General features: G+C 65.2%; 48 protein-coding genes (2 of these 48 cut by a window edge). 22 read left to right on the top strand and 26 right to left on the bottom strand.

The window, feature by feature from the left end; all coding sequences use genetic code 11:
• On the bottom strand, window positions 1-608 hold the 5' portion of the coding sequence (locus U5A57_RS07315; RefSeq protein WP_321909461.1) for a LysR family transcriptional regulator. 385 nt of this gene lie to the left of the window's left edge; only the first 608 of its 993 coding nucleotides appear in the window; it begins with the start codon at window positions 606-608; its stop codon lies off the left edge, out of view.
• Window positions 609-810: 202 nt separating this feature from the next.
• Here U5A57_RS07315 and rhaM point away from each other — a divergent pair, with 202 nt between their 5' ends.
• The 6 genes from rhaM to rhaS all read left to right on the top strand — a co-directional run bounded on the left by rhaM (window position 811) and on the right by rhaS (window position 6771).
• Complete coding sequence (rhaM, locus tag U5A57_RS07310) at window positions 811-1125, top strand: L-rhamnose mutarotase (RefSeq protein ID WP_321909459.1); 315 nt, start codon at window positions 811-813, stop codon at window positions 1123-1125.
• 20 nt (window positions 1126-1145) lie between these two features.
• Window positions 1146-2051, top strand: coding sequence for an amidohydrolase family protein (locus U5A57_RS07305; RefSeq protein WP_321909458.1), 906 nt, complete (start codon window positions 1146-1148; stop codon window positions 2049-2051).
• A 28-nt stretch (window positions 2052-2079) separates the two neighbouring features.
• Window positions 2080-3618 carry a sugar ABC transporter ATP-binding protein gene (locus tag U5A57_RS07300; RefSeq protein WP_321909457.1) on the top strand — a complete coding sequence of 513 codons (1539 nt, stop codon included), beginning with the start codon at window positions 2080-2082 and terminating at the stop codon, window positions 3616-3618.
• Window positions 3615-4670, top strand: coding sequence for an ABC transporter permease (locus U5A57_RS07295; RefSeq protein ID WP_321909456.1), 1056 nt, complete (start codon window positions 3615-3617; stop codon window positions 4668-4670). The genes U5A57_RS07300 and U5A57_RS07295 overlap by 4 nt, the downstream gene beginning before the upstream one ends.
• On the top strand, window positions 4663-5682 hold the full coding sequence (locus tag U5A57_RS07290) for an ABC transporter permease (RefSeq protein WP_321909455.1): 1020 nt from the start codon (window positions 4663-4665) through the stop codon (window positions 5680-5682). Before U5A57_RS07295 ends, U5A57_RS07290 begins: the two co-directional genes overlap by 8 nt.
• Before the next feature lie 81 nt (window positions 5683-5763).
• Window positions 5764-6771: a rhamnose ABC transporter substrate-binding protein gene (gene rhaS, locus U5A57_RS07285; protein ID WP_321909454.1), complete on the top strand. Its 1008-nt coding sequence runs from the start codon at window positions 5764-5766 to the stop codon at window positions 6769-6771.
• Between the two features lie 60 nt (window positions 6772-6831).
• On the opposite strand, the gene U5A57_RS07280 is transcribed toward rhaS, so the two are convergent.
• Complete coding sequence (locus U5A57_RS07280; RefSeq protein ID WP_321909452.1) at window positions 6832-7518, bottom strand: SOS response-associated peptidase; 687 nt, start codon at window positions 7516-7518, stop codon at window positions 6832-6834.
• Between the two features lie 80 nt (window positions 7519-7598).
• Here U5A57_RS07280 and U5A57_RS07275 point away from each other — a divergent pair, with 80 nt between their 5' ends.
• The 3 genes from U5A57_RS07275 (at window position 7599) to U5A57_RS07265 (ending at window position 9295) form a co-directional block, all read left to right on the top strand.
• Complete coding sequence (locus U5A57_RS07275; RefSeq protein ID WP_321909451.1) at window positions 7599-7925, top strand: hypothetical protein; 327 nt, start codon at window positions 7599-7601, stop codon at window positions 7923-7925.
• Window positions 7926-8071: 146 nt separating this feature from the next.
• A complete protein-coding gene (locus U5A57_RS07270) occupies window positions 8072-8917 on the top strand; it encodes an alpha/beta hydrolase family protein (protein ID WP_321909449.1) in 846 nt (281 codons plus the stop codon).
• Between the two features lie 213 nt (window positions 8918-9130).
• Window positions 9131-9295, top strand: a complete 165-nt coding sequence (locus U5A57_RS07265) for a DUF1328 family protein (RefSeq protein ID WP_027820439.1) — start codon at window positions 9131-9133, stop codon at window positions 9293-9295.
• A gap of 139 nt (window positions 9296-9434) precedes the next feature.
• On the opposite strand, the gene U5A57_RS07260 is transcribed toward U5A57_RS07265, so the two are convergent.
• The 6 genes from U5A57_RS07260 to U5A57_RS07235 all read right to left on the bottom strand — a co-directional run bounded on the left by U5A57_RS07260 (window position 9435) and on the right by U5A57_RS07235 (window position 14608).
• Window positions 9435-10229, bottom strand: a complete 795-nt coding sequence (locus U5A57_RS07260) for an SDR family oxidoreductase (protein ID WP_321909447.1) — start codon at window positions 10227-10229, stop codon at window positions 9435-9437.
• Window positions 10230-10383: 154 nt separating this feature from the next.
• Window positions 10384-12516 (bottom strand): phosphocholine-specific phospholipase C, encoded by a 2133-nt coding sequence (locus tag U5A57_RS07255; protein ID WP_321909446.1) that lies wholly within the window; start codon window positions 12514-12516, stop codon window positions 10384-10386.
• Between the two features lie 84 nt (window positions 12517-12600).
• Entirely contained in the window at window positions 12601-13122 is a 522-nt protein-coding gene (locus tag U5A57_RS07250; RefSeq protein WP_321909445.1) for a PRC-barrel domain-containing protein, read from the bottom strand.
• Between the two features lie 249 nt (window positions 13123-13371).
• A complete protein-coding gene (locus U5A57_RS07245; protein WP_321909444.1) occupies window positions 13372-13896 on the bottom strand; it encodes a response regulator in 525 nt (174 codons plus the stop codon).
• Complete coding sequence (locus U5A57_RS07240) at window positions 13893-14204, bottom strand: DUF2795 domain-containing protein (protein WP_321909442.1); 312 nt, start codon at window positions 14202-14204, stop codon at window positions 13893-13895. Before U5A57_RS07240 ends, U5A57_RS07245 begins: the two co-directional genes overlap by 4 nt.
• Window positions 14205-14305: 101 nt before the next feature.
• A complete protein-coding gene (locus U5A57_RS07235; RefSeq protein WP_321909440.1) occupies window positions 14306-14608 on the bottom strand; it encodes an antibiotic biosynthesis monooxygenase in 303 nt (100 codons plus the stop codon).
• Between the two features lie 155 nt (window positions 14609-14763).
• Here U5A57_RS07235 and U5A57_RS07230 point away from each other — a divergent pair, with 155 nt between their 5' ends.
• The gene (locus tag U5A57_RS07230) at window positions 14764-15933 is read left to right on the top strand and encodes a GGDEF domain-containing protein (protein ID WP_321909439.1); all 1170 of its coding nucleotides are present in this window, start codon (window positions 14764-14766) and stop codon (window positions 15931-15933) included.
• Window positions 15934-16540: 607 nt separating this feature from the next.
• Window positions 16541-17842 carry an alpha-hydroxyketone-type quorum-sensing autoinducer synthase gene (cqsA, locus tag U5A57_RS07225; protein ID WP_321909438.1) on the top strand — a complete coding sequence of 434 codons (1302 nt, stop codon included), beginning with the start codon at window positions 16541-16543 and terminating at the stop codon, window positions 17840-17842.
• Window positions 17843-17924: 82 nt separating this feature from the next.
• On the opposite strand, the gene U5A57_RS07220 is transcribed toward cqsA, so the two are convergent.
• The 4 genes from U5A57_RS07220 to U5A57_RS07205 form a co-directional block, all read right to left on the bottom strand.
• A complete protein-coding gene (locus tag U5A57_RS07220; RefSeq protein WP_321909436.1) occupies window positions 17925-18950 on the bottom strand; it encodes a response regulator in 1026 nt (341 codons plus the stop codon).
• Entirely contained in the window at window positions 18947-20308 is a 1362-nt protein-coding gene (locus tag U5A57_RS07215) for a HAMP domain-containing sensor histidine kinase (protein WP_321909435.1), read from the bottom strand. The genes U5A57_RS07220 and U5A57_RS07215 overlap by 4 nt, the downstream gene beginning before the upstream one ends.
• Before the next feature lie 276 nt (window positions 20309-20584).
• Window positions 20585-21406 (bottom strand): alpha/beta fold hydrolase, encoded by an 822-nt coding sequence (locus tag U5A57_RS07210; protein ID WP_321909433.1) that lies wholly within the window; start codon window positions 21404-21406, stop codon window positions 20585-20587.
• Window positions 21407-21427: 21 nt separating this feature from the next.
• Window positions 21428-23041 (bottom strand): benzoate-CoA ligase family protein, encoded by a 1614-nt coding sequence (locus U5A57_RS07205; protein WP_321909431.1) that lies wholly within the window; start codon window positions 23039-23041, stop codon window positions 21428-21430.
• A gap of 129 nt (window positions 23042-23170) precedes the next feature.
• Here U5A57_RS07205 and U5A57_RS07200 point away from each other — a divergent pair, with 129 nt between their 5' ends.
• The 5 genes from U5A57_RS07200 to U5A57_RS07180 all read left to right on the top strand — a co-directional run bounded on the left by U5A57_RS07200 (window position 23171) and on the right by U5A57_RS07180 (window position 29319).
• The gene (locus tag U5A57_RS07200) at window positions 23171-24127 is read left to right on the top strand and encodes a helix-turn-helix transcriptional regulator (protein WP_321909428.1); all 957 of its coding nucleotides are present in this window, start codon (window positions 23171-23173) and stop codon (window positions 24125-24127) included.
• A gap of 127 nt (window positions 24128-24254) precedes the next feature.
• Window positions 24255-25931, top strand: a complete 1677-nt coding sequence (boxC, locus tag U5A57_RS07195; protein ID WP_321909427.1) for a 2,3-epoxybenzoyl-CoA dihydrolase — start codon at window positions 24255-24257, stop codon at window positions 25929-25931.
• Window positions 25932-25988: 57 nt separating this feature from the next.
• Entirely contained in the window at window positions 25989-27416 is a 1428-nt protein-coding gene (boxB, locus tag U5A57_RS07190) for a benzoyl-CoA 2,3-epoxidase subunit BoxB (protein ID WP_321909425.1), read from the top strand.
• A gap of 52 nt (window positions 27417-27468) precedes the next feature.
• Window positions 27469-28728, top strand: coding sequence for a benzoyl-CoA 2,3-epoxidase subunit BoxA (boxA, locus tag U5A57_RS07185; protein ID WP_321909423.1), 1260 nt, complete (start codon window positions 27469-27471; stop codon window positions 28726-28728).
• 141 nt (window positions 28729-28869) lie between these two features.
• The gene (locus U5A57_RS07180) at window positions 28870-29319 is read left to right on the top strand and encodes a PaaI family thioesterase (RefSeq protein WP_321909422.1); all 450 of its coding nucleotides are present in this window, start codon (window positions 28870-28872) and stop codon (window positions 29317-29319) included.
• A 33-nt stretch (window positions 29320-29352) separates the two neighbouring features.
• Here U5A57_RS07180 and U5A57_RS07175 read toward each other — a convergent pair whose 3' ends face one another.
• Together U5A57_RS07175 and U5A57_RS07170 are read right to left on the bottom strand one after the other, a co-directional pair.
• Window positions 29353-30264 (bottom strand): 2-dehydropantoate 2-reductase, encoded by a 912-nt coding sequence (locus U5A57_RS07175; protein WP_321909420.1) that lies wholly within the window; start codon window positions 30262-30264, stop codon window positions 29353-29355.
• 45 nt (window positions 30265-30309) lie between these two features.
• On the bottom strand, window positions 30310-31167 hold the full coding sequence (locus U5A57_RS07170; RefSeq protein ID WP_321909419.1) for an NADPH-dependent oxidoreductase: 858 nt from the start codon (window positions 31165-31167) through the stop codon (window positions 30310-30312).
• Window positions 31168-31454: 287 nt separating this feature from the next.
• Between U5A57_RS07170 and U5A57_RS07165 the strand changes: the two genes are divergently transcribed.
• The gene (locus tag U5A57_RS07165; protein WP_321909417.1) at window positions 31455-32315 is read left to right on the top strand and encodes an oxidoreductase; all 861 of its coding nucleotides are present in this window, start codon (window positions 31455-31457) and stop codon (window positions 32313-32315) included.
• Window positions 32316-32439: 124 nt separating this feature from the next.
• On the opposite strand, the gene U5A57_RS07160 is transcribed toward U5A57_RS07165, so the two are convergent.
• The 3 genes from U5A57_RS07160 to U5A57_RS07150 form a co-directional block, all read right to left on the bottom strand.
• Window positions 32440-32838 carry a DUF3597 domain-containing protein gene (locus U5A57_RS07160; protein WP_321909415.1) on the bottom strand — a complete coding sequence of 133 codons (399 nt, stop codon included), beginning with the start codon at window positions 32836-32838 and terminating at the stop codon, window positions 32440-32442.
• 183 nt (window positions 32839-33021) lie between these two features.
• On the bottom strand, window positions 33022-33669 hold the full coding sequence (locus U5A57_RS07155) for a hypothetical protein (RefSeq protein ID WP_321909414.1): 648 nt from the start codon (window positions 33667-33669) through the stop codon (window positions 33022-33024).
• 14 nt (window positions 33670-33683) lie between these two features.
• Window positions 33684-35078 carry a selenium-binding family protein gene (locus U5A57_RS07150; protein ID WP_321909412.1) on the bottom strand — a complete coding sequence of 465 codons (1395 nt, stop codon included), beginning with the start codon at window positions 35076-35078 and terminating at the stop codon, window positions 33684-33686.
• A 253-nt stretch (window positions 35079-35331) separates the two neighbouring features.
• On the opposite strand from U5A57_RS07150, the gene U5A57_RS07145 reads away from it, so the two are divergent.
• Window positions 35332-35667 carry a DUF4148 domain-containing protein gene (locus U5A57_RS07145; protein ID WP_321909410.1) on the top strand — a complete coding sequence of 112 codons (336 nt, stop codon included), beginning with the start codon at window positions 35332-35334 and terminating at the stop codon, window positions 35665-35667.
• Between the two features lie 122 nt (window positions 35668-35789).
• Here the strand turns inward: U5A57_RS07145 and U5A57_RS07140 are convergent, their stop codons facing one another.
• The gene (locus tag U5A57_RS07140) at window positions 35790-36347 is read right to left on the bottom strand and encodes a helix-turn-helix domain-containing protein (RefSeq protein WP_321909408.1); all 558 of its coding nucleotides are present in this window, start codon (window positions 36345-36347) and stop codon (window positions 35790-35792) included.
• A 110-nt stretch (window positions 36348-36457) separates the two neighbouring features.
• On the opposite strand from U5A57_RS07140, the gene U5A57_RS07135 reads away from it, so the two are divergent.
• The 3 genes from U5A57_RS07135 (at window position 36458) to pbpC (ending at window position 45908) form a co-directional block, all read left to right on the top strand.
• Window positions 36458-37246, top strand: a complete 789-nt coding sequence (locus tag U5A57_RS07135) for an SDR family oxidoreductase (protein ID WP_321909406.1) — start codon at window positions 36458-36460, stop codon at window positions 37244-37246.
• Window positions 37247-37614: 368 nt separating this feature from the next.
• Window positions 37615-43635, top strand: a complete 6021-nt coding sequence (locus U5A57_RS07130) for an MG2 domain-containing protein (RefSeq protein ID WP_321909405.1) — start codon at window positions 37615-37617, stop codon at window positions 43633-43635.
• Window positions 43632-45908, top strand: coding sequence for a penicillin-binding protein 1C (gene pbpC, locus U5A57_RS07125; protein ID WP_321909403.1), 2277 nt, complete (start codon window positions 43632-43634; stop codon window positions 45906-45908). Before U5A57_RS07130 ends, pbpC begins: the two co-directional genes overlap by 4 nt.
• A gap of 15 nt (window positions 45909-45923) precedes the next feature.
• On the opposite strand, the gene U5A57_RS07120 is transcribed toward pbpC, so the two are convergent.
• The 8 genes from U5A57_RS07120 to U5A57_RS07085 form a co-directional block, all read right to left on the bottom strand.
• The gene (locus tag U5A57_RS07120) at window positions 45924-47444 is read right to left on the bottom strand and encodes an efflux transporter outer membrane subunit (RefSeq protein ID WP_321909402.1); all 1521 of its coding nucleotides are present in this window, start codon (window positions 47442-47444) and stop codon (window positions 45924-45926) included.
• Window positions 47441-48421: an HlyD family secretion protein gene (locus tag U5A57_RS07115; protein WP_321909401.1), complete on the bottom strand. Its 981-nt coding sequence runs from the start codon at window positions 48419-48421 to the stop codon at window positions 47441-47443. The genes U5A57_RS07120 and U5A57_RS07115 overlap by 4 nt, the downstream gene beginning before the upstream one ends.
• A 7-nt stretch (window positions 48422-48428) precedes the next feature.
• Window positions 48429-48638: a DUF1656 domain-containing protein gene (locus U5A57_RS07110; protein WP_158760323.1), complete on the bottom strand. Its 210-nt coding sequence runs from the start codon at window positions 48636-48638 to the stop codon at window positions 48429-48431.
• A gap of 37 nt (window positions 48639-48675) precedes the next feature.
• Window positions 48676-50811, bottom strand: a complete 2136-nt coding sequence (locus U5A57_RS07105; protein WP_321909396.1) for an FUSC family protein — start codon at window positions 50809-50811, stop codon at window positions 48676-48678.
• A gap of 17 nt (window positions 50812-50828) precedes the next feature.
• The gene (locus U5A57_RS07100; protein WP_158760321.1) at window positions 50829-51293 is read right to left on the bottom strand and encodes a MarR family winged helix-turn-helix transcriptional regulator; all 465 of its coding nucleotides are present in this window, start codon (window positions 51291-51293) and stop codon (window positions 50829-50831) included.
• Window positions 51294-51464: 171 nt separating this feature from the next.
• Window positions 51465-52151, bottom strand: a complete 687-nt coding sequence (locus tag U5A57_RS07095; protein ID WP_321909394.1) for an HAD family phosphatase — start codon at window positions 52149-52151, stop codon at window positions 51465-51467.
• A gap of 185 nt (window positions 52152-52336) precedes the next feature.
• Window positions 52337-54748 (bottom strand): glycoside hydrolase family 31 protein, encoded by a 2412-nt coding sequence (locus U5A57_RS07090; protein ID WP_321909393.1) that lies wholly within the window; start codon window positions 54746-54748, stop codon window positions 52337-52339.
• Between the two features lie 31 nt (window positions 54749-54779).
• Window positions 54780-56048: an MFS transporter gene (locus U5A57_RS07085; RefSeq protein WP_321909391.1), complete on the bottom strand. Its 1269-nt coding sequence runs from the start codon at window positions 56046-56048 to the stop codon at window positions 54780-54782.
• Window positions 56049-56475: 427 nt separating this feature from the next.
• On the opposite strand from U5A57_RS07085, the gene U5A57_RS07080 reads away from it, so the two are divergent.
• A protein-coding gene (locus tag U5A57_RS07080) for a porin (protein WP_321909389.1) crosses the window boundary here: on the top strand, window positions 56476-57166 show its 5' portion. 479 nt of this gene lie beyond the right edge of the window; 691 of the gene's 1170 nt are visible here — the first part of the coding sequence; its start codon is at window positions 56476-56478; the stop codon falls past the right edge of the window.

Genomic DNA, 57166 nt, shown 5'->3' with positions numbered 1-57166 from the left:
TCCATCAGCTCCGCGAGCGTGACGTGTTCGCGCCGCGCAAGCGGATGGCGCGCGCGCACCACGAGCACGAGCGTTTCGCGTGCGATGGGCTCGAAGCTGAAATCGTTGTGCTGCAGCGGCGTGGTGAGGCGCCCGAGCGCGAGATCGACTTCGCGGCGATGCAGCAGTTGCACGACCTGGTCGCTCGTTTCGCCGAGGATGCGCACGTGCAGCAGCGGCCGTTCGGTCTTGAGCGTGGCGACGGCTTGCGCGAGCAGGTCCGGCGCGGCGCCCATGATCGCGCCCACGGTGAGCTGGCCGTGACCGCCGCGGCGCTTCACGTCGAGGTCTTCGGCAAAGCGCGTGAGTTCGGCGAGCGCGCGGCGCGCGTAGGCGAGCGTGACGACGCCAAGCGCGGTGGGCTGCATGCCGCGCGCATTGCGCTCGAAGAGCCGGAAGCCGAACGCTTCTTCGATGTCGCTCAGCATGCGGCTCGCGCTGGGTTGGGCGACGTTGATGGCGTCGGCGGCTTGATGAACGTTGCGCGCGTCGTCGAGTGCGACGAGCAAGGCGAGATGTTTGAATCTGAGCCGGTTGACGAGTGCGACGACGGCAGTTTGATGATTCATGGAGCGATCCGGTTTGTGCATCGCCCGATCCCAACATCGGATTGGTTGGCTATCGATGCGGGAATTATAGTCGGATCACAACGCGGCTAACTACGTAAAAACGCGTGCCGTTGCGCGCTGCGAAGCCAGGGCAAACACCGAGGCAACGCGCGCGAGGCGCAATGAAGCGCACGCCGAAACAAGGCTGGACGGAGACACGATCATGGAGACAATTGCGTTTCGCATGCAGCTCGATCCCGGCAAGCGGGACGAATACGAGCGGCGTCACCGCGAAATCTGGCCCGAACTCGCGAGCGCGCTGCGCGATGCGGGCGTGAAAAATTACCGCATCTTTCTCGACGAGGCGACGCACCATCTCTTCGCCGTGCTCGAACGCCGCGACGATCACACCATGGACGCGCTGCCCGAGTTGCCCGTCATGCGCAAATGGTGGGATTACATGGCCGACATCATGCAAACGGACGCGCACAACGTGCCGCTGCAACAGCCACTTGTGCAGGTTTTCCATTTGCCTTGAGCACACGCGAGGAGCATGCCATGCAGGTCGTCGATCCGCACGTCCACTTCTGGAACCTCGATACGCATCATTACCCGTGGCTCGCGAATCCGGGCACGTCGTTCGTGGGCGATGCGCGCGAGCTCAAGCACAACTATCTGCCTGACGACCTGCTGCGCGAGGCGGGCGACATCGACGTGCTCAAGGTCGTGCACGTCGAGGCGAATCACGATCCTGAAGATCCGGTGGAGGAAACGCGCTGGCTGGAGTCGATTGCGGACAACGCAGCGAATTCGGGTGAAGCACGCGCATTGCCTGACGCCATCGTGGCCGCATGCGACCTGAGTGCGCCGAACGCGGCCGCCGTACTCGAAGCGCACGCCGCCTTCGCTCGCACACGCGGCATTCGCCAGATTCTCAACGTCCACGAAAGCAAGCTCTACGACTACGTGGGCCGGCACTACATGCGCGAGGCGACATGGCGTGAGAACTTCGCGCTGCTGGAGAAGCATGGGCTTTCGTTCGACCTGCAGATTTATCCCTCGCAGATGGAAGAGGCGGCCGCACTCGCGCAAGCGCATCCCGGCATCCAGCTAGTAGTCAACCACGCGGGCATGTTCGTCGACCGCAACAGCGTGGCGGGCTACCGTGCGTGGCGAGAAGGCCTGCGCCTGCTCGCGGCGTGCCCGAACGTAGCCGTGAAAATCAGCGGACTGGCGATGTTCGACCATGAATGGAGCGTCGAGAGCCTGCGCGCTTATGTGCTGGAAGCGATCGACGCATTCGGCGCGGACCGCGCGATGTTCGCCTCGAACTTTCCGGTGGACCGCCTGTTCGGCGGCTATTCGAAGCTTTGGCACACGTACGCGTCGATCGTGAGCGGCGCGAGCGAGAGCGAGCACGCGGCGCTATTTCGCGGCAACGCTGAACGTATCTACCGCATTTGAGTGTGTGCGCAACGACATGGAGACAGGTGTGGAAGCAGAAAAAGTCACGGCCGGCGGCACTCCGCGGCTCGAGTTGCGTAACGCGAGCAAGTCGTTCGGGCGCGTGCGCGCGCTCATCGACGGCAGCTTGAGGCTCATGTCCGGCGAGGTGCACGCGCTGCTCGGCGAGAACGGCGCGGGCAAGTCGACGCTCGTGAAGATTCTCGCGGGCGTGCACCAGCCCGATGGTGGCGAAATGCGCATCGACGGCGTGGCGCGCGCGTTTGCAACGCCTGCCCAGGCCCGCGACGCTGGCATCGCGGTGATCTATCAGGAGCCCACGCTGTTCTTCGATCTTTCGATTGCGGAGAACATCTATATGGGCCGTCAGCCCGTGGATCGCGTGGGCCGCATCGACTACGACACGATGCATCGCGAAGTGGCGGCGCTGCTCGAATCGCTCGGTGTCGAACTGAAGGCAGAGCGGCTCGTGCGCGGCCTTTCGATTGCGGACCAGCAGGTGATCGAGATTGCGAAGGCGCTGTCGCTCAACGCGAACGTGCTCATCATGGACGAGCCGACTGCCGCGCTTTCGCTGCCCGAAGTCGAGCGGCTCTTTACGATAGCCCGCACGTTGCGCGACCGGGGCGTGGCGATTCTCTTCATCACGCACCGGCTCGAAGAAGTGTTCGCGCTCACGCAGCACGTGACGATCATGCGTGACGGCGCCAAGGTGTTCGACGCACCCACGGCCACGCTCAAGACTCAGGACATCGTCGCGAAGATGGTGGGGCGCGACCTCGCCACGTTCTACCCGAAGGCCGAAGTGCAGCCAGGCGACGTGATGCTGCGGGTGCGCGGGCTCACGCGCCGCGGTGTATTCAAGGACATATCGTTCGACGTGCGCGCGGGCGAGATCGTCGCGCTTGCGGGGCTCGTGGGCGCGGGGCGCAGCGAAGTGGCGCGCGCCATATTCGGCATCGATCCGTGTGATGCGGGGCAAGTCCAGATCGCGGGCAAGCCGCTCGCGTCCGGCATGCCCGCCGCTGCTGTGAAAGCAGGCCTTGCGCTCGTGCCGGAGGACCGGCGTCAGCAAGGCCTTGCCCTCGAACTGAGCATTGCGCGCAATGCGTCGCTCACGGTGCTCGGGCGGCTCGTGCGCTTCGGCCTCATCTCCACGGGGCGCGAAGTGCAGCTGGCCGGACAGTGGGGCACGCGCCTGCGCCTGAAGGCGAGCGATCTGAACGCACCGGTGGGCACGCTTTCGGGCGGCAACCAGCAGAAGGTGGTGCTCGGCAAGTGGCTTGCCACAGGACCGAAGGTGCTCATCATCGACGAACCGACGCGCGGCATTGACGTGGGCGCGAAGGCGGAAGTCTACGGCGCACTCGCAGAACTCGTGAAAGAGGGCATGGCCGTGCTGATGATTTCGAGCGAACTGCCCGAAGTGCTCGGCATGGCGGACCGCGTGCTCGTCATGCACGAAGGCCGCATTACGGCCGATATTGCGCGCGCCGACGCCAACGAAGAGCGCATCATGAGCGCCGCGCTCGGCGAGACCAACATTCATCTGGGGCACGCCGCATGATGCGCCATTCCACTTCTCCTCATCCCTTGCACGGCGGCGAGCCGCGCGCGCAGCGGCGCAACGCTGGCGCGTGGGCCGAAGCGCTGGCGCGCAGCCGCGAGACCACGCTCTTCGTCGTCCTGCTGCTGATCGTGGGCGGCACGGCGCTCGCGCGGCCGCAATTCCTCAATCTGCAGAATCTGCGCGACGTGCTGCTGAACGTCTCCATCGTGAGCTTGCTCACGGCGGGCATGACGATCGTGATCCTGATGCGCCATATCGATCTCTCGATCGGGTCGACGGTCGGCATCAGCGCCTATGGCGTGGGCAGTCTTTACGTGGCGTTCCCGCATATGCCGGTGCTCGTTGCGCTCGTCGCGGGGCTTGCCATCGGACTCGTTGCGGGCGCAATCAATGCGTTGCTCGTGGCAGTAGGGCGTGTGCCGTCGCTCGTCGCGACGCTCTCCACGCTCTACATTTTCCGCGGCGCCGATTATGCGTGGGTGCACGGCGGGCAGATCAACGCCACGAGCCTGCCCGATGCGTTTTCGCGGCTCGCCACGGGCTCGGTGCTCGGCATTCCGGTGCTGGCGCTCATCGCGCTCGTATTGCTCGCCGGACTTTCGGTGTATCTCAAGCAGTTCCGGCCGGGCCGCGAGTACTACGCGATTGGCTCGAACCCGGAAGCGGCGCGGCTTGCCGGCATCAATGTGGAGCGCCGTGTCGCGACGGGCTTTCTGATCAGCGGCGCGATAGCGGGCCTGGCTGGCGCGCTGTGGCTCTCCCGCTTCGGCACCGTGGATGCGAGCACCGCGAACGGCATCGAACTGCAGGTGGTCGCGGCCGCCGTGGTTGGCAGCGTGGCGATCACGGGCGGCGTGGGCACGATACTCGGCGCGACGCTCGGCGCGCTCGTGCTGGGCGTGATCAGCATTGCGCTCGTGGTGCTGCATGTCTCGCCATTCTGGGAACAGGCGATTCAAGGCGCGCTGATCGTGGCCGCCATCGCCGCCGATACGCTGCTCGCCCGCTCCGTGGCAAAACGCATGATGAGGAAACGCGACCATGGCTAAGAACGCCCCGAAACCCGACGCCGCGCTGCTCACGCGCAAGCCCGGCTTGCCGCTTAGCTGGGAAGCGCTGCTCGTCGTCATTCTCATTGCCTCGCTGGTGGTGGGGCGCGTGCTCTCACCCGTGTTCCTCACGGGCGCGAATATCAGCAACGTGCTCGCCGATCTCACCGAAGTCGCGCTCATGGCGTTGCCGATGACGCTCATCATCGTCGCCGCCGAAATCGATCTTTCCGTGGCCTCGGTGCTCGGCGCTTCGAGTGCGTTGCTCGGCGTGCTTTGGCACATGGGCTTGCCGATGCCCCTCGCCATGGCGCTCGTGCTCGTGGCGGGCGGCCTCGCGGGCCTCTTCAACGGGCTCGTGATCGTGAAGCTCAATCTGCCTTCGCTGGCGGTGACGATCGGCACGCTCGCGCTCTTTCGCGGGCTGGCTTACGTGCTGCTCGGCGACCAGGCGATTGCCGACTTTCCGCCGGGCTATACGCTCTTTGGCATGAGCAACCTGGGCAGCACGTTCATTCCGCTGCCGTTCCTGATCGTCGCGGCATGCGCCATCGTGTTCACGATCCTGCTGCAGGCGACCGCTTTCGGCCGCAGCCTCTACGCGATCGGCGCGAACAGTACGGCCGCATCGTTCTCGGGCATCGACGTGCCGAAGATCAAGCTGCGCCTGTTCGTGATGTCGGGCGTGATGAGCGCGCTCGCGGGCATTGTCTATACGCTGCGCTTCACGAGCGCGCGCGGCGACAACGGCGAGGGCTTCGAGCTTTCGGTGATCGCGGCGGTGCTGTTCGGCGGCGTGAGCATCTTTGGCGGGCGCGGGTCGATGTATGGCGTGCTGCTCTCGCTTCTGATCGTAGGTGTACTGAAGAATGCGCTCACGCTCGTCGATGTCTCGAGCGAGACGCTCACGATCGTGACCGGAGCGCTGCTGCTGGCGTCGGTGCTGATCCCGAATCTCGCGGCGCGCTGGCGCACGCTGCGCGACAAACGCGCGCTCGCACGGGCGGCTTGAGCATGGTGTGAAAGAGGGCAATGAAGTCAAGAGGTAGTCAAATCAACCGGATGCGTCCGGTACCCATCGAGGAGACGGTTCATGAGAAAGCCAGTACGTCACGTGTGCACGGCCTTGCTGTGCGCGATGCTAGTGGGAGGCGGTGTCGCGGCGCATGCGGCCGGCATCAAGGAGGGGCTGAAGATCGCGTTCGTGCCCAAGCAGATCAACAACCCCTATGAGGTGATCGCCGATAACGGCGGCCTGGACGCCATCAAGGAGTTCAAGGGCGAGGGCAAGGCGGTCGGGCCTTCGGACGCGGGCGCGTCCTCGCAGGTCTCGTACATCAACACGCTCACCACGCAGCACCAGGACGCGATCGTCATCGCGGCCAATGACGCGAACGCGCTCGTGCCGTATTTGAAGCGCGCGATGGATCAGGGCATCAAGGTCGTCACGTTCGATTCGGACACGGCGCCCGAAGGACGGCAGATCTTCGTGAACCAGGCGAATGCGGAAGGCATTGGCCGCGGCCAGATCCAGCTCGTTTCGAAGCTGATGGGCGGCGAGGGCGAGTTCGCGATTCTCTCGGCCACGCCCAACGCGACGAACCAGAACACCTGGATCAAGTGGATGCAGGAAGAGCTGAAGAAGCCCGAGTATTCGAAGATGAAGCTCGTGAAAATCGCCTACGGCAACGACGACGACCAGAAGTCCTTCGTCGAAACGCAAGGCTTGCTGCAGGCGTATCCGAACCTGAAGGCGATCGTTGCGCCCACATCGGTCGGCATCGCGGCGGCGGCGCGTTACATTTCCTCGTCGCCGAGCAAGGGCAAAGTGGTGGTGACAGGCCTCGGTACGCCTAACCAGATGCGCGCGTTCGTGAAGAACGGCACCGTGAAGGCGTTCCAGCTTTGGGACCCGGGTGCACTCGGTTATCTCGCTGCGTATGCTGCCGCCAATCTGGCTTCGGGCACGATCACGGGCAAGGAAGGCGAGTCCTTTGATGCGGGCAAGCTCGGCAAGCGCACGATCGGCAAGAGCGGCGAAGTGATTCTCGGACCGCCCACGACGTTCGACGCATCGAATATCGATAACTTCAACTTCTGATTGGCGTTGCCTGCGGGTTGACGCGGAGTGCTGAACGACCCGGCTTGCCCGGGTCGTTTTTTACTTGTCGTTCGTTTCGGGCTTCGCCGTGGCGCGCGGCGGCATGGGCTGAGGCTCGGCCGCCATACCGTCAGCCGGGTAAAGATTGAGAAACGATCTCGCTTCGTCCATCGAGCGGCTCGCCAGCCAGTTTTCATACTCGGAAGGCGGCACGATCACCACCGAACGTTTCTCGTCCCCGGGCTTGTGAAAGCGGTTCATGAGCGGATGCTCGCTTGCATTGACAGTGAGCATCGTGAACGAGTACGCACGGCCGGCCTCGCCTTCGTCCCACTCGCGCCATAAGCCGGCAATGGCGAACGGCGCGCCATCGGCAAGACCAATGCGCCAGCGCACCGCCTTGCCGGTCTCGTAGCTCGGCTCGAAAAACGCCTCGCACGGAATCAAACAAAGTTGCAGCTTTTTCCACGCGCCACTGAAACTGCGCTTTTCACCCACTGATTCGGCGCGCGCATTCATCGTGTCGAACACTTTCACGCCGGGCGGAATGTGCTTGCGCGGCACCATGCCGAAGGTCGCGAGCAGGGCTTCGCGCGCGTCGGGCTTATCCGGCACCTCGCTCGCCCGGCGGATCACCGGCGCGGCATAGTCCTTGTAGATCTCGTCGCGCCAAGGGTCGTCCGGCGGCAGGACGCCGTAGTGCCTGAAGAGGTAGTCGCGGCGTGCGGCGGCGTAGTTCGTGCACATGGTCGTCTCTCCGTCCCGTCCTTCAGAATCATTCTGACATGTGATAGGCTGTATAAATATACAGTGTTTTGGGGCGGAAAATGGGACGGGATCATCGTCACTTCCCTCCGCTCACGGCAGCGGAGCTGGCTGAAATCTACGACCGGCATCCCTTGCCCGTCGTATTGCGGTTGCTTTGGGAAATCCACCGGTTGCGCTCCACCATCAGCCGGGCGAACCAGATCCGGCTGACGATCGGCAAGCGCGTGGGCACGGCGAATACGCCTGCAGGCATGTGGGAGCGTTTCGAGCAGGACCTCGACGCGGAGCCGTGTTTGACCGATCCGCTCACGGCGCGCCAAAAGGGTTTGTTGCATGAGGGCGAGCCGCAGGGGCGGCTGCGACGCAGGCGGCGCAATGGCGATTGAGCGTCCCCCATCATGTGGGCTCCCCCACGTTTGTGAACAATTCGCAATAAATCGTATGGCACGTTGAAATTTGGTTGTAAGTGGCCCTTGTTAGAGTCCCTGAAAGCAGTTGTCTTTCGTGGCAGTCAACACAAGAGCGACTTCTCATGGCTATTGTCCGTACATGCTGGTTCGTTCTGGCGCTGCTTCTCAGTGCTCCCGTCTGGGCATACCAGACGCGTGTCGTCTCGATCCCAAGCACCGCGATGCAGCGCTCGTTCGACGCGACCGTCGTCCTGCCCGACGACTACGCGCGCGGCAACCACGCCGCGCGTTTTCCGGTCATCTACGTGCTGCACGGCTCGGGCGGCAGTTATGCCGACTGGACCTCGAACACCCACATCGGCAAGCTCGCCGACCGTTACCACGTGGTGCTGGTGATGCCGGACGGCGGCCACGAAAGCTGGTACATCGACAGCCCGTTCGATCGGAGCAGCCGTTATGAGACCTATGTCGGCAACGAGGTCGTGTCGTATATCGACATGCATTTCCGCACGATCGCCACGCGCGAGGGGCGCGCGATCACGGGTTTGAGCATGGGTGGTTTCGGCGCGCTGCGCATTGCGCTGGACCGGCAGGAGACGTTCGGCGCGGCCGGCAGCATTAGCGGCGCCGTCGATCCGCGCAATTGCGACGACGAACCCGGCATCGCTCACGTATTCGGCGATCCCGCGCGGCACGCGTCGTTCTGGAACAGCAATGCGATCGTGGATAGTGCGCAGGACTTCGAGCATGCGCATATCGCGCTCACCATCGACTGCGGTGTGAGCGACTTCTTCGTGCAGTCGAACCGTACGCTGCACGAAAAGCTCGTCGAACTGGGCGTGCCTCACGACTATGCGGAACGCCCGGGTGGCCATACGTGGTCCTACTGGTCGAACTCGATCCGCTATCAGGTGCTCTTCTTCGCCACGACATTCCAGCGCGCCGGCTGGCATCCGCAAGTGGCGTAACGCGTCGCGGCTCGCGCGCGTTTGCCAACATCTTTCCATCACACGATTGCCCGCAGCGCGTGCCCGACCTCAGGCACCGCGTTTGCTCCAATGGTCCTGCAGGGATGGGCGCGTAGATCCGTCCCGCTCAACCAGATGCCGGGCATCGGGCGACCGCACGCGGGGCGCGGCGACCACCCTTGAGCCGGATCACACCGGGTGCAGGAGGACGTCATGCTTCAATACGCTGTCATTTTCTTTATCATCGCGATCATCGCGGCCGTGTTCGGTTTCGGCGGCATCGCGGCGGGTGCGGCATCGATCGCCAAGATCCTGTTCTTCATCTTCCTCGTGGTTTTCCTCGTCACGTTGCTGCTTGGCGTCGTGAGAAGGGGCTAATCGGCGAGCCACGTTTGTTACGCTTGTTGCAGTCGAAGTGCAGCCCGCCCGCGCGGGCTGCACTTTTTTGTGTTCAATGCTCTGTTGCGTGTTGTGATTCGTATAACGAATCAAATCCGTGCCCTCGCGGCCGGGCGAGTCACGCGATGGTATCTACCACGCCGCCATCCACGCGCAACGCCGCGCCCGTCGTGGCCGATGCTTCCTTCGAACACGCGTAGACGATCATGTTCGCCACTTCCTCCACGCTCGCCGCGCGGCGGATGATGGAAGAGGCACGATGCGTCTGCACGAACTGCGCGGCGACTTCCTCGACGGTTTTGCCCGAAGCGGCCACTTCGTCCTTGAGCATATGCGACACGCCTTCCGAAAGCGTCGGGCCCGGCAGCACCGAATTGACCGTGACGCCGGTACCCGCCAGGCGCTTGGCGAGGCCGCGCGCGAGCGCGAGTTGCGCGGTTTTCGTCATGCCGTAATGAATCATGTCGGCGGGAATGTTCAACCCCGATTCCGATGAAATGAACACAATGCGCCCCCAGCCACGCTTGACCATCGCGTTCGCATAGGCGCGCGAGAGGCGTACGCCCGACATCACATTCGTTTCGAAGAAACGCAGCCATTCGGCATCGGGAATCTCGAAGAAGTCCTGCTGCTGAAACACGCCGAGATTGTTCACGAGAATGTCCACCTGCGGATGCGCCTTCACGAGTGCGTCGCATCCCTCTGCGTTGGAAAGATCGCCGACGAAGCCTTGCACCCGCGCACCGGGCGCCGCGGTGCGCAGCGCCGCCTCGGCTTCGCGCACGCTTTCGGTGCGACGGCTGCTGACGATCACGTCGGCGCCCGAGAGCGCGAGGCCTTTCGCCGCGGCAAGACCGATGCCGGCAGCCGAGCCGGTGACGAGCGCGAGTTTTCCAGTCAGATCGATTTTCATGCGGGCTCCTTGAGGGGGGAGGCAGGCCACGCTTCTGAACGCGCGTTGAACGTGCGGGGCGCAACGCCGGTCGCGGCCATCGTGAAGGGAACGGGCAGTGTACTGCGCAGCGGCGTTCGAGGTATTCTCGGGCGCCTCAGTCGACTCACTCACCTCATTCACCCATAGCCGGATCGCTCACGCTGTCCCTGCCGGTTTCCAGACGGCCCGCAAAGCGCCGCAATACACCGTTCTCCGCGCTTAACGTGAAGTCGTACCAGCCGCCCGAATCCGCGAGCGCCCAGTTCGGCTGCACCTGCTCGCCGGAGCGTAACGCGTAAGTCCACGGTCCGTCGATGCGGTAGGCATTGGCCGCTATGGTCACGTTCGAAGCCGTGCTTGCGCGATTCGCGATGCCAAGCTCGAGCGTATTGTTCGCGGCGTCATGGCGCACGCGCACTTCAGGATTCGGCCCGTGCACCGCCGCGCGCACGTTGCCCTCGAATGCGCGATGAAAGCCGTTCGGCCCAAGCACCCACAGGCGGTATGCGCCGTTGTCGGAGGCAGCGGGTGTCCAGGTGTCGTGCAATGTCTTGCCTGCCTCGACGGTGTAGCGGCGCGGCGGCTTGTCGAGGTGAAGCTGGTTGTACACGTGAAATACGGCGCCGGCCTTTCCTTCGTTGCCGAACTCCAGCTGAATCTTGTGATGACGCCCGTCGACGCTCGCATCCACGTTGAGGCGGTACGGCAGTGCGCGCGAGGGCCGCGCCTTGCGCGCCTGCTGCGGCATGGTCTGCAGGTCGGGCTGCGGCACCGGCACGGGTTTGAGGGCGTTCTGTTGCTTGTTCAACGCGTCGGCGGCGGCTTTCGTCGGCGCGGAAAACGTTTGCACCGGCTTTTCGTTCGGTGTGCTGAAATTGAATGCCGAGGTGAGGTCGCCGAATACGGCACGCCGCCACGGGCTGATGTTCGTCTCACGCACGCCGAAGCGCGCTTCGATGAAGCGCAGCACTGACGTGTGATCGAAAACTTCCGAGTTCACATAGCCGCCCGTGCTCCACGGCGAGACGACGATCATCGGCACGCGCGGCCCAGGCCCGAATGGCAGGCCGTCTGGCTTGACCGGCTTGCCGTCGCCGGGAGGATTCGGCATGGTGAAGTATTCGTGGCGCGTGCTGGTGGTGGATTTGCCCGCGTACTCGCCATCCTTGATGGGCGAGGGCGGGCAAGGCGGCGGCATGTGATCGAAGAAGCAATCGTTCTCGTCGAAGTTCACGAAGAGCACTGTCTTGCTCCAGATGTCCGGGTTGCGCGTGAGCGCTTCGAGCAGCTTCTGGAGGTAGTAGGCGCCCTGGCCTGGCGTCGATACGGCTGGGTGCTCGCTATAGTCCTGCGGCGCGACGATCCAGCTCACCTGAGGCAACCGGTTCGCCGCGATATCGTCATTGAGCGCCTGCAGGAAGCCGCCATCGGGCATCGTATTACCGACGCCCTTGTACAAAGGTTCGCGCGCGTCGAGCGCCTCGGTCCACGGCACGTTGGGCGAACCGTCGATTGCCTCGAGCGCCTTGCGATAGCTCGCGAACCCGACGAGCGGATTGTCCGTGTAGTTATCGGGCTGATTCTCATACACCTTCCACGTTACGCCTGCGGCCTGCAAGCGTTCGGGATACGTGGTCCATTTCAGGCCCGTGGCCGGCGCGGCGATGTTGTCCCAGCCGTTGTTGTCGACCACCGCGTATGGCGAGGCCGTGGGGCCATTGGTGCCGGTGAACAGAAAGAGCCGGTTCGAGTTGGTGCCGCCGTGCAGCGAGCAATAGTAGGCGTCGCAGATCGTGAAGGCGTTGGCGAGCGCGAAATGAAACGGCAGGTCGGCGGCCTGAAAGTAACCCATTGAAGCGTCGCCCTTGAACTTGGGCCAGTGCGTCATGCGGCCATGGTCCCAGGCCTCGTGGGCGTCGGCCCAGTTGTGTGCGCCGCCCGCGAGCAACGCGTTGCCTTTGCGGCTGTCCAGGTAGAACGGCAGCAGCGTGCGTGAGCCATCGCTCTGCTGCCAGACATCGGCGCCGCCGGGTAGCGGAATCGTGAAGCGGTCCGAGAAGCCGCGCACACCGGGCAGCGTGCCGAAGTAGTGGTCGAAGGCTCGGTTTTCCTGCATGAAGACGACGATATGCTGCACGTCTTCAATCGTTCCGGTCGCATTGTTTGCAGGAATGGCCAGCGCCCGCTGGATGGCGGGCGAAGCGAGGCTGAGCGTGGCGCCCGCGGCGGCGGCGCGAAGGAAATCACGGCGGTCCATCGAAGTCATGTTGTGTTCGCGTTGTTGTCGTTGTACTCGCGACCATTAGCATGACACGTTGGCGCCGCCGCGGGCGCTCGATGAACGCGCGCGTCAGAGCTTCACACCCCCCGCTTGCGGCGGCTCACGCCCTGGCTCGGCGAGCGGCAGGCTCGCGGCGTCGTCGCTCCAGTACGGCTCGCGGCCGTAGTACTGATGCACGGAGCTGGCCCAGGTGCGATCGGCCATCGAAGGCCACTCGCCCTTGTCGAAGCCCGGTGCGTTCTTCACGCGCTCGGAGTTGAGGGCGATCACGAAGCACTTGCGCGACGCGTCGAGCGTGAGAGCGTTCCACGGCACCGCAAGCAGCTTGTCGCCAATGCCGGGAAAGCCGCCGCTCGACATCACCATGTAGGCAATGCGGCCGCTTTCCACGTCGAGCATGATCTCCTTGACCTTGCCGACTTCGTCGCCGTCCGAGCTCAGCACGCGGTCGCTGTCCAGCGTGCTCGCCGCCATCACGTCGGGGCCGGGGCCACGCGTTGCCGCGCGATCGCGGCCGACAATGCGCGCGCCTTCGCCGCTGCGCGGCGTTGAAGCGATTGGGGTTTGCGCTGGGTTTTTCGAATAGGCCATGATGTTCTCCTTGTTCATGATGAAACGCGCATGCCGGGTGTTTCCCGCGCGCGCCCGAAATGGACCGGTCACGCCGGTTCCACAGCATCGGTCATGCCGTGGCGCGCCAGTGCAGGCTATCGCGCAGGTTATCGATCAGGAAACCGAATGAAGCAAGGCCGCGCGAGTGGGCGATTTGCGCGCCGCTGCGCCATGTAAGGCGCTACGACGACGGTAAATCGTTCATGCGGCGCACGAGGCCCGCGCGTATCAGGGCGTGGCGACCCGGTGGAGGATGTCCAGCAATTGCGCAACCGCGAAGGGCTTGCGCAGGAAGCCCGCGACGTCGGCGTCGGGGGGCGGGGTGACGAGCGCGGACACGAGCACGAGCGGCACGCGCGCGAGCTTGCTGCTGCGCCTCATTTCGCGCATGAGGGACAGACCGTCCATGCGCGGCATCATGCAGTCGGAGATCACGACATCGGGAGGGTCGTCGAGCGCGCTTTGCAGCGCATCCGAGCCGTCTGCGGCGGTGCGCACCCGGTAACCCTCCTGCCCGACCAGTTCCTTGAGCGCATCGAGTGCGTTGATGTCGTCGTCGACCAGCAATACGGTAGCCATACGTTTCTTGCGTGAGCGGCCCAGCCGGTTACGGTGGCTGGGCCGTTGTTCTTCGTGATCTTCTTTGCGATCGCGCCGCGGCGGGCCCAAACTATCCTGCGGCCGTCCCATACCGCGCAATTTCCGTTCCCGCGCCGTCGCGCGGGCGGGATTCTTTTCGGCTTCGATCGTCATCGCCGCGGCGCCGCTCCCTGTTGGGCGTGTTGGGCGGCGGATTCACGCAAGCGCAGTTGTGCGGCGACGATGGAGGCCGCGACCTCGGGAAAGCTGCCGAACGCCTCGTCGGGCAACTGGCGAAGGGCTTCGATCACGTCGCGCGGTGCGCCGCGGCTTTCGGCGCTTTCGATCAGCGTGGCTGGGTGCGCAGGCCAGGTGACGCATTCGAGGGCGTGCAGCGCGCGCCCGGTCAGGGCCTTGGCGTTCGAGCGCGCCTCGCCAAGGGTGTCGGCTCGTGTTGCCTCGCAAGCGGAAGCAGGCTTCATCGGCTCCTCCTTCGAAGATCCGATGTTTCCCGCAGGCGCCATTCCTGGCGCCCTTTTGCCTGCCTTTTGCTCGTTGTCTACGCGCGGCTTCCGGCGGACGTTCAAGCGGGAAGTTTGTCGGCAAGCACGTCGGCGCGGCGAATTTGCGGCGGTGTGGCCAGCAGTTCGCCCGCATGCGCCATCAAGGCCGCCGCCACCTTGCCGTTCAGATGCGCTTCACGGCCAGCTTCGTCGTCGAAGGCGTCGAAGATCGCAAACGTCGACGTGTCGAAGCGCACGCCGAACCAGGCCGGCGTGGCGGGTTCCGCGTCGACCAGCGGCTTCGCACCCGCGAGAAATGCCGCCAGTTCCTCTTCCTTGCCGGGCTGCGCATGCAGCTCGACGTACAACGCACGCTGGGTCATGACATGCCTCCTGTTACGTCGTGGCGCTTCAGGCATGGTCGCGGTGTTTCGGGGCGTTCGTCAAGCGTCGGGATGGTGGGGGATAGCGTGGCCCAAGGCGCATGTTTTTCACGATGATGCCGTAAACTCGGACATATCTTCAGACCACGCCGTACATGCTAGATCCGGTCAATATTCTTCTTGTCACGGTGCTTTCGAGCATCATGAGCCTCGCCATTCTCGGCTCGCTGCGGCCTGCGGGTATTCCCGGTGTGGGGCGGTGGATCGGCGCCTATTTGATGGCAAGCGTCGCGATCCTGCTCGCGGGCATGCAACGCCTTGGCTTGCCTGTCCTCACCGTCTTCGTTTCGAATACGTTGCTGGCGCTAGCTGTGGTGCGCATGCTCGAGGGCTGCCGCGAGTTCTTCGGGCTCAAGCCGCGCGTGCCGCTCGCCTACGCGGGAATCGTTGCGCTCGCAACGGGTATTGCGTGGTGGTACTGGGTGACGCCCAGTCTCGGCGCGCGCGTGGCCGTCGCCTCTGCGTTTCATGCGGCCATTTACGTGTCGATCGGTTGGCTCGCATGGCGTTGCCGGCCGCCCGCGCGCCCTGTCTACAGCTACCGGTTCGTGACGCTGGCGGCCTGGCTGGGCGCATTCGCACACGCGCTGCGCGGGGCGATGTACGGCAGCGGCATCGTGAGGCAGTACGGGCTGCTCGACTCCACGCCGCTCAACGTGGCGTGGCTCGCACTCGGCATTCTCGTGTTACCCGCGCTTTCGATCGGCCTGGTTCTGCTCGCGCACGACCGCATGGCCGAGCGGCTCGAGCGCCTCGCGAATCAGGACGAGCTGACCGGCGCGCTCACGCGCCGCGCCTTTCTGGCCCAGGCCAACGCGAAGCTCGAAGCCGCGCGCGAGCAGGGCGAGCAGGTCACGTTCGCGATTCTCGATATCGATCACTTCAAGTCGATCAACGACCGCTACGGACACGCCACAGGCGACCGCGTGCTCGCGCAGTTTTGCCGCGTCGTGAAGAGTGGCGTGCGCGTAGAGGACGTGTTTGGCCGGCTGGGCGGCGAAGAATTCGCGTTGCTCTTTGTTGGCATGACCCGCGACGACGCCGTGAGGCGCCTCGACGAATTGCGCGTGCTGGCCCTCGCCGTGCGGCGCAGCGCCGACGCTCACGCCCGTGAATCCGGGCAGGAGGCGCACGACGGCCTCACGTTCAGTGCGGGCGTGGATGAAGCCCAGATGCAAGACTCGCTCGCCACCTTGATGGCGCGCGCCGACGCCGCGCTCTATGTCGCCAAGTCACGCGGGCGCGACCGCGTCGTGGCCATCTGAAGAGTCTGTCGGTCTCCCTCGGCAGTTTATGCGCAGTGAATCAATGCCCGAATCCTTTCGCGGCGCGACGGGTATTCCTTATCGAAACTCCATGCGCTACGCATAGTTGCGCACCGCGAAGATCTAAACAGCGCTGTTTTTAAACGATAATTATCAATGGCGCGACTGACGTTGCGTGCAGCGTAAAGGCGCTTTCGCTGCATGACGTGCATGGTCCAGGTGGCCTGCGTGGCGCGCCTCAAAAATTTTCGGGCGGGCGTTTCTTCCCTTGTAACCAGTGGCGATCACGCGATGCGGGATTCCTGCGGATATGAAACGCCTGCTCCTGGCGCCCCGCGCCCGCATTGGTTTTCGAATTCGCTCCGCATTCAAGCGCGCTCTGGCGCCGCCGGCCTGGGCACTCCCTGGTTCCCCGCCGCGCGCCGCGACTCACGCGCTCGCCAGTCATTGCATTACCCACATTCAAAAGTCCGTTGCCGCAACGCGCACGTCAGGCCTCATCGCGCGTGTCGTTGCGCTGCGGGCACATTACGGGCCTGCCTCCCGGTATCCATCCTGACCAGACAAGTCGCTTCCGGGGGCAGGCTTTAACCACAAGGAGCCTGAGATGAAAGTTGGCAGCAACTGGCGTAACGCACATAACAACGACGCGGCATTGCCCGCATTCCTCGCAGCACGTGTCGATCGTTACTACACCGAGCGCGTGCAGGAGAGCTGGGCCGGGGGCCACATCATGAAGGGTCGTGTTGCCGATGCTGATGCCTTGCACCTTTCGAGTAACGACTACCTTTCGATTGCGCGCCACCCCGAGATTCTCGATGCAATGTGCACGAGCATCCGCTCGGAGGGCAACGGGCTCTTGATGTCGGGCGTGTTCCTGCACGGCGACGACTGCCCGCAACTCACGCTCGAAGACCGCTTCGCGTCATACATGGGCGCCGAAGCGAGTGTGTTGTGCCAGTCGGGTTTTGCTGCGAACACGGGGCTGATTCAGTCGATCGCCAATGCGCAAACGCCGGTGTACGTCGACATGATGGCGCACATGTCGCTGTGGGAGGGCATACGCAGCGCTGGTGCGCGCGCGATCAGTTTCTTCCACAACGATGTCGAACACCTCGAGCAGCGCATTCAGCGCTACGGGGCCGGGATCGTGATTGTCGACTCCGTGTACAGCACGAACGGCAGCGTGGCGCCGCTCACTGCCATTGCCGAGGTGTGCGCCGAGCACGACTGCGTGCTGGTCGTCGACGAGTCGCATTCGCTCGGCACGCACGGCCCGCACGGCGCAGGCATGGTGGCCGAACTCGGGCTCATCGACCGCGTGCATTTCCGCACGGCCAGTCTCGCCAAGGCGTTTGCCGGGCGCGCGGGCATCATTAGTTGTTCGCGGCGCTTCCAGGAGTATTTCAAGTGCGAGGCGCTGCCGGCGATTTTCAGCTCGACGCTGCTGCCGCATGAGACGGCGGGCCTCGCGGCGACACTCGACGTGATCGAGCGCGAAGATTGGCGGCGCACGCGCGTTGCGGCCAACGCGCGTTACGTACGCGGGCGGCTTGCCGAACTCGGCTACAACCTGAACGGCAGCGAAACGCAGATCATCGCGCTCGAAGCCGGGCCGGAGCCGCAGACGATCTTGCTGCGCGACGCGCTCGAAGCGCGCGGCATTTTTGGTTCGGTGTTCTGCGCGCCCGCCACGGCGCAGAACCGCTCGCTCGTGCGGCTCTCACTCAATGCGGCGCTGTGCGAGGAGGAACTGGAGCGGCTCGTGGAGGTGTGCGCGGAGATTCGCGATGAGGTGCAGATGTGGAACTGGCCGTCTACGCGCCGCAACGAGCGCAACGCGGGCCGTGCGCGCGTGCGTGTGCCGCAGGCTGTGGTGAATATGCCGATGGTGGCCGTGGCGGCCTGAGCATGCGTGCAGCGAGGCGGCGATAGCGTGGGGGCACCCGATTTACGGCCTGCGGAAAACTTACCGCATTCGGTGCCGTAAATCAGGGTGAGTCCCACGCCGCCTGGATCTCGCGGTCGAGCTGGTCGAGATGCCGGTCGTAGGGCAGCACGTTGTCGAGCGCAAGCCCCGCCGGCTTCTTCACCACGGCGTAGAGATAGCGCCGGTCGCCGTGAAATTCCGATGCGGGGTGCATATACGGCTGCCATTCCGCACACTGCGCCGGGTAATAGCCTTCCGTGCGCCAGAAATAGGGCAGGCTGCGGCGGCTGTCGAGCTCCGCGAGAAAGCTTGCGGGCGCACCTTGTTCGACCGCGATTTCGCGCACGCCGCGCAGCGATTCGTCGGTGTGAATGACGAGCAGGTATGCCGTGCCGACCCCGTCGAACATCAGGAGTCCGTGCGGTTGGTACGAGAGATAGTGCTCGACGATGCCCAATGAATCGGCAATGCCTTTCACGTGCGCGGCGAGCGCATGATCCTTGAGGAAGGCATATTCGGAAACGGCGAGTGCTTCGAGCACCGTGCTGCAGCAGCGGTCGAAATACGCGCGCTGCATATCGCCGATCGCCTGGTTCAGCGTTTCCACGGCATCGACTTCATGCTTGCGGATGAAGCGGTCGATCAGCCCTTCGTTGAAGCTTTTCACCGCCACGTGCTCGTCGGCCTTGCCGGTCAGCACGATTTTCCTGATCGACGGGTCGGTAATCCGGCGGCAAAACTCCATGCCGTTGAGTTCGGGCATGTCGTAGTCGACGACCACGACCGATACCGACTCGAAGCGCGACGCGTTATGTACGAGACTACGTATCGCGTCGACGCGCATGGCGATGACCTGGTGCGCATCGTTTTCTTCGGTGCGGTCCAGATACGGGCTGAAGATGGGCTCAGCGGCCCGGTTCGGCCCGGCACGGCCATTGAGAAACTTCAGCGCCTCGCTGGGCGAGCTGAACAGGCGGAAGGCCAGGTCGGGGTCGAGTTGCAGGCTCAGGTTCGAAAGGAACGCGGCGCTGTCGTCGACGAAGGCGACGGTGGTCGGGTAGGAGAACGGCTGAATGGCTTTCGTCATGGCGCAGGGAATGTCAAAACGAACTCGGTATATTCGCCTTTTACGGAAGAGCAGGTAATTGCTCCACCCATCGCTTGCATGACATCGCGGCAGAATGCCAGCCCGATTCCTGCTCCGAGCGTCACGTCATCGGTGGCGGTTGTCGAAGTATAAAAGCGCGTGAAGATGTGCGGCAATACCTCAGGGGAAATACCGGTGCCCGTATCGCTGAAAATCAAACGATTGGCCCGTTGCCCTGATTCAAGACGAATAGAAATCTGCGCGCCGTCGATGCTGCCCATGTGCCGGAAGGCATTTTTGAGCAGATTGAAGAGCACGTGAACGGTAAGCATTTCAGATCCGTGGAATTCGAAATCGGGGCGCAGATTGCAGATTACCCGACGCCGGTCGCCTTCGCGAAACGGAAAACGCGCAAGCGCGGTTTCCACGCAATGCACGATCGAGCACGTTGTTGCGTTTTGCATGTTGCCGCCTGTGAAGCGCGCCGTGGCGAGCAGCATGTCGATGATCGCGTTCGAATGCAGGGCTTCCTGTTCAATGCGGCCAACCACGCCTTGCAGCGAATGCAGATGCGCCACGCGTATTTTGGGCACGGGCAAGCGGCTGCGCTGGGCGAGCTGATAGGTGTCGAGCAGCGCGGGTAAATAGCGCATGAGGCCTGCGGCGCCCACGCGGATCGCCACGAGCGGGGTGCGCAGTTCGTGCGCCACGCTGCCTGCCGTAGCCAGCATGGCGCGCTCCTGTTCGATCTGAATGCGGTCCTGATCGTAATTGGCCACGGCGCCGATCGCCACCGCGAACGAAAAGATCGCCAGATGGGTGAGGTAGTTCGGCCCCAGCACGACGGGGTACGTGGTGAGGCAGTACGCGATCACCGCGAGGCTGATGCCCACAAGGAACTGCAGCACGAGCATGAGCCAGTCGAGCAGCAGCACCATCACGAACGCCGCGATCAGCGCGCTCTCCACCCACACTTCGTTGCCGTTGTTCTTGAGCAGCATGAACGTGAAAAAGAACGGCAATGCGTAGAGCGTGCAGAAGTACCAGTACCACGGCAGCAGCTTTTTCAGCGCGGCAGGCCAGCGCTCGAACGCCAGAATCGGCACAAAGAGAAGAGAGCCGATCAGGCGCAGCGTGAGATTTTCATACGGCTGAGGAAAGAGGTCTTTCCAGACGTAGTAGTAAAGCGGAAAGCCCACGCTAGCCACGACGGCGAGCGGGCGCATGCGGCGCTTCACGTATTGCAGGTTGCGCAGCGCGGGCGCGAAGGCGCGCACGAAGCGCGGACGCATCGACGCCCAGGCTCGCCTCAGTCGCACCGAGGTTCTTGAAACGTTCATCAGAATGGAATCGCTCATCGTTCTGGCCGGCGCGCGCGGTCCGGCCGGTCTTCTTGCGTCTCGCTTTTTTGGTGCCCCGTGCTTCTGTTTTCCCGCCGGAGGTCTCGCGTGGTCGGACCCCGTCTCCACCCGGCAAAGAAAGACAATATCACCAAAGGATTGCAGCGATGAGGCGTGTTTGGCCCCTGGATGGACTTCGATGCGGTACCGGAGGAGGTTTGTTATGCGCTGCGCATCGATTCGCCTCATTTTAGAGGCATTCGACGGGCGCTCGGGCGCGCCTCTGTGCGGCCTTCAGGCCGCTGGCTTGCGTTGGGCGGAAATGAACTGCTCGATTGCGTCGTCCAGCGGCTGCGGCGCGTCGCGATGCGGAGAATGGCCGCCGTGTGCTAGCGCGTGCACGCGTGCGTGCGGCACGGCCGCGCCAATCGCTTCGACCTGCGCCATGGTGCCGTAGTGGTCGTCCACGGCCTGTACGGCGAGCAATGGTGCACGAATCGATGCAAGATCGCCGACGATATTCCAGGCCCGGAAGGCGGGATCGAGCCAGATGTCGTTCCAGCCGTAGAACGCGGAATCGACATCGTCGTGATAGCGCGCGAGCTTTTCGCGCAGGCGGGTCGTTTCGTACGCAACCTTCGCCTCGGCTATGCTTTCGACGGATATCGCTTCGACGAAGACGTGCGGCGCGATTGCCACCGCGCCATCGAGCGCTTCGGGAAAAGCGGCGGCATAGAGCAGCTCGATGGAGGCGCCGTCGCTATGACCGATCAGCCACATGCGCGTGCGTTCGGCTGCGCTGATGCCGAGTGCGTCGAGCAGGGCGGGCAAGACCTCGCGCGCCTGCTGGGTCATGAAATCGACTGGCCATTTCACGTGAGGCGCGCGCGGCGTGGAGCGCCCGTAACCCGGACGCGAATAAACGAGCCCGCGCATGCCGAGGCGCTCGCAAAGCGCGGCGGGCCAATCCTTCCACATCGCGATCGAGCCGAGACCTTCGTGCAGGAACACGGCGAGCGGCGCTTCGCCATCTGCCGCGCCGATCCAGCGATATTCAATGCGCAGCGCATCGTGCGTATGCGTGGCGGGGAGGTCGGCAAATTCGCTTTCGTTCATGGTGCTTGTCACGTGTCGCTGTCACGACTGAAACTGCTGGCGCAGCCGGAAACGCTGGATTTTACCGGTCGCCGTTTTCGGCAGATCGTCGACGAACAGAATGTCGCGCGGATACTTGTGCGGCGCAAGCCGCGTCTTGACGAACGCCTTCAACTGCTCGGCCAGTGCTTCATGCGAGGTGTCCGCTGCCGCCTGCTTGAGGACGACGAACGCGCAGGTTTTCACGAGCCCGCCCTGATCGACGCCGATCACGGCGGCTTCGAGCACGGCGTCGTGCTGCATGAGCACCATTTCGACTTCGATGGGCGAAACGTACTGGCCGCTCACCTTGAGCATGTCGTCGCTGCGGCCCGCGTAGACATAGGCGCCGCCTGGCAGGCGCCGGTACTTGTCGCCGCTTCTCACCCAGTCGCCGAGAAAGGTCGCGCGCGACTTTTCGCGATTGCACCAGTACATCACGGCCGCGCTCGGCCCGCGGATGAAGAGGTCGCCGATCTCGCCGTCGGGCACGAGCGCGCCGGTCTCGTCGCGCAGTTCGAGTTCGTAGCCGGGCACGGGGCGGCCCGTGGTGCCGTATTCCACGTCGCCTGGCCGGTTCGAGAGGAAGATGTGCAGCATTTCCGTGGAGCCGAGGCCATCGAGAATGTCGCTGCCGAAGTGGTCCCTGAAGCGCTCGCCCAGTTCGCGCGGCAGCGCCTCGCCCGCGGAGGTGCACACGCGCAGCGCGACATCGGCGCGTGCGGGGAGGTTGGGCGAGACCATCATGCTCGCATAGAGCGTGGGCACGCCGTAGAACACCGTGGGCCGATGCTGCACGAGGCGTGCGAATACGGCGTTGGCGGTGGGGCGTTCGGCCATCAGGATCGTGGTCGCGCCAACCGACAGGGGAAACGATAGACCGTTGCCGAGTCCATAGGCGAAGAACAGCTTGGCCGCCGAAAACACGATGTCGCTTTCGCGTATGCCGAGAATGGGCTTCGCGTAAGTCTCGACGGTCCAGTAGAGGTTGGCGTGCGTATGCACCGTGCCTTTGGGCTTTCCCGTCGATCCCGAGGAGTAGAGCCAGAACGCGATGTCGTCGCAGCCCGTTTGCGCGGCGCGCGGGGCGGGCTCGGCGCGCGCGATCAGATCGGCGAGGACCGCTAATGGTTCATCTGAAGCGGGCTGTGGAGCGGGTTGTGAAGCGGGCTGCGAAGCGATTAACTGGCAGTCCTCACATTGTGCTTCGGCGAGCGCGGCGCTCACCGCTGGCAGCACCGCGCCCGATGCGATGACCACGCGCGCGCGGCTGTGCGTGAGCATATACACGTAGTCGGCCGGCGTGAGCAGCGTATTGACGACCACCGGGACGATTCCCGCATAGAGCGCGCCGAGAAAGGCAATGGGCAACTCGATGGTGTCGAGCATCACGAGCAGAACACGTTCTTCGGTGTGAACGCCGAGCGCGCGCATGGCGGCCGCGAAGCGGCGAGCCTGCGTTTCGAGTTCGCCGTAGCTCAGCGTGAGCGCGTCGTCGATATAAGCGGTCTTCGCGGCGCGTGCCGCATTGAGCGAGAACAGGTGCGTGGCGAAGTTGAATTGCGCGGGCGGCGGCACAGCCGCGGCGTGTTCTGGCGACGCTGCATGGATTTGCACGGTGGTGTCTCCGCTCTGTCTGCCACGATCGGATTTGTCGTCGTTCGACCTTTTCGCGGAAAATTAGCGGTTAGCAAAATGCATGTCAAGCACTATAGTACATAAACGCGGGTTCAGAGATTCCCTAAGATGAAGCAAACTTACATTGCCGAGCTTCCAGCGGATGCCGCCGACGACGCCGCGCGCGGCGAACGCGCCGAACGCGATCCGTTCCTGACTGCCATGGGTGAGCGCGTGCGCATGCTGCGCGCGCGGCGCGGCATGACGCGCAAGACGCTGGCGGCGGAAACCGGGCTCTCGGAGCGGCATCTGGCGAATCTGGAGTCCGGGGTGGGGAATGCCTCCGTGCTGGTGCTGCGGCAGATCGCGAACACGCTGAACTGCCCGCTCGCCGAGGTCATCGGCGACGTCACGACCTCGTCGGCGGAATGGCTCCTGATCCGCGAGCTGCTGCAGGGGCGCGACCCGGCTGCCTTGCAGCGCGCGCGCGTGGCGCTCGCCGAGATGTTCTCGCAAACCAGCGCCGATCCGCATCGCAACGAACGTATCGCACTCGTCGGCCTGCGCGGTGCAGGCAAGTCCACACTGGGGCGCATGCTCGCGCAGGAGCTGAAAGTGCCGTTCGTCGAACTGACGCGGGTGATCGAACAGCTGGCGGGCTGTCCGCCGTCGGAGATCCATTCGCTGTATGGCGCAAGCGCCTATCGCCGCTACGAGCATCGGGCGCTGGAGGCCGTGGTCGCGGAGCACCCGCGCGCCGTGATCGCCTCGCCGGGCGGTCTCGTTTCCGAGCCGGCCACCTTTAATGTGCTGCTCGCGCATTGCTTCACCGTCTGGCTGCAGGCCGCGCCCGAAGAGCACATGCGTCGCGTCGTGGCGCAGGGCGACCTGCGCCCCATGTCGGGCAATTCGGGCAACAGCGAGGCGATGGACGACCTCAAACGCATCCTGGCGGGCCGCAGCGAACTGTATGGCCGCGCCGACATGAGCTTCGACACCAGCGAAAAGACGCTCGCCGACGCCTACCTGCAACTGCGTGACCGGCTCGCCGCCCGCCTGGCCGCCGAGGCGCCGCGCATCGAGTAACTGGCGGCCGCGCACTGCGATGTTGCGGGTTAACCCCTTAACATGCATTAAAATGCATTGATGTGCTTTACATGAGCATTCCATTGCACTATCGTTGATTGAAACGAAGTGCAGAAAGGAGACGCTCATGGCCGCAGTCGAAACCGCCGTCGCCCCGCAACGGGTCGATTACCGCACCGAGCCTTCGCAGTACCGGCACTGGAAGCTGACGTTCGACGGCGCCGTGGCGACGCTTGGCATGGACATCGCCGAGGATGGCGGCATTCGCGACGGCTACAAGCTGAAGCTGAATTCATACGACCTCGGCGTCGATATCGAACTGCACGATGCACTCCAGCGCATCCGCTTCGAGCATCCGGAAGTGCGTACCGTCGTGCTGACCAGCCTGAAAGACCGCGTGTTCTGCTCGGGCGCCAATATCTTCATGCTCGGCCTTTCCACCCATGCGTGGAAGGTCAACTTCTGCAAGTTCACCAACGAAACGCGCAACGGCATGGAAGATTCGTCGCGTCATTCGGGCCTGAAGTTCATTGCGGCCGTGAACGGCGCCTGCGCCGGCGGCGGCTATGAGCTGGCGCTCGCCTGCGACGAGATCATGCTCGTGGACGACCGGTCCTCCTCGGTCGCGCTGCCGGAAGTGCCGCTGCTTGGCGTGCTGCCCGGCACGGGCGGCCTCACGCGTCTGACCGACAAGCGCAAGGTGCGCCACGACCGTGCCGACATCTTCTGCACCGTGGTGGAAGGCATACGCGGCGAACGCGCGAAAGCCTGGCGCCTCGTGGATGAAGTCGTGAAGCCGAACCAGTTCGGCCACGCCGTGCAGGCGCGCGCGCTCGAACTTGCGGCCGCGAGTGACCGGCCAGCGGGTGCGCAAGGCATTGCGCTTACGCGTATCGAACGTGTGGAGCACGATAGTGGCCTGAGCTACGCAACCGTCGAAATTACGATCGACCGCGCGAAGCGCACCGCGACGTTTACCGCGAAAGCGCCCGTCACAGCACCTGCTTCGGACATCGAATCAATCGTCGAGGCCGGCGCGAAGTGGTGGCCACTGCAGTTCGCGCGTGAACTGGACGACGCGATTCTCTGCATGCGCACGAACGAACTCGACATCGGCACGTGGATCCTCAAGACCGAAGGCGACGCGCGCACCGTGCTCGCCGCCGACGCCGCGCTGCTCGCGCACCGCGACCACTGGTTAGTGCGCGAGACCATCGGCATGTTGCGCCGCACGCTGGCGCGCATCGATGTGTCTTCGCGTTCGCTGTTCGCGTTGATCGAACCTGGCTCGTGTTTCGCCGGCACCTTTGCCGAACTCGCATTCGCCGCCGACCGTACGTACATGGCCGCGCTGCCCGCGAACGAAGACGAAGAACCGGCCATCACGCTCTCGGAAGCGAATTTTGGCCTTTATCCCATGGTCACGCATCAATCGCGTCTCGCGCGGCGTTTCTATGAGGAAACCGAACCGCTCGATGCCGTGCGCGAAAAGATTGGCGAAGCGGTCAAGCCGGTCGAGGCGGAGCGCCTTGGCCTCGTGACGGCCTCGCCCGACGACATCGACTGGCCCGACGAAATCCGTCTCGCGCTGGAAGAGCGCGCGGTCATGTCGCCTGACGCGCTCACGGGTCTCGAAGCGAACCTGCGCTTCAACGGCCCGGAGACGATGGAAACGCGCATCTTCGGGCGGCTCTCCGCGTGGCAGAACTGGATCTTCAACCGGCCCAACGCCGTGGGCGAGAAGGGCGCGCTCAAGGTGTACGGCAAGGGCAGCAAGGCGCAGTTCGACGTCGCCCGCGTCTAAGATCCGCATCCGCCGCCGCGTTTGCCGCGTCCGTCGAATTTGCTGGAAGGAACCGCAATGTCCACGATCAATTACAGCGAAAAGATTCCGAACAACGTCAACCTGGCCGACGATCGCGCGCTGCAGCGCGCCCTCGAGCAATGGCAGCCGAACTTCCTCTCGTGGTGGGGCGACATGGGCCCCGACGGTTCGCACGGCTACGACGTCTATCTGCGCACGGCGGTGAGCGTCGACGCGGGCGGCTGGGCGCACTTCGACCATGTGAAAATGCCCGATTACCGCTGGGGCATCTTCCTCACGCCGGGCGAAGCGGATCGCAAGATCCATTTCGGCGCGCACAAGGGCGAGGCCGCGTGGCAGGACGTGCCGGGCGAGCACCGCGCGAATCTGCGCCGCATCATCGTTACGCAAGGCGACACGGAGCCCGCCTCCGTCGAGCAGCAGCGTCATCTCGGCCTCACGGCGCCTTCCATGTACGACCTTCGCAACCTGTTCCAGGTGAACGTGGAAGAAGGCCGGCACCTGTGGGCGATGGTGTATCTGCTGCATCGCTACTTCGGACGCGATGGTCGTGAGGAAGCCGAAGCGTTGCTCGATCGCCGTTCGGGCGACGACGACAACCCGCGCATCCTCGGCGCGTTCAACGAGAAAACGCCTGACTGGCTGGCGTTTTTCATGTTCACGTATTTCACCGACCGCGACGGCAAGTTCCAGCTTTCTGCGCTTTCCGAATCCGGCTTCGACCCGCTCGCGCGCACGACGAAATTCATGCTGACCGAAGAAGCGCATCACATGTTCGTCGGCGAATCGGGCATCTCGCGTGTCGTGCAACGCACCGCTCAGGTCATGAACGAACTGAAGACCGACGACGTGAAGCGCCTGCGCGCCGCGGGCGTGATCGACCTCGAAACGATTCAGCGCTACCTGAATTTCCACTATTCGGTGACGATCGATCTGTTCGGCGCCGACCACTCGTCGAACGCCGCGACGTTCTACAGCTCGGGCCTGAAGGGCCGCTACGAAGAGACCAAGCGAGACGACGACCACCAGCTCGAAGGCCAGCAATACCGCCTGCTCGACGTGCAGGACGGCAAGCTCGTGGAGCGCGAGGTGCCGATGCTCAATGCGATGAACGAAGTGCTGCGCGACGACTACATCAAGGACTCGATTGCGGGCGTGAACCGCTGGAACAAGGTGCTGGAAAAGGCGGGCATCGACGCCCGGCTCACGGTGCCGCACAAGGCGTTCAACCGCCAGATCGGCACCTTTGCGGGCGTGCGTGTTTCGCCGGACGGCCGCGTGATTGGCGAGGCCGAATGGGCTGCGAACGAAGCGAAATGGCTGCCCACCGCGGAAGACCGCGCCTATGTCGCCTCGCTCATGGGCCGCGTGACCGAGCCCGGCAAGTTCGCCAACTGGATCGCGCCGCCGGCCATGGGCATCAACCGGCAGCCCATCGATTTCGAATACGTGCGCTTTAACTGAGGAGCGCGGCGGCGCGTAGCGACGCATTCGCGCGCCGCGATGGGAGACAATCATGAACGGTCCGCTACCCGTGGAAATTCTCAGGCAACATCTGATCGATCCTGAGATCTGCATACGCTGCAATACGTGCGAGGAAACGTGTCCCATCGACGCGATCACGCACGACGGCACCAACTATGTGGTGAAGGCCGACGTCTGCAACGCCTGCATGGCCTGCGTGCCGCCATGTCCGACCGGCGCGATCGACAACTGGCGCAACGTGCTCAAGGCCGAGGCGTACTCCATTGACGAGCAGTTCACGTGGGACGAACTGCCTGCGCAGAATCCATCGGTCGGTGCGCCGGCCGCAGCACAAGAATCAGGCGATGCGGCAAGCGTTGCACAAGCGGCGCCGAATGCCGCCGATGTGCCCGTCGGCGGCTCCGACATGGTGCGCGGCTCGACCGTGCCGCCGTGGTCGGCGGCGCGCCCCTATGTCCAGCTCTACACGCACAAGGCGCCGACCACGGCGACCGTGGTCGGCAACTATCGCCTCACCGACGACGCGACCGAAAGCGACATCCATCACATCGTGCTCGATTTCGGCGCCATGCCGTTCCCGGTGCTGGAAGGCCAGTCTATCGGCATCTTGCCGCCGGGCGCGACCCTGGAAGGCCGGACCCATCATGCGCGCCAGTATTCGATTGCGAGTCCGCGCGACGGCGAGCGTCCTGGTTATAACAACGTCTCGCTCACGGTGAAGCGCGTGACGCGCGATCACAGTGGCAACGCAACGGATGGCGTGTGCTCGAACTATCTCTGCGACCTGAAGAAGGGCGACGTGGTGACCGTGATCGGGCCGTTCGGCAATACCTTTCTGATGCCGAACCATCCGAATTCGCATCTGTTGATGATCTGCACGGGCACCGGCTCCGCGCCCATGCGCGCGATGACCGAATATCGCCGCCGCCGCAGGCTCAAGGGCGCGACTGGCAAGCTCATGCTCTTTTTCGGCGCGCGCACGCAGCAGGAATTGCCGTACTTCGGACCCCTGATGAATCTGCCGAAAGATTTCATCGACACGAATCTCGCCTTTTCACGCACGCCGGGCCAGCCCAGGCGCTATGTGCAGGACGCCATGCGCGAGCGCGCCGTGGATGTTGCGCAGTTGCTCAAGGACGGCAACACGCATGTTTATGTCTGCGGGTTGAAGGGCATGGAGGACGGCGTGCTGCAGGCGCTTCAGGAGATTGCCGAGACGCACGGCATGGGCTGGGAGGCCTTGTGGGACCGTCTCAAACGCGAAGGGCGGCTGCATCTCGAGACGTATTGAAACGTTCGAATGCAATGAATCGAGGCCTGAATCGAAACACGTAAAGAGCCAGCGATAGTTTAAGCACGATCGTTCGAAAAGCGTTACGATGGCGAAGCGCAAAGGCGCGCGCACTCGCGCGCCATCGTTGGAGACGCCTGAATGAACCTCGTTGCTGAAATGCCTGCCGGCCTGACCGGCGTCGAACAGTTGCAGCACATGCTGCATGGAAGCCGTGGCCCGGCCATTGGCGAAACGCTTGGCTTCAGGCTGGTCGAAGTCGAAGAGGGCCGCGTAGTGTTCGAAGGCACGCCCGGTCTGCACGTGTACAACCCCATCGGCACGGTGCACGGCGGCTATGCCGCCACGCTGCTCGATTCCGCGTGCGGTTGCGCCGCGCACTCGCGGCTCGGCACGAATCAGGGCTACACCACGCTCGAGTTGAAGGTCGCGTACCACCGGCCCATGACCGCCGATACCGGCCCGGTGCGTGCGGAAGGGCGTGTGCTGAGCATTGGCCGCCGCGCCGCCTTCACAGAGGCCAGCATCACGGATGCGCAGGGCAAGCTCTACGCATCCGCGACTTCCACCTTGCTCGTGTTCGACCGCTAACGCATTACGAGCATGACGACCGGCGCACGGGGGCTAGATCGCCGCGCGCGCCTTGTCCTCGATGAGTCGTACGAGCGTTTGCAGCATACGGTTCGCAGGCGTAGGCACGCCAAGCGCCGCGCCGCGCTTCACGACGTAGCCATTGAGGTGATCGATCTCGCTGAGCTTGCCGCGTGCGAGATCCTGCGCCGTGGACGAGTACTGGCCGGGCATGGTCTGCGCGATGCGCGGCACTGCGCTGTCGATGTCCGGCGGCAGCGTCACGCCGTCGGCCTGAGCAACGGCCACGCATTCGCCGACGATGTCGTGCATCGTCTCGCTCACGCCCGCGCCTTTCACGAGACGCCCATAGGGCAATTGCGTGATTGCCGAGAGCGCGTTGTACGCGCAGTTCACGATTAGCTTCGCCCACAGCGCGCCGCGTACATTGGGCGAGATTTCGGTGGGCACGCCCGCGTCGATGAGCGTGCGCGCGGTGGCGTCGCTCGCGCGTGAAGGTTCGATCACCAGTTCGCCGCGCCCGTGATGGCGCACGTGGCCGGGCCCCGCCATCTCCGTGGCGACATAGACCACCGCGGCCGCCACGTCCTGCGGGATCACGGTGCGCAGGCGCTCCGCGTTATCCGCGCCGTTCTGCAGCGTGAGCACGAGCGTGTCGGCGCGCAAATGCGGTTTGATCGCCGCGCCTGCGTTCTCGGTGTCGGTCGACTTTACGCAGAACAGCACGAGGTCGGCGCCCGCCACCGCGGAGGCTTCGGTACTGGCCGTGAGATGCGGCGCGCCGATGCGCTCGTCGAACTGCTGCGCTTCGACGCGTAGCCCGTCGCGCGTCATGGCCTCGACGTGCTGGGGCCGGCCGATCAAGACCACATCGTGTCCCGCGCGCGCGAGCATGCCGCCGAAAAAGCAGCCTACTGCGCCCGCGCCCATGACGGCGACTTTCATTTGCGTTTCTCCTGTGTGGCGTACGGACTACGTCGTCTGTGATGTTCAGCGCAGCTCGAAGCCGAGCGCGTTGAGCGCGTCGCGCAAGCGGTCGCGGCCGTGCAGCGACTCGCGGCTGCGCCAGCGCGCGAGCGAGCGCACGGTCCAGCCCGCCGCGCTCAGTCCCTGGGCGGTCTGGAAGCCGCCCATGACTTCGTCGTACTGCGCAATGGCCGCTGCTTGCGAGGGCGCGTCGTATTGTTCGCGGTGGAGTACGACCTCCTGCGGCAAGCGCGGTTTCACATCCGCGGGGCGCGTTTCGTCGGGATAGCCCACGCACAGGCCGAACACCGGGAGCACGCGCGGTGGCAGGCCCAGTTCCGCGGCCACCTGCTCAGGCTGATTGCGGATGCCGCCGATATACACCGCGCTCATGCCGAGCGATTCGAGCGCGACCACGGCGTTTTGCGCGGCAAGCGCCGCATCGATCATGCCGACGACCAGCGTCTCCATGTAGTGCAGACCTTCGACGCTCGCCCCGCCGCGCGCGCCCGCCGCTTCGAGGCGCGAGAGGTCGGCGAGCCACACGAGAAAGAGCGGTGCTGCGCGAACATGCGACTGGCCGCCCGCAAGCTCGGCGAGGCGCGCCTTGCGCTCGGGGTTCTCGATGGCAACCACGCTCCACGTCTGCAGGTTCGACGAGGTCGAGGCCGATTGTGCCGCTGCGATCAACGTTTCGAGCGTGCCTTCAGGCAGCGGACGGTCCGCGTAATTGCGCACCGAGCGATGCGCGAGCAGCGTGTCGAGCGTAGCGTTCCAGTCCGGCAGCGGCGCGGACCACGGCGTGCCGTAGCGCGCTTCGAGGGCGCGCATGGCATCGGCGATTTCGGCAGTGGGGTGCGCGGGCGTGGTGACGGTGGACATCGGGTTTCTTCTCCGGCAGGTGACGGTTGAATCGGGCGCGCTGTAATGCGCTGTAATCGACAGCTGCGATCGATCGCGGCGCCAAGCGCCGTATGGTACATGGCTCGCGCGATTGGCGCAGGCGTTCACCGGCGCGCTCTCAAGCGCTGGGGCGCGCCAGCAGAGTTCGCGCGTGACCGGTATCATCTGGATCTGCGCATGCGCTCGCCCAGGGCGGCGGCCGCCATCTTCTGCTTTCCCCCTGTCTTCGGCAGCCTTGTCTGCCCCTTCTTCCGGGAGGCTATCCCATGTCCGTTGATTCCCAGAATGCAACGCCCGTCTGGTTCGTGACCGGCTGTTCGACCGGCTTTGGCCGCGAGCTTGCGCGTGCCGTGCTCGCGCGCGGCTGGCGCTGCGTGGCGAGCGCGCGCAACAAGGCCTCGCTCGACGATCTCGCGCCCGAGGCCGGCGATCGCCTGCTGCCCGTTTCGCTCGACGTGACCGACGCCGCGCAAATCGACGCCGCCGTCGCGGCCGCGCACAAGCAGTTCGGCGCGGTCGATGTGCTCGTCAACAACGCGGGCTACGGCTACCAGAGTTCGATCGAAGAGGGCGAGGAGCACGCGATCCGCGCGCAATTCGACGCCAACGTGTTCGGCCTGTTCGCACTCACGCGCGCGGTGCTGCCGGGCATGCGCGCGCGCCGCAAGGGACACGTCATCAACATTACGTCGGTGGCGGGGCTCGCGGGCTTTCCGGGTTCCGGATACTACGCGGCCTCAAAGCACGCCGTGGAAGGGTTCTCCGATTCGCTGCTGGCGGAAGCCGGGCCGCTTGGCATCAAGGTGACCTGCGTGGAGCCTGGGCCGTTTCGCACGGACTGGGCAGGCCGCTCCCTCGTGCAGACGCCGAACCGTATCGACGACTATGCCGAAACGGCAGGCGCGCGCATGAAGCGCACGGCGGAAGGCAGCGGGCATCAACCCGGCGATCCGGTACGCGCGGCGCAGGCGATGATACGCATCACAGAAGTCGAAAAGCCGCCGCGGCATCTCGTGCTGGGCGCATTCGGCGTGGATGCGGTGGCGAACCGCTTGCGCGCGGCGCTTGCCGATATCGAGGCATGGCGCGACTTGAGCCTTGGCACGGATTTTCCGGCGGGCAGTTGAGGCGCTCGGGGTTCACAACGGCCCGCATGGCAGCGCCGCGATCGCTCAGCGTTCGCAGCAACGACGCCGGTTCATGCGGGCAGGCCCGGCGTGAGTCATCACGCCCGGGCCTGCCGGTATGGCATTAGCCGCCCAGATCCGCCGGCAGCTTGCCGCCATTTGCGGCCAGCGCTGCCATGACTTGCCCATGCAGCCATACGTTCATGCTGGCCGAGTCGTTCATGTCCCCGGTGTACTTGAGTTCCTGCGCCAGTTGCTTGCGATGCTCAAGGCTGCTGTCCACACCCAACGCCTTCATCGTGTCCACGATGGACGTGCGCCAGTTGAGCGTCTGCCCGCTTTCCGCAACGAGTTGATCCATCACCGCCGCAACGTCGACATCGGCCAGCGGCGCGGGCGCCGGTGCTGCTTCCGGAGTGGCGGCCTGAGCCGCCGGATCAGGAGTCGGCTCGGCAGCGGGCGGGGCCGCATCGGGTTTGGCCTTGTGAAACAGCTTGTTGACGATGTCACCGAAGATACTCATTTCTCTCTCCTTTGGTTCAGGGGTTGGCGTGTTGGCAAACAAGGCACCCACGCGAATCGCGCAGCGACCTGCCGGCAAGTATCGCGCAGTTCGCGCAGGCACAGTTTCAGGAAAGGTCAAGGATGTGCGGGCACTGTCCAACCGCAAACAGACGATGCCGCCCCGGGAATTTGAATCAACGACTCACGCCGTCGCGATCATCAACGTGCCAGTCGCCACGAGCGCTCCGCGCCAGAGCCAGTCGAAATTGATCCAGCCCCGCCGCAACACGCCAAGGCCGAGATACTCGTAGGCAAGCAGCGCGATGGCCGCCGTGGTGGCGAGCGTCGTGACCGTATGCAGTGCGGTGAACGCAAACGAAAGCGCGAGCGGGTTCGCAAGGCCCGCTGTGCCGCCCGCGCCCGTGCCTGCGCACAGCGGCAGCATGGCGGGCATCAGCATGAGTCCCGCGCCGTGCAGCGTGGCCATCAACGCGGACCATGCCGCAAGCCCGGCAAAGCCCACGGTCATCCCCACGCGCACGCGGTGCCGGTGCCCATACGCGTGTTGCCAGGCGGCCCATGCGATGAGTAGCGCACCGAGCCCCCAATGCAGCGCGGCAACCGGCAGGTGCGCGCCCAGCGCTGCCGTGGAACTCGTGAACAGCAGAATGGATGCTGCATGACCGAGCGCGATAGGCGGCAACGCGAACAGCAGCGCCGCGCGGCTTCCGCGCTGCAGACCGAGCGCGGTTGCGAAGAGCCAACCCATCGCCGGGTTCACACCGTGAAAGACGCCGCTGCCCACTACGGCTGCCCAGGCGCCCCAGTGTGTGCCAAAGACTTCCTCCATACGACGCTCCGCGCTTATGGGTAGCAGTACGAATCAGATGAGCAATCGCCGCCTTCGAGCCGCATCTGGTGCGGCCGGTGCGACTTCGGCCATTCGACAAAGAAGCGCTCGTCGAACTCGAGGCCGCCGTCGGGCGCGGCGTCGAGTTTCACCATCCAGCCGTCGATGCCTTCGGGATAGAACTGCCCGTCGATCGCACCATACAACGAGTTGCTGAAATAGACGCGCCGGCCGTCGCGGCTCGCTTCCACCATTTGCGGTCCGCCGTTGAGCTTGCGCCCGGGCGCGAAGGGGTGCGCCGCTTGCGCCGCAATGCCGCCGATGCGCACGCACCCCGTCAGACGCGCATTCTCCGGGTCCGACACATCGTATTGCCGCAAATCCCCCGTTCCCCAGCATGACGCGTAGAGAAAGCGGTCGTCGAGCGAGAGCGCGATATCGGTGACGAGCGGCGGCACCGCCGCAAAGCCCTTGAGCATGGGCGGCAGATGTTCGGGATCGGCCGGCTCGGCCGGAATTTCGATGATCTTGCGTGCGGCCCACTGGTCGCCGTCGAGATACCACTGCCAGATCGAGGCCGAGAGGTCCTTCAGGCTGATCACGGAATTCACGAAGCCGTAGGGTCGCGTGGGGTTGTGCGCGGGGCGCAGCTCGAACACGAGCTGGTTTTCTGCGCCGAAGTCGAGCACCTGCTTGTGCTGGCGCGTGTGCAGATCCCAGAAGTGCAGGCGATGGCCATACTGGCCGCCGAGCAGCACTTCGGGCACGAGGCCGTTCTCGAAGTCCGCAGGCAGGCCCCATTCGCTCGTCACGAGCGTGTCATAACCGAGGTGCCACCAGCCGTCGTAGGCGAGCTGTTGCGGGCCGCGGTCGATCTCCCACTGGCCGAGAATGTCGAAGCTCTCGTGGTCCATCAGAAAGACGCCGCCGGGCGCCTCGCCCTGCGCGTTCGCAAGCGACGTCACATAAATGCCTTCCGGCCCGCAATGCACGGTGTGGGGCCGTGTATAGCCCGCGCGCTGCGCGACGCTCTCGGGTTCGTGCACGCGTGCGATATGGGGGCGACGTGCATCGGGCTTCGTGTCGACAATATGAATGCGCGAGGAGCGTATCCCAGGCACGATGAGATAGCGGCGCTCGGTATGCGCGTGAGGGGCGTTGGGGCACAGACACGAACTGCAGGCATTCCAGCCGAAGTGATGGAGCTCGTCGCCGACATTGGGCATCGGCAGCCGGTGCACGATGCGCCCGAATTCCGGTGAACGCGGGTCCAGATCGACCACATCGAGCGAATCGGGCACGCTGCGCGTGGGGTCGAAACTGGCGACGTACGCCAGTGTCTCCGGTGGGGCGTCGCCAGCCATGCGCGCAGACGGGTAGAAGGTCGGGTCCGGTTGCCATGTCGCCATTGCTGCCTCCTCATCGAAGATTCGGAAGAGTCCCTATCATGCATCAGAGTGGAACAGTGCGTTGCACACGTGCTCCATATTCCAAACGAATAGAAGCTTATGCATTTGAGCAATGAGAGTGGATTATCTGCCCTGAGAGAATAGTAAATTCGCGTTTGCGGCATTTATTCGCAAGGCCAACGTTCCTAGACTTGTACTCAACGGATGCAGACAAGCTGCTGCGCCGATTCGACCAAGTTACTGGAGGTGAGTCATGAGAACGCTAATCAAGGCCGTTGCGATCGCTGCTGTGCTTGCAGCGCCGGCCATTTCATTTGCGCAGTCGCAAGGCACCAATGGCCCTGTGACGCGCGCCCAGGTGCGCAGTGAGCTCGTGCAACTCGAAGCGGCGGGTTATCGTCCTTCGACGAACGATCTGAATTACCCCAATGATCTGCAACGCGCCCAGGCGCGCGTGAACGCGCAAAACGGCGCAGCCGTTGCGCAGGCAACCGGTTACGGTCCGGCCACGAGCGGCTCTTCGGAAAGCGGCTCGCGTACCGATGGTGCAGTGAGCAGCTATTCGCCGCCGGTGTATAACGCGCATTGAGTTTGACTGCGGGACGAAGCCGATTCGTGCCGCATAGCGACTATCAGCCCGCAACGGCGCGAACGCGCAAGGCGGGCTGATTCACTTCTCGCCTGCTTGCACAACACCGGCGGGGGCCCCTTTCAGTCACGCGGTGCTTCACGCTCGCCAATCCAGGCGCGCGTGGACTTGAGGATCTCGTTCGATAGCGCGGGATCGTCGCACAAGCGCGCAAGCACCACCGCGCCCACCATCGCGGCCCAGCCGCCTATCGCCGCCTGGCGCGCCGCTGCGGCATCCACGCCATTCACGCCCGCGCTCAAGCGCTCAATTTGGCGCTCGAGTCCTGCCGCCATGACGGCGCGCGCCTCGGGCGTTTGCCGTGCCGTTTCAGCGGCGAGCGCCGCAGTCGGACAGCCGCCCGCTACGTTGTCGCGATGCTGGGCCGAGAGATAGCGCGACGCATAGCGCGCCAGACCGGTATCGCCGCCTTCGCCCTGTGCGAAGACGTGGGCGAGCGTTTGCGCGATCAATTCGTCCTTCGACTTGAAGTAGCCGTAGAACCCGCCGTGCGTGAGCCCGGCGGCGCTCATCACATCCGCGACGGTCACCGCATCGTAGCCGTGCTCGCGAAAGAGCCGGCCGGCAGCTTCCAGGATCTGCTGGCGATTGATCTCCACCTGTTCGCGACTGACCCTCATTGTTCTCTCCGCTTTCCTTCGATCGACGCTTGACATTATACATGATGGTCATCATGATTCCATTTACATGATGTTCATCATGTAAATGGAATCCCCAAGGAGAAGTTTCGATGTCTGCTAAACCTGCTGTCCTGATCACTGGCGCATCCACGGGCATCGGCGCCGTGTACGCCGACCGTTTCGCCAAGCGCGGTCATGACCTCGTGCTGGTGGCGCGCGATCGCGCCCGCATGGAAGACCTCGCGGCGCGCCTGCGCGAGCGCGATGGCGTGAACGTGGAAATCGTTCGCGCCGATCTGGCCTCGCATGCGGACCTTGCACTGCTGGAGGCACGCCTCGCGGAAGACTCACGCATCGGCGTGCTGATCAATAACGCAGGTGCGAGCCTGCCGGGCACGTTCGTCGAGCAGGGCCCGGAAGCAGTGGGCGGCCTCATCGGCCTGAACGTCACGGCGGTTGCACGCCTCGCCTCGGCGGTCGCGCCGCGTTTTGCGCGCGAAGGCAAGGGGGCGATCGTGAACGTCGGTTCGGTCATCGGTCTTGCGCCCGAGTTTCGTTCGAGCGTGTATGGCGCGACGAAGGCATTCGTGCTGTATTTTTCGCAGTCGTTGAATCTGGAACTTGGCGCGAAAGGCGTGTACGTTCAGGCCGTCGTGCCTGGCGCCACCCGCACCGAAATCTGGGAGCGCTCCGGCAAGGACGTCAACGCATTGCCGGCCGTGATGGAAGTGGGCGATCTCGTCGACGCGGCGCTCGTGGGCTATGACCGGCGCGAGACGGTGACGATCCCGCCGCTGCCCGATGCGCAGCAGTGGGACGACTACGAAGCCGCCCGGTCTGCGATGTTCGCAAACTTTGGCCAATCGAAGCCGGCGGCGCGCTATCGCGAAGCCATGTAGTCCGATGTATTGCGAGCGGCCACCGGCCGCTCGCGTTTCACGGCGCGGCTGCGGGGCGCGGTAATCTCCTCGGCGCGCCTTCTCTGCGCATCATCGCCACACATTCGCCCGATCTCCCACCGGCTCGCGTTCGCAAGCCAGGCTAGCGTATTGCACGCGGTCCTCCCTCCGCCGTAGCCCTTTCGAAAATTCAGCGGTTTCCGATATCGCCGGTTGGCAGGTCGCGGCATGCTGCGCGTTCGGCGCGAGCCGCTTGCGCAAGCGCGCGGCCGGCCATTCCTGGCGCGTAAGCGTGCGGCGCCCTGTACCATTCACCGCACGCCGCCCGGCACTGGCCGCGCGTCGTGCGCGCAAACGAGGACCGGTCGATGCAACGAACAACACGAAAAACTGGCGGGTGGTGGACGTTGGCGCTAGCGCTGGTGCTGGGCCTATGCATGGTCTGGGCGTGGCGCGCCTATGCCGCGCGCGTGGTGAGCGTGTCGCCCCAGGGGACTGTGGCACAGGTGCGCCAGGCGGTGGTGAAGTTCGACGAGGCCATGGTGGCGTTCGGTGCGCCCGACGCGAAGGCCCCCGCGCGCCTGCAATGCAGCAATGCGGCGGCCAGTGCGGGCCAGGGCCGCTGGATCGACGGCAAGACGTGGGCCTACGATTTCGCCGCCGATCTGCCGCCCGACGTGCAATGCAGCGTCACGCTCGCCGACGGGCTCAAGTCGCAGGCAGGCAACGCCGTGACGGGCGCGCGCCGCTTCACGTTCTCGACGGGCGGCCCGTTTCCGGTGAGCGTGCGACCCTACGGCGGCGAAATAGAGGAAAACCAGGTATTCGTGCTGAAGCTCAATGGCCCCGCCACGCCGGCTTCCGTGCGCGAACACGTATGGTGCGAGTCGGGTGGGCTCGGCAACCGCATTCCGGTGCAGCTTGCCGATACATCAACGCGCGCGGCGCTGCTCAAACATTTCCGGCTCGAGAAGGACAGCGCCAGCGTGCTCACGCTCGCCTGCCAGCAAACGCTGCCCTCGAGCGCGAAGATGCAGCTCGTGTACGGCAAGGGCGTGCTGGGACCGAACGGCACGCCCAACGACGTGGAGCGCCGCTTCGACTTCACGGTGCGCGCGCCCTTCACCGCGAGCATGAGTTGCGAGCGCGAGAATGCGAAGGCGCCATGCACGCCGCTGCGGCCCTTGCGCATCGATCTGAGCGCGCCCATCGCGCGCGCCGACGCGCAGAAGTTCCGCCTGCAAGGGCCGAAGGGCGAAATCGCTCCGAGCTTCCGTGCGGACGACAAGGATAACGAACTCAGCTCGATCTCGTTCGCCGCGCCCTTGCCCGATCACGCAACGCTCACGCTCACCGCGCCCGCGGGCCTCAAGGACGTCAGCGGCCGGGCGCTCGCGAACGCCGACCTGTTCCCGCTGCACACGGCAACCGCGCCGATGCCGCCGCTCGCGAAATTTCCGTCCTCGACTTTCGGCATCATCGAGCGCTATGCGGAGCCGGGCACGCCGCCGCTCGTGCCGGTCACACTGCGCAACGTCGAGGCCGACCTGCACGTGCAGGGGCTCAACGCGGGCGAAGCGAAGTTCGCAAAACTCGCGGTGCAGTCCGACATAGACATGCGCCGCTGGATGCGTCTCGTCGATCAATTCGACAACTTCGGCATGAGCGAAACGTCGATCGACAAGCTGATGCCGGGGTTGCTCGCGCGAGCAAAGTCGCCGGTGGTGATTCCGCGCACGACGGGTGATGGGGACGACGACGCGAAGGAGCGCACTATCGACGTGCGCTCGCTCTCATTGCTCGACGGCCAGCCGGGCGTGCAGACGCTCACGCTGCCCAAGGCCGATCCCAAGGCGCTGCGGCCGTTCGAAGTGGTCGGCATACCCGTGCCGAAGCCAGGCTTCTATGTGATCGAACTCGCTTCGCCATCGCTAGGGGCATCCTTGCTCGGCAAGCCCGCGCCCATGTACGTGCGCACGACCGTGCTCGTCACCAATCTCGGCGTGCATTTCAAGCAGGGCCGCGAGAACAGCGTGGTGTGGGTCACATCGCTCGACAAGGGCGAGCCGGTAGCGGGCGCGGACGTGCACGTATCGGATTGCAATGGCGAGACGCTCGCCACGGGAAAAACCGATTCTCACGGACTGCTGACGATCGACGGCCCGCTTTCGAACCACCGTGACTGCGGCGAAAACAGTTTCAGCGGGCTATTTGTCTCAGCGCGCATCGACGACCCGAAAACGGGCCCCGATATGGCATTCGTGCAGTCGGACTGGAATCGCGGCATCGAGTCGTGGCGCTTCAATGTGCCGACCGATACGAGCGTGGCGCCCACGGTGCGCGCGCATACCGTGTTCGACCGTACGCTGCTGCGCGCGGGCGAGACGGTGTCGATGAAACACTTCATCCGCGCGCAGACGATGCGTGGCTTCGCGTTCCCGCAGCAGTACCCCACGCGCGTGACGATACGCCATGCGGGCAGCGGGCAGACGTGGCACCTGCCGCTCAAATGGGCCGCCGACCATACGGCCGATTCGACCTTTGCGTTGCCGCCCGAAGCGAAGCTTGGCGAATACGACGTCTCGCTCGACGACGGCGACGCGAACGCGAGCACGGCGGGCGAAGGCAGCGACGAAGCCGACAACAGCGCCGACGCGATACACATGAGCTACGACAGCGGCAGCTTCCGCGTGGAGGCGTTCCGCTTGCCGGTGCTCAAGGGCACGATAGCCGTGCAGAACGAGAAAACATCGCCGCTCGTCGCGGCGACGCAAGCGAGCGTCGCGGTGCAGATCGATTACGTGTCGGGCGGCGCGGCGTCGAATCTTCCCGTGCAGGTTTCGGCGCTCGTGAAGGAGACGACGCCGTCATTCGCCAGCACGTACAGCGATTTCAGTTTCACGCTGTACGTGAGCAAGAGCCAGGCCGACAACACATCCGAGGACGACGAGAGCGGCCCACAGGAGGATAACGAGGTCGCGAAGCTCGTGGCCGACAAGGAGCCGCTCACGCTCGACCGCAACGGTGCCGGTACGCTCGTGCTGAAAAACCTGCCGAGCGTGGAGGGACCGAAGCGCCTGGCGCTAGAAGCGACCTTCGCGGACCCGAACGGCGAGGTGCAGACCATCAGCGGTGCGGCCACGCTCTGGCCAGCGGCCGTAGTGGCGGGCATCAAGTCGGGGCATTGGGTTTCCGTGGGCAATACGGTGCCGGTCACTGCGATTGCGCTCGACTTGCAGGGCAAGCCGCACGCGGGCGTGAAGCTCGAAGTGCGGGGCGTCGCGAAGATCACGACCACGTCGCGCAAGCGCATGGTGGGCGGCTTCTACGCCTACGACAACCACACCGAAACGCGCGACCTCGGCACGCTGTGCAGCGGCACGAGCGACGATCACGGCTTGCTCACATGCAACGCCAAGCTCAAGGAAGCGGGCAACATCCAGCTGGTGGCCACGGCGCGCGACGGCGACGGCCATGCGTCCACGGCAACGACTTCGGTCTGGGTCACGCGCGAGGAAGAACTCTGGTTCGGCAGCGAAAACACGGACCGTATCGACGTGCTGCCCGAAAAGACGAGCTACGAGCCCGGCGAGACTGCGCGCTTCCAGGTGCGCATGCCGTTTCGCTTCGCCACGGCGCTCGTGGCCGTGGAGCGCGAGGGCATCATCGAAACGCACGTGGTGCAGCTCGACGGGCGCGACCCGACCGTCGAGCTGAAGGTGAGTGACACGTGGGGGCCGAACGTCTACGTTTCGGTGCTTGCGCTGCGTGGGCGTATTCACGAAGTGCCGTGGTACTCGTTCTTCACCTGGGGCTGGAAGGCGCCGCTCGAATGGGCGCGAGCGTTCTGGTATGAAGGCCGCCAGTACGAGGCGCCCACGCCGCTCGTCGATCTGTCGAAGCCTGCCTTCCGCTACGGCCTCGCACAAATCCGCGTGGGCGACGCGGCGCACCGGCTGGCGGTGAACGTGACGCCCGATGCGAAACGCTACGCGGTACGCGCAACGTCGCACGTACAGTTGCGCGTGCAACTACCTGACGGCCAGCCGGTGCCGGCGGGCACGCAGATCGCTGTGGCGGCCGTGGACGAGGCGTTGCTCGAACTCATGCCGAACCGCAGCTGGGACCTGCTCGACGCCATGCTGCAGCAACGCGCCTACGGCGTGGACACTGCTACGGCGCAGATGGAGATCGTCGGGCGTCGTCACTTCGGGCGCAAGGCGGTGCCGGCGGGCGGCGGCGGCGGCCATGGCGCGACGCGCGAACTCTTCGACACGCTGCTCTACTGGAACCCGCGCGTCACGCTCGACGCGAAGGGGACGGCGCAAGTGGACGTGCCGCTGAACGACTCGATCACGCGTTTTCGCATTGTCGCTGTCGCGGCGAGCGGGGCGGTGCGTTTCGGCACCGGCAGCGCGAGCATCGAGAGCACGCAAGACCTGCAGCTGATTTCGGGCCTGCCGCCGCAAGTGCGCGAAGGCGATACCTTCCGCGCGCAATTCACCCTGCGCAATACGACTGCGCGCGCGATGAAAGTGCGGGTCACGCCGAACGTGCCGCCGCTCGCGCTCGACGCGCAGACTGTGGACCTCGCGCCCAATGCCTCGCGGGAGATTGCTTGGACGGTCGCGGTTCCCGACGATCTCGCCGAGGCGGAGCGGCCCGCGCTCGTGTGGAACGTAAGCGCGGCGGAGCAGGGTGGCGCGCACGCGGCGGACGCGGTGAAGCTCGCGCAGCAGGTGAGCGCGGCGATACCCGTGACGGTGCAGCAGGCCACGCTCGCGCAAGTGGACGGTACGCTCTCGATTCCCGTTGCGCCGCCGGCCAATGCGAGCGTAACGCGCGCAGGCGTGGTGCGAGGCGGCATCGCGGTGTCGCTGCAGCCGAAGCTCGCGGATGGCTTGCCCGGCGTGCGCCGCTGGTTCACGCGCTATCCGTATTCCTGCCTCGAGCAGCAAACGTCGATCGCGATCGGTCTGCGGGACCCCGTGCGCTGGCAGGCGGAACTGGCGCGCATGCCGGTGTATCTGGATCGCGACGGCCTCGCGAACTACTTCCCGCCCGCCGACGGCAGCGCAAGCCACGGCAGCACCGCGCTCACCGCGTATCTGCTCACGGTGAGCGACGAGGCGTCGAAGCTCGACCCGCGCTTCGCGCTTCCCGACGCCTTGCGCAGCAAGATGGTCGAGGGCCTCACTCGCTTCGTGGAAGGCCGCATCGAGCGCAATTCGTGGGCGCCGCGCCGCGACCTCGATCTGCGCAAGCTTGCGGCCATCGATGCGCTCTCGCGCTACGGCGCGGCGAACGCACGCCAGTTCGGCTCGATCGAGATCGCGCCGAACCAGTGGCCTACGTCGGCGGTCATCGACTATGCGGAAAGTCTCGCGCGCATGCGCGACGTGCCGCAGCGCGCGGAAAAACTGGCACAGCTCGATCAGATCCTGCGCTCGCGTCTTACGTGGCAGGGCACGCAGCTTACGTTCTCTACTGCCGCCGAAGACGATCTGTGGTGGCTCATGACGGGCACCGAAGTCAACGCGGCGCGCCTCGCGCTTGCGTTCGTCGATAACCCGGCGTGGAAGGATGAAATGCCGCGGCTCGTGGCGGGCCTGCTCGCGCTGCAACGCAACGGCGCATGGAGCACGACGACCGCGAACGCGTACGGCTCGCTTGCGGTCGAGCGCTTCTCGCGCGTGTTCGAGCGCGATCCGGTAACGGGCGCGACGAAGATCCAGCTCGGCGACACGTCTCGCGTCGTCGCCTGGAACGTGGCGGCGCAAGCGGCATCGAGCGCGAGTGGAGCCACGGCGGCGACGCGCAATGCGCCCGCGCGCAGCACGCTTCTCGCATGGCCAAAGCAGAGCGGGACCCTCACGCTGACACAGGAGGGAAGCGGCAAGCCGTGGGCCACAGTGGAAAGCCTCGCGGCGCTCGCGTTGCGCGCGCCGTTCGCGGCAGGCTATCGCATCACGAAGACCGTCACGCCGGTGAGCGCCGCGGTGAAGGGCGTGTACACGCGCGGCGACATCGTGCGCGTGCGCCTCGACATCGACGCGCAAACCGACATGACGTGGGTCGTCGTGAACGACCCGATTCCCGCAGGTGCGACGATTCTTGGCTCCGGGCTCGGGCGCGATTCGGCCGTGGCGACGCAGGGCGAGAAGCAGGACGAGAACGGTCCGTGGCCCGCATTCATCGAGCGCGGCTTCGACGGCTATCGTGCCTATTACGAGTTTCTGCCGAAGGGCAAGCTCTCGGTGGAGTACACGGTGCGGCTCAACAACGTCGGCACGTTCGGGCTGCCGCCCACGCGCGTGGAGGCGCTTTATGCGCCGGCTACGTTCGGCGTCGCGCCGAATGCGCCGGTGGTCGTGAAGGCAGTGCAATGAGCCGCCCGGTCGCGCTGCGGCATCGCTGCACGAGGGCACTTGGCGTTGCCACGCTATGCCTCGTGTTGCTGCCGCTGCCCGCATTCGCGCTGCCGACCTTCGATGACGTGCGCGGCCAGTGGCAAAGCTCCGACTGGGTGCTGCTCGCGTGCGACGGCACGCCGCTGCAGCGCACGCGCGTGGAACACACCGCGAGGCGCGGCGACTGGGTGGCGCTCGCCGACGTTTCGCCGGCGCTGCGCGAAGCGATCGTCGTTTCGGAGGACAAACGATTCTACGAGCATAGCGGCGTGGACTGGCGCGGCGCGGCGGCCGCCGCGTGGGCGAACCTGTGGAATACGCGCACGCGCGGGGCCTCCACGGTCACGATGCAGCTTACCGGCCTGCTCGACGACGACCCGAAGCACTCGGGCCAGCGCTCGCTCGCGCAAAAGGCCGTGCAGGCGGTGGACGCGTTGCGGCTCGAGCATAACTGGCGCAAGGACCAGATTCTCGAAGCATATTTGAACCTCGTGCCGTTTCGCGGCGAGTCGGTGGGGCTTTCCGCGCTTTCGCAAACGCTGTTTGGCAAGGCGCCTTCGGGCCTCGACGAGCGCGAATCGGCCGTCGCCGCCGCGCTGATCCGCGCACCGAATGCGCCCTATATGAAGGTCGCCACGCGTGCGTGCCGCATTCTGCGCGACATGCGCGCCGCGAACGTCGATAGCGGCTGCCCCAATCTCGATGCCTTTGTGCAGATGGCTTTCGCGCGCCCGTCCATCGCCGCCGACGATCCTTCGCTCGACGGCCGCAGCGAAACCTCGCCGCAGCTTGCGCCGCACTTCGCGCGCCAGATCGCGAACGCCGTGCACCCCGCGCCCGGCATGCGCGTGCGCTCGACGCTCGACGCGAGCCTGCAACGCTACGCGCGCGACACGCTCACGCGCACGCTCATCGAACTCAACGCGCGAGCGCATCCGCGCAACGTTCAGGACGGCGCGGTGGTCGTGCTCGACAACGCAACGGGCGAAGTGCTCGCCTGGGTCGGTTCATCGGGAGGCCTGTCGAAAGCGCGCGAGGTCGACGCGGCGCTGGCGCTGCGCCAGGCGGGCTCGACGCTCAAGCCTTTTCTCTACGCCGAGGCCATCGACGAGCGCCGCGTGACGACCGCATCGCTGCTCGACGACGCGCCGCTCGACCTTGCCGCGGGCGGCGGTCTCTACATGCCGCAGAACTACGACAAGGGTTTCAAGGGCTGGGTGAGCGTGCGTACCGCGCTCGGTTCTTCGCTGAACGTGCCGGCTGTGCGCACGCTCGTGATGGTCACGCCGCACCGCTTCGCGAAAACGCTCACGGCGCTCGGCCTGCCGCTCACGCAAGCGGGCGACTACTACGGCTTCAGCCTCGCGCTGGGCAGCGCGGACGTGAGCCTCGTCACGCTCACGAATGCGTATCGCGCGCTGGCCAATGGCGGCGTCGTGAGCCCGATCGCCGAATTGCCCGTGCCTGCGAAGGCGGTGCCGAATAACGCGTCAAAGCGCGTATTCAGCCGCGAGTCCGCGTTCATCGTCACCGACGTTCTCGCGGACAACAACGCGCGCACGCGTACCTTCGATTTCGACAGCCCGCTCGATACGCGCATGCTTTCCGCAGTCAAGACGGGCACGAGCAAGGACATGCGCGACAACTGGACCGTGGGCTTCACGTCGCGCTATACGGTGGGCGTGTGGGTCGGCAACGCGGACGGCTCGCCCATGTGGGACGTTTCCGGCGTGACCGGCGCGGCGCCGGTGTGGGCCGCCATCGTCGGCTATCTGCATCGGCGCGTGCCGAGCGTCGCGCCGGCTGCGCCGCCTGGCGTCGAACGTGTGCGCGTGCAGTTCGCCGACGCCGTGGAGCCCGCGCGCAACGAGTGGTTCATCGCGGGCACGTCGACTCCGCTGGTGGGCCTCGCCTCGAACGCCGCCGATCTCGCGCGCGGCCCGGCGCAGATCGGCAGTCCTGTTGACGGTACGATCTTCGCGCTCGATCCCGATATTCCTGCGCAGCGTCAGCGTGTATGGTTCGAGCGCGCGACGGGCTCGAGCGCGCGTGTGAACTGGCGCCTGGACGGCAAGGTGTTGGGCGGCGCCGCACGTGTGGCGTGGCTGCCGTGGCCCGGCAAGCACACGCTCGAACTCGTCGATGCGCGAGGGCAGGTGATCGACACCGTGCGCTTCGAGGTGCGCGGCGCGCTTGCGAAGCCGCAGAAGTTGATGCGCGCCGACGCCGCGCAAGGCGGCGTGGCGCGCTGAGGGGGGCCGGCGTCTTTAGTTCGCCGGCGCTGGCGACGTTGCAGCGGCTGCTGCCGGCGCGCTTTGAGCGCCTTGCTGCTGCAGCGTTTGCTGATTGCCTTCCCAGCCGCCGCCCAACGCGAGGAACAACCGTACCTGGTCGAGCGCAACCTGGCCTTCGGCGGCCGCGACCTGCGCATGCACGCTGGTCAGCGTGCGCGTGGCGTCCAGATCGGAGAGGAACGGTTCGCGGCCCGCCGCATAGAGGCGATGCGTTTCGTCCGCCGACTGCTGCGCGGATGTGTAGGCCGTGCGCAGCGCATCGGCGCGCTGGTCGTCGGCGGCGTAGGTGGCGAGGCTCGACTGCGTTTCGCGCAGCGCATTGAGCACCACGCCGTCGAAGTGCGCGAGCGCGCCGCCCGTGGCCGCTTCCGCCGCATGCACGCGGTCGCGCTGGCCGTTGACCGGGAAGGTCCAGCTGATCAGGGGTCCGAATGACCACGCGTTGGTCGCGGGGGTGAACAGATCGCTCGTCAGGCCGATCGTGCCCACGCCCGCACCGAACGTGATGTCGGGGTACATCTGCGCGATCGCCACGCCAATGCGCGCAGTGGACGCCGCAAGCTGGCGCTCGGCCTCGCGCACGTCGGGCCGGCGCTTGAGGAGCGTGGCGCCGTCGCCCACGGGAATCGGCTGCTTGAGTTTGGGCAGGCGCTTGCACGCAAGCGCGGCGGGCGGCAGGTCCTTGGGTGCGCGCGCGAGTAGCATGGCGAGCTGGTACTGGGCCACGCGGCGGCGTCCCTCGAAGCGCGGGATATCGGCGGCGATCGTGTTGGCCTGGGTCTGCCCGCGCGTCACGTCGGGCTGGTTGCCGCGGCCCGCGTCGCGCAGGCGCTTCGTGAGCGCCACACGCTCTTTCTGCAGCTTGAGCGATTCCTGCGCGATCTCCAGTTCCTCGGCGGCCGAGCACGATTCCACGTAAGCCTGCGCTACGCTCGCGACCACGGTAATGCGCGCGAGATCGGCGGCGGCTTCCACGGCTGCGTCGTCGGCGCGCGCGGCTTCCACGCCGCGCCTGAGCTTGCCGAACAGATCGAATTCGTACGACACGTTGAGGCCGAGGTCGCCCAGCGTCGCAACGGGCACCTTTTCGAACAGGAGGAACTGTTCGCCCGACACCTGCGCGCGCTCGACGGCGGCGTGCGCGTTGCCCGAGAAACCGCCTTGCGCGTTGGCGATATCGACCGCCGCGCGCGAGCGCGCGAGGTTCGCCGCCGCCACGCGCAGGTCCGTGTTCGACTTCAGCGCTTCCTGCACGAGTTCGTTGAGCGTGGGGTCGTCGTAAAGCTGCCACCAGTTGGCGGGCACGCCCAGTTGCGAAACGGGCGCATGGTCCGCGCCTTCGATCGGCCCTTGCGCGAACGGCGCATTGACCATGGCTTCCTGCGGCACGTGGTAGTTGGGACCGAGCGTGATGCACGCGCCGAGCGCGAGCGTGAGCGGCGCAAGCGCGAGGTTGGACCAGGAGCGGCGGCGCCAGAGACTGCGGCGTGTCATTGCGAAGCTCCGGCGGCGTGCGAAGCGGCAGGCGCGCTCGCAGCCGTAGCGGGCTGCGAGGCGACGGCGCCGCTCGCGTTATTCGCGCCTGCGGCCTGGCGGTCGTTGCCCGCCTCCGTGCGCACGGCCACCGTTGCCGTGCGGCCCGCGATCATGCGGAAATCGGCGGGCACTTCGTCGAGCGCCACGCGCACCGGAATGCGCTGCGCGAGACGCACCCAGCTGAACGCCGGATTCACGTTGGGCAGCAGGTTCGGGGCCGCCTGGCGGTCGCGGTCCTCGATCGCCGCGACGATGCTTTGCACATGACCACGCAGCGGGCTCGACTCGCCCATCACCGTGATCTCAACGGGCTGGCCGATCTGAATGCCGTGCAGGCGCGTTTCCTCGAAATAGCCATCCACGCGGAACGAATGCATGTCCACCACGGCGACCACGGCGCGGCCCGCGGTGACGTACTCGCCAACCCGCGGCGCGCGGTCGTTCAAGTAGCCGTCCACGGGGCTCACGATGGTCGTGCGCTGCAGATTGAGCTTGGCGGTATCGACCTGGACCTGGGCGTCGGCCGCCGCGGCTTCGCCCTGATCGACGCGCGTGCGGCTTTCTTCGAGCGTTTCCGCTGCCACGAGATTGCCGAGCGCGATGTTGCGCGCGTATTCGCGCTTCGCCTGGGCGAGCGTGGCCTTGCGCTGCTCGAGCGTGGCCTGTGCCAGGCGCAGCGCGAGCGCGTAGCGCGCCTGGTCGATCACGAACAGCACCTGGCCTTGCTTGACCTGCTGGTTGTCGACGACGTCGACGCCGGTGATGAGGCCGCCTACGTCCGGCGCGACCTGGATCACGTCGGCGCGCACGCGGCCGTCGCGCGTCCACGGCGAGAACATGTAGTAGTTGACGATGCGCCACAGCACGAGGGCGGCGACCACGACGACGATGAGCGTCAGCAGGATCTGTCCTGCGGAGAACCAGGTTTTTTTCACGTTAACGTTATTTCACGAAGCGATGCGACACGATGACGACGGCAGCCAGCACAAACACATAAATGCCGAGATCGAAAATGGAACGATGCCACACGAGCCGATAGAAGCCGACGCGCGTGAGCACCTTGCCGATCACGACATTGATGAGGTACGCGATCAGCATCAACACAAGCACGGTGGGCACGAACACACCAAAAATATCGATTTCGCCGATCATGATGCGGGTTTCGAAAAAGGATAAGAGGAATGCGCGCTCATACCGTGGCGTCCGGGTGGGAAGGCGACTGCGCCGACAAAGCGGGGTACAGCGCGAGGCGCATGCCCACGAGCGCGTGCAGCGTGTTGCTCAATGAGCGCTGCGAAACGAGCGCGCGCGGCGCGCTCTGCGCCTCGGCGTCGCCTGCGGTGGCGGGCGGCAGTTGCGCGCGGGCGTGGGCCGCGACGCGGCGCATGGCGTCGTCGATGTTCGCGAGCAGCGCGGGCGGCGCGCTCTGGCGCTCGCTTTCGCGCGCGCAACGCGCATAGTGGTCGCTCACGCCGCTGAGCACGCGGTCGATCGCGTCGATCACTTCGCTGTCGAGCTTGCGCAGCGAGCGGCGCAAATCGAGCGCCGAGAGCGCGATGCGCAGATCGCGAAAGCTCTCGACCGACGGATGGCGATGGTCGTCGGATGCGGCCAGACGCGGAATGATCTGCATGAGCCGGTCTAGCATGCGCGAGGTGAGGTTGCGCTGGTCCGCGATGGGCGTGGGCGAGGCCGAGAGCGCGACGTCGCTCCAGCTCGAGCGCAGCAAGCGCTTCGCCGCGAGTTCGGCGCCGAACGGGCGCGTTGCGCGCGTCCACAGGTACGCGAACAGCAGGCCCGCCACGCCGGCGATATTGCTGTTGAGGAACACGAGGAAGTCGGCCTCGTAGGCGCTCTGCACGCTGATGAAGGTCGCCGTGTTCACGGCCACGAGCATCGTCACCATATTGAAAGCAGGGCGTGGAATGAGCGTGCCGATCAGGATGAACGGCCCCGCGAACAGCAACACGAGCATGGCGAAATCGTGCACCTTGGGCAACACGACGAACAGGTACAGGCCCGCAAACACCACGCTTGCCGCCGTGGCGAGGAAGAAGCGGAACACGAGGGGCGCGGGCTCGTCGGACGCCGCGAAGAAGCAGCAGGCCACGGCCGCGAGTGTCACCGCGCCCGCGCCGTCGTGCCAGCCCGAACTCACCCACAGCCAGCAGGCCACGAGGATCGCGCTCATGGGCACGAAGCACGAGAACAGCATGAGGCCGCGGTCGTAGAAGCGCTCGGTGCCGCCGAGCCGCCAGTGCCGATAGCGCGCGCGCCATGTGCCGCCCCCGTCGTGCGCGATGAGCGCGCGCAGCGCGCGGCAGTCCTGCCACACGTCGATCACCTGGCCGAGGCGCCAGAGCGCGTTGGAGAGGAGCGCGCCTTCCCAGCTCGCCAGCGCGTCGCGCGCGGGCTGCAGCGCGGCGACGCGTCTGCGCAGGCTTTCCGCGGTCGCGTCGCCCGCGTCGTCGTGCATGTCGGCGGCGCGCGTGGGCAGCGGCTCGCTGAACCAGCGGGCCGCGTCGTCGAGCAGACTGTCGAGGCCCTCGGGCCACACATGCAAATCGCGGCGCAGCGCGATGAGCGGGTCGGCGAGCGCGGAAATCATCGGCAGAAAGAGCAGCATGCGCCCGCGCAGCGATTCGGCGCGCGAAAGGATTTCCGGGTGCGTGTGGTCGTAGCTCAGCTGGCTCAGCAGGAATTCGAGCTGGTTCACAGTGGCCGCCAGGCGCTGGCGGCAGGCCGAAAGCGCGTTGCCCACAATATGGCCCGAGAGCGTTTCGCTGCCGTACCAGGCGGCGTCGCGGAACCACGCGTCGGCGCGTTCGATCAGCGTGGGCGCGAGGCGGCTCGGCAAAATGTTGCTGCCCACCACGCTCGCGCAAATGATGCCGAGCGTGATTTCCTCGGTACGCGCGATGGCCACGTCGAAGATCGTGGTGGGATCGGTCACCGTGGGCAGCGCGATGAGCGGCATGGTGTAGCCCGCGAGCATGAACACATAACTGCGCGCGGTTCGGTCCGAGATCGCCAGAAAGAGCAGCGTGCCGGTCCACGCGGCGACGATCACGCTGAAAAGCAGCGGCGTTTCGACGAAGGGCGGCACGAGCAGGATGGCAGCGGCCGCGCCGAGCGCCGTGCCGAGCGCGCGATACAGTGCCTTCGAGCGCGTGGCGCCCACGAAGGGGTTCGAGACGATGTACACGCTTGCCATCGCCCAGTAGGGACGCGGCAGCTGGAATACGAGCGCGATATAGAGCGCAAGCATCGACGCGGCGAAGGTCTTGACCGAAAAGAGCCAGTCGCGGATGGAGGGGTAGGTCATGGGTCCGCTTTCTGCTTTCAGTCGTGTAAGGCCCGGTCAGCCTGGTCAGCGGAGGGCGCCGCATTGAACGCGTTGAGCACGCGCAGCGTCGCTTCGAGGTCGGCGCGGCTCACGCCCTTGAGCACGCGCGCACGCAGCGAGCGCAGTTCGTCCTCCATGCGCTCGGTCACGGCGCGGCCTTCGCTCGTTAGCGAGATCGTTTTGGCTCGGCGGTCGTCGGGGTCCTCGTCGCGGCGTACGAGCCCGGCGGCGCACAGCTGGTCGAGCAGCCGCACGAGCGAAGGGCCTTCAATGCCCACGTGCTCCGCGAGCGTGACCTGGCGCACGGCTTCACCGAGACGCCCGGCGGTGAGAAGCGGCGCGGCGCACGCTTCGGAGACGTTGTATGCGGTGAGCGCGCCGTGCGTCGTGCGCCGCCATTTGCGTGCCGCCACCACGAGCGTGCTGCTAACCGCAAGGCGTAAAGTATGAAGATTCGACATCGGCGGATAATAGCCCAAAGCGATTCGATAGCAAACTATCTTTTTCTTGCGCAGCGCCACGACTCGGATGGTATGCGAGTCGGGAACGGGCTGCTTTCTATGTGGTGCGCGGTGATGCGTGGGGCCAACAATACGCGGGGAGCGCGGCTGTTGGCCGTTTTTTATAGGCGCTTAACGATTTGACCAGCCGGCAAGCAGGGCGGGGAGCTGCACCATGTCGGTGAAAACGTGCGCGACGCCCGCCTCGAGCAACGCTTGCGCGCTGCTGTGGCCGGGCTCGGGCGGGCTGTAGCCGAATACGGTGGCGCCCGCGGCGAGGCCCGCGCGCGCGCCCGTGACCGTGTCCTCGATCACGGCGCAGCGCCCGGCCGCCACGCCCAGACCGGCCGCCGCCGCGAGATAGACATCGGGATGCGGCTTGCTGCGCGGCGTTTCGTGGCCGCTGTAGATGTGCCCTTCGAAGCAGTCGAGCAGATTCACCTTGCGCAGTTGCAGCTCGACCTTGCGCCGGTCCGCACCCGAGGCCACGGCGATGCGCCCGTCCATTGCCGCGTGCACCGCGCGAACGGCAGCGGGCGCGCCCGGAATCTCGACGAGATCGCGCTCGAGCGCCTCGTTGCGGCGCGCGCGAAAGCCTTCGAGCCAGGCATGCGTGATCGCGAAGCCGGTGTGCGCCTCGATACGCGCCGCTTCGTCTTTCACGGCCTTGCCCACGAAGATGCCCATGGCTTCGTCCACCGTGAGTGTCCAGCCGAGTTCGCCCAGCATCTGCGTGAGGACCACGTGCGTAATGCGCTCTGAGTCGACGAGAACGCCGTCACAGTCGAAGAGGATGGCGTCGAAAGGGATGGGGGACATCGTTTGCCTGCGGTTGCGTTATGCCGTGCGCATCGGGATCGCGCACGCAAGAGCGCGATGATAACCGGGGTCGCGTTTGTGTGGGCTTTTCGCGGGCAATTCACTGAAGTGGGGGCGGGCCAGGGCGGCCCGCCATACGGGGTGCGGTATCAGCGGGACTGACCGGCGCCCGGTGTCCCGCTACATCAACCGAGTTCGATGACGATGCGACGCCAGCCGCCCATGCGCTCGTCCGTGACGATGCGCCCCGCGGCCACGGCCACGCCGCGCGCTTCGCTTGCGGGCAAGCGGACCTCCGCCGACATAGGCGCATGAGGCATCGCCCCGGTCGCTTCGACGGCGAGCGTGAGGGTGGTTGCGTCGCCTTGCGCGCACACAATCCACTCGCCGAATGCCCCATGCCGCCACGCCTCGGATTCGCCGTCGTCCTCCACATAGCGGCGGCACACGCGTTCGCCGCTCGCGAACGGCACCACGATGAATGCGCGCTGGTCGGCGCGATGCCCGAACTGCTGCTCGGCGACGTTCAGCGCAATCACGCTGCCCTCGCGCACCAGCATGACGGGCCGGTCCCACGGCGCGGGCAGCGTCACGCTCTGGCCGCCCTCGAACGGTTCGCCGCTCCAGTAGCAGGTCCAGCGCGCCCCGGTTGGTAGCCAGACTTCGCGCTCCGTTTGCCCCGGCTCGACCACGGGCGCCGCGAGCAGCGAAGCGCCGACCATCATGTCGTCGGATTCGGCGTAGCAGCGCGCGTCGTCGGGAAACTCAGCGAAGGTCGGGCGCAGTACGGGCTCGTAGTGCGTCGTCGAATCCCAGAGCAACTGATACAGATAAGGCAGCAGCCGGTAGCGCAGTTTGAGCAGCGCCGAAACCTGGGGCGTGAGTTGCGGGTACATCCACGGTTCGTTGACCGTGCCGTCGTCGTTCCAGGAGTGAATGGAGAAGCGCGGCATCCACACGCCGAACTGTATCCAGCGCATGAACAGTTCCGGCTCGGGTGCGGGACCCGCAAAGCCACCAATATCGTGGCCGATGTTCGACACGCCCGAAAGCGCCAGCCCCAAGCCCATTTTCAGGTTGTAGCGCAGCGTTTCCCACGAGGTGCAGTTGTCGCCCGACCAGGTCTGCACGTAGCGATGCATGCCCACACCTCCCGCGCGCGAAACGAGGAAGGGACGCGTAGTGGGCGCGTGCTCGCGCTGCGCGTCGCGCGAGGCGCGCATCATCAGCAGCGTTTGCAGAACCTTGGCTTCACGCGCGGGCCACGGCGTGCCGAAGCCATGGGCCATAGCGTGGGGCGACCAGATCTCGAACTCGTTGTTGTCGTTCCACGTGGCGGCGATGCCGTAGCGCAGCAGCGCGTCTTTCACGTGCGCCTTCCACCAGAGCGCGGCGGCGGGGTTCGTGAAGTCGAGATACGCGCCTACGTCGTCCCAGAACTGCACCCACGCCGGTTCGCCGTTGCGGTCCTCGATCAGCAAGCCTTCTCGCGCGGTTTGTTCGAACTCCGGATGATCGCGCAACATGCATGGCTTGATATTCGCGCATAGCTTCACGCCATTTTCCAGGTAATCCTGAACGAAGCGCGCGATGTCGGGAAACTTCTCGTGATTCCAGTTGAACACATAGCGCTTCGCGCCGATCGACGTATAGCCCGACGACAGATGAAACGAGTCGCAAAGCATATCGTGCTCGCGGCAACGCTCGAGGAATTCGCCCATGCGGCGCTGCGCGTCGGGCGCATCGGTGTAGCTCATGGTCGAGCCCGAGTAGCCGAGGCCCCACTTCGGCATGAGCGCCGGGCGGCCGGTGAGCCATGTGAAGCGCCGCACGGCCGCAAGCGGCGTTTGCGGCGAGGCGATGAAGTAGTAGTCGAGGTCGCCGTGGTCGGCGACGAAGTGGCGGTAGGGGCCGTGATAGTTGTCCAGCTCGCGGCCCATGTCGAAGGTGCAGTCGGCGAGCGTGTCGTAAAAGAGGCCGAAGCCGAGCCGCGCATCGCGTTGCCAGGTCAAATAGAACGGAATGTGCTTATAGAGCGGGTCGGTTGTTCTCGCGTTGTAGCCCATCGCGTCGACATTGGTCATGCGGTAGCTTTGGTTCGCGCGGTCGAGCGAGCCGGCGCGTTCGCCGAGACCCAGATACATCTCGCCGGGCTGGCGGCGCACGTAATGGTAGACGCGCTCGTCCCACCAGCCGAAGTTGTAGGCCTGCGTCGCGCGGTCCTGCAGCACGCAGAACCAGCCGTCGCGGTCGCGCATTTCCCATGTGCAGTGGCCGCCTGCCAGCGCGATGGTGAGCCGGATCTGCGAGGTCTCGACGCCGATCTCATCCGGATTGGAAAGGATGCCGAACGAAGGCATCGTGAAGCCGGTCACATCGAGCCGGTCGCGGCCCTCGTACGGAACGTCGTCGAGCCCTGGCGCAATGGCCCACGTGCGCGGTCCATGTGCGCGGCCATCGGGCAACACGCGTACGCGCACGATGTCTTCTTCGAGCACGAACACATCGATCGTGGCGCCTTGCGCGCTTTCGAGGCACAGGTGGTGCCCGTCTTGCTTCGCGAGCGTGAACCTGGGGGGATGGAGGAGCGTCGTCATGGGTAATCCTTGTTGGTCTTGCCGGGCGCTGTCATGCGCGCGCCAGCTTGTATTCGCTGCGGGATTGCCCGCGGATGAGCCACACGAGCAGCGCGGCGCCGATCAGGTCGAACGCGCCGAGGCTCGCGAACAGTGGGCCGTAGCCGACCTTGTCGGCGAGCGCGCCGACCACGAGCGAGAAGCTCAGTCCGCCGATCCACGCGGCCATGCCCGCGAAGCCGCTTGCCGTGCCGACCTCGCGCGGGTCGAACACGTCGGCGGCGAGCGTGTTGACGAGCGCGGAGATCATCTGGTGGGCGAAGCCGCCGACGCAAAAGAGCGCGATGGCCATATACGGCGAAGCGACGAGCCCGATGCACGCGGGCCCGATCATCATGAATGCGCCGAGCACCACGCCCGCCACGCGCGACCACAGCAGCGGCAATCGGAAATGGCGCATCAGGAAGGGCGAGAGATAGCCGCCCAGAATGCCGCCCAGGTCCGCGGCGACGAAGGGCAGCCATGCGAACGCGGCAATTTGCTTGAGGTCCATGTGGCGTTCCGTGGCCAGATAGAGCGGGATCCAGAAGCTGAAGGTTTGCCAGGCCGGTTCCGCGAAGAAGCGCGGCAATGCAATCGCCCAGAAGCGCCGCGATGTGACGACCTCACGCGTGCTCGCCTTGCCCTGCGCCGCCGGCCGGTGTTGCCCTTCCATGATGAACGCGCGCTCGCCTTCGCTAATGCGCGGGTGAGCGCTGGGCGCGCGATAGAGCGCGTACCAGGCGGCGGCCCAGATGAAACCGACCGCGCCCGTCACGATGAAGGCCGTTTGCCAGCCAAAGCGCAGTGAAAAGAAAATGACGACGGGCGGCGCGAGCACGGCGCCCAGCGACGTGCCCGCGTTGAAGTACCCGACTGCCACCGACTTTTGCCGGTCGGGAAACCATTCCGCAACGGCCTTCATGCCCGAGGGAATGGCCGCGGCTTCGAAAAGACCGAGCAAGCCGCGCATGGCGCCGAGCGACAGCCAGCCCGTGGCGAAGCCGTGCATGACGCCCGCTGCGGACCACAACGCGGCGAACAGCGTGAAGCCGATGCGCAGTCCGAGCAGGTCGACGATGATGCCGCACACCGGCTGCATGATGGTGTAGCCGATTTGAAAGGCGGCGACGATATACGAATATTGCTGCGTGCTGAAGCTCAGCACGTGCCGGAGTTCGGGCGCGAGCACCGCCAGCGAGTTGCGCGCCAGGTAGTTCAGAATGGTGCCCACGCAAACGAGGGCAATGATCCACCAGCGCAGGCCTTTGACTGTTTTCAAGTTTTGTCTCCTCCTGTTTCCGCGCGCGGTGACGTGTTGCGCCTGGAAATCAGTTCACTGTACTAATTAAATGGGGCTTTTCGTGTAGGCGCTCCGTGTCGTGCGTGCCGGGTCGTGACCGCTACAAGTTATACGACAACGCACATCTATGTTTTCGCTGATGCTAAGTTTTGCGGTTAGCAGGTGTCAAGATACGCAGGGCCGCGCAGGCGATGCCAGTACGCGTGTTTGGCGCTTTATATTTCGCCGGTTTGAGCGAAATCACACCTTTGCGATAAAGGTCGGCGTATCGCGGGAGGGGTGCTTGACGGCGTCCGGGTGCAAATCTACGATGGCTCCGATTTTTCATGATATCGGTTGTCGTATGACATGGCTATCGCCCGCTTCGTTCGGCTAGCCGGTGCGTTCAATAACATAAGGAGACCTGATGAAAAAACACGCTACGCTGCGTGCCTTTCTGCTTGCGGCAGCAATCTGCGAGGTGGCACCCGTTCAAGCGCAATCGAACGTGACGCTATACGGCGTCGTGGACGACGCGATCAGCTACGTCAACAACCAGAACGGCAGCTCGAACGTATACCTGCGGCAGGGCAACCTTTACGCCTCCAAGTTCGGGCTTCGCGGTAACGAAGACCTGGGCGGGGGAACACGTGCGATCTTCGATCTCCAGGCAGGCTTCGACGCGAACACGGGCGCGGCGTCGTCGGCCGGATTGCTTTTCAACCGCCAGGCCTACGTGGGCCTCGCCAACGACACCTACGGCACCGTGACCCTGGGCCGCCAGTACACGCCCTATATGCTCTTCGTCGGGCCGCTTGCGTCCAGCAGCTGGCTCACGGGCGCGACCGGCGCGCACCCCGGCGATTACGACAGCCTCGACACGACGGTGCGCATCAACAATGCGCTCACCTATACGTCACCCGTTTTCAAGGGCGTGAGCGCGAGCGTGCTGTACGGATTCAGCGGCATAGCCGGCAGTCCGGGCGCGGGGCAGAGCCTCAGCGCCGCGCTGCGCTACACGGCAGGCCCGCTGAGCCTCGCGGCCGGTTATCTGCGCTTGAATAACACGGGCCGCACGCTGAACTTCGATCCGAACGCGTCGGGCTCGTTTGCCGTTT

This window comes from Paraburkholderia sp. J11-2, assembly GCF_905220185.1.
Taxonomy (GTDB): domain Bacteria; phylum Pseudomonadota; class Gammaproteobacteria; order Burkholderiales; family Burkholderiaceae; genus Paraburkholderia.
The sequence above is the reverse complement of the archived record's forward strand: the minus strand, read 5'-3'. Positions and strand labels throughout refer to the sequence as shown.

Bases quoted from the DNA above. Each gene is read 5' to 3' on its own strand.
- U5A57_RS07260 (WP_321909447.1), bottom strand. From the start codon at position 10,229: ATGAAAATCGATCTGACTGGAAAACTCGCGCTCGTCACCGGCTCGGCT.
- U5A57_RS07275 (WP_321909451.1), top strand. From the start codon at position 7,599: ATGGGACGGGATCATCGTCACTTCCCTCCGCTCACGGCAGCGGAGCTG.
- U5A57_RS07295 (WP_321909456.1), top strand. From the start codon at position 3,615: ATGATGCGCCATTCCACTTCTCCTCATCCCTTGCACGGCGGCGAGCCG.
- U5A57_RS07110 (WP_158760323.1), bottom strand. From the start codon at position 48,638: ATGATCGGCGAAATCGATATTTTTGGTGTGTTCGTGCCCACCGTGCTT.
- U5A57_RS07090 (WP_321909393.1), bottom strand. From the start codon at position 54,748: ATGACGACGCTCCTCCATCCCCCCAGGTTCACGCTCGCGAAGCAAGAC.
- U5A57_RS07145 (WP_321909410.1), top strand. From the start codon at position 35,332: ATGAGAACGCTAATCAAGGCCGTTGCGATCGCTGCTGTGCTTGCAGCG.
- U5A57_RS07100 (WP_158760321.1), bottom strand. From the start codon at position 51,293: ATGTCGAATCTTCATACTTTACGCCTTGCGGTTAGCAGCACGCTCGTG.
- U5A57_RS07305 (WP_321909458.1), top strand. From the start codon at position 1,146: ATGCAGGTCGTCGATCCGCACGTCCACTTCTGGAACCTCGATACGCAT.
- U5A57_RS07280 (WP_321909452.1), bottom strand. From the start codon at position 7,518: ATGTGCACGAACTACGCCGCCGCACGCCGCGACTACCTCTTCAGGCAC.
- U5A57_RS07175 (WP_321909420.1), bottom strand. From the start codon at position 30,264: ATGAAAGTCGCCGTCATGGGCGCGGGCGCAGTAGGCTGCTTTTTCGGC.
- U5A57_RS07250 (WP_321909445.1), bottom strand. From the start codon at position 13,122: ATGGCCTATTCGAAAAACCCAGCGCAAACCCCAATCGCTTCAACGCCG.
- U5A57_RS07230 (WP_321909439.1), top strand. From the start codon at position 14,764: ATGCTAGATCCGGTCAATATTCTTCTTGTCACGGTGCTTTCGAGCATC.
- U5A57_RS07235 (WP_321909440.1), bottom strand. From the start codon at position 14,608: ATGACCCAGCGTGCGTTGTACGTCGAGCTGCATGCGCAGCCCGGCAAG.
- U5A57_RS07180 (WP_321909422.1), top strand. From the start codon at position 28,870: ATGAACCTCGTTGCTGAAATGCCTGCCGGCCTGACCGGCGTCGAACAG.
- U5A57_RS07120 (WP_321909402.1), bottom strand. From the start codon at position 47,444: ATGACACGCCGCAGTCTCTGGCGCCGCCGCTCCTGGTCCAACCTCGCG.
- U5A57_RS07095 (WP_321909394.1), bottom strand. From the start codon at position 52,151: ATGTCCCCCATCCCTTTCGACGCCATCCTCTTCGACTGTGACGGCGTT.
- U5A57_RS07150 (WP_321909412.1), bottom strand. From the start codon at position 35,078: ATGGCGACATGGCAACCGGACCCGACCTTCTACCCGTCTGCGCGCATG.
- boxA (WP_321909423.1), top strand. From the start codon at position 27,469: ATGAACGGTCCGCTACCCGTGGAAATTCTCAGGCAACATCTGATCGAT.
- U5A57_RS07160 (WP_321909415.1), bottom strand. From the start codon at position 32,838: ATGAGTATCTTCGGTGACATCGTCAACAAGCTGTTTCACAAGGCCAAA.
- U5A57_RS07105 (WP_321909396.1), bottom strand. From the start codon at position 50,811: ATGACCTACCCCTCCATCCGCGACTGGCTCTTTTCGGTCAAGACCTTC.
- U5A57_RS07130 (WP_321909405.1), top strand. From the start codon at position 37,615: ATGCAACGAACAACACGAAAAACTGGCGGGTGGTGGACGTTGGCGCTA.
- rhaM (WP_321909459.1), top strand. From the start codon at position 811: ATGGAGACAATTGCGTTTCGCATGCAGCTCGATCCCGGCAAGCGGGAC.
- U5A57_RS07170 (WP_321909419.1), bottom strand. From the start codon at position 31,167: ATGTCCACCGTCACCACGCCCGCGCACCCCACTGCCGAAATCGCCGAT.
- U5A57_RS07200 (WP_321909428.1), top strand. From the start codon at position 23,171: ATGAAGCAAACTTACATTGCCGAGCTTCCAGCGGATGCCGCCGACGAC.
- U5A57_RS07155 (WP_321909414.1), bottom strand. From the start codon at position 33,669: ATGGAGGAAGTCTTTGGCACACACTGGGGCGCCTGGGCAGCCGTAGTG.
- U5A57_RS07265 (WP_027820439.1), top strand. From the start codon at position 9,131: ATGCTTCAATACGCTGTCATTTTCTTTATCATCGCGATCATCGCGGCC.
- U5A57_RS07135 (WP_321909406.1), top strand. From the start codon at position 36,458: ATGTCTGCTAAACCTGCTGTCCTGATCACTGGCGCATCCACGGGCATC.
- boxB (WP_321909425.1), top strand. From the start codon at position 25,989: ATGTCCACGATCAATTACAGCGAAAAGATTCCGAACAACGTCAACCTG.
- U5A57_RS07270 (WP_321909449.1), top strand. From the start codon at position 8,072: ATGGCTATTGTCCGTACATGCTGGTTCGTTCTGGCGCTGCTTCTCAGT.
- U5A57_RS07220 (WP_321909436.1), bottom strand. From the start codon at position 18,950: ATGACGAAAGCCATTCAGCCGTTCTCCTACCCGACCACCGTCGCCTTC.
- U5A57_RS07140 (WP_321909408.1), bottom strand. From the start codon at position 36,347: ATGAGGGTCAGTCGCGAACAGGTGGAGATCAATCGCCAGCAGATCCTG.
- boxC (WP_321909427.1), top strand. From the start codon at position 24,255: ATGGCCGCAGTCGAAACCGCCGTCGCCCCGCAACGGGTCGATTACCGC.
- U5A57_RS07210 (WP_321909433.1), bottom strand. From the start codon at position 21,406: ATGAACGAAAGCGAATTTGCCGACCTCCCCGCCACGCATACGCACGAT.
- U5A57_RS07240 (WP_321909442.1), bottom strand. From the start codon at position 14,204: ATGAAGCCTGCTTCCGCTTGCGAGGCAACACGAGCCGACACCCTTGGC.
- U5A57_RS07290 (WP_321909455.1), top strand. From the start codon at position 4,663: ATGGCTAAGAACGCCCCGAAACCCGACGCCGCGCTGCTCACGCGCAAG.
- U5A57_RS07255 (WP_321909446.1), bottom strand. From the start codon at position 12,516: ATGACTTCGATGGACCGCCGTGATTTCCTTCGCGCCGCCGCCGCGGGC.
- rhaS (WP_321909454.1), top strand. From the start codon at position 5,764: ATGAGAAAGCCAGTACGTCACGTGTGCACGGCCTTGCTGTGCGCGATG.
- U5A57_RS07245 (WP_321909444.1), bottom strand. From the start codon at position 13,896: ATGACGATCGAAGCCGAAAAGAATCCCGCCCGCGCGACGGCGCGGGAA.
- pbpC (WP_321909403.1), top strand. From the start codon at position 43,632: ATGAGCCGCCCGGTCGCGCTGCGGCATCGCTGCACGAGGGCACTTGGC.
- cqsA (WP_321909438.1), top strand. From the start codon at position 16,541: ATGAAAGTTGGCAGCAACTGGCGTAACGCACATAACAACGACGCGGCA.
- U5A57_RS07165 (WP_321909417.1), top strand. From the start codon at position 31,455: ATGTCCGTTGATTCCCAGAATGCAACGCCCGTCTGGTTCGTGACCGGC.
- U5A57_RS07215 (WP_321909435.1), bottom strand. From the start codon at position 20,308: ATGAGCGATTCCATTCTGATGAACGTTTCAAGAACCTCGGTGCGACTG.